Origin of the sequence: Dinoroseobacter sp. PD6 (genome assembly GCF_028807315.1) — a bacterium.
In the GTDB taxonomy this organism is placed as follows: Bacteria; Pseudomonadota; Alphaproteobacteria; order Rhodobacterales; family Rhodobacteraceae; genus Dinoroseobacter; species Dinoroseobacter shibae.
On the sequence record NZ_JARAMN010000014.1, the window covers coordinates 56502 to 101380 of the forward strand.

The window sequence follows — 44879 nt, forward strand, 5'->3', positions numbered from 1 at the left end:
AGGGCACCGGCGCGCAGGGGCGCGCAGCAGTGCCGCGTATATGTCGCTTACAGAACAGTCATGTCGCTTAAAGTGCATTGCTGGCTCCGAAGGTCAATAGTTGTGCCGTATTTCTGCCGGGTCTTTCCCCGCCCTGTGCAGTTTTGCACCGACTTGCCGGGAAATCATGCAGGGCGTGGACGCGCGCGCGCACGCCAAAAGGGGCGCCCCGCAGGACGCCCCCTGGTCCGGTCGCGCGACGCGCGGGGCGCCGCCCGGTGTGGGATGTTATCCGGAGACAATGGTCTTCAGCTTCATCTCGGCCTGCGAGCGGTCGCTCATGTCCACGGCCAGGATTTCAGCCTTCTGGGCCTCCGTCAGGTTGTCGGCATCCGCCGCGATGTCGAAATCATCCAGAATGCTCTGCACGACTTCGCTGTCCGGGGTTGCGACCTCGACATCCGGGACGGACACGTCCGCGGTGACGTTCGTGTCGGTGGCGGAGGCGCCCACGATCTGTTCCAGCCGCTGTTCGGCCACGGAGCGGTCACTCACGTCGAGCGCCTGGATCTCGGCCAGTTGCGCGGTGCTCAGGCTGTCGGCATCCGCCGCGATGTCATACTCGTTGAGCAACTGCTGGGCGTTGCGGACCAGGTCCATCTTGGCATCGGCGCTCATGTCCGCGAGGGCCGGTGCGGCGAGAAGGGTCAGGGCGGTGGTGTAGGTCAGAATGCGTTTCATGGTGAAACTCCTTTTCGTTCGGTCATGCAGCACGGTCGCGCCGTGCCATTGCCTTACCAACACCGCCAAATCGCTTTGGTTCCGATGATACCTGAAAAGTTCTGCCGCCCGTGGGCGTGGGCCGGTCTCAGCCGCAAGGCAGCGCAGTGCGGGCGGCTTCCAGCTCGGCCAGGGGGCGCTTGGGATAGCGGGCGAGCAGGTCCGCCACCCCGTCACGGCAGACCGGGCCCTGCCAGGTTGCGGGAAACAGGTGATCAGGCAGGATCGGGGTGCGCAGCACGATCCGGCGCCAGCCATGGACCAGCAGCACGCGCAGGGCGGTGGTCTCCAACGTGGTGAGACCCGGCGCGCTGTCCAGCAACGGCCGCAGACCGGCCAGGGCCCTGGCGAAGTCCGCGGCCATCTGCACCGTGGTCGCGTCGCAGATCCGGGCGGTCATCCAGTCGGGCAGGGCGGTGCCCGGCCCCAGCGGGGTGACGAAGGCGTCGGCAGTCGCCGGCCGGGTGGCGCTGACCAGCAGGGTTGCCGATAGCCAGACGCCCGCCCCGTCCTGGTGTGCCCCCGGCTGGCCCGGGTTGAAGGCGGCCAGCCAGGCGGTCTCGGCCCCGGGGCCGGTGCCGTAGATCCGCGGCGAGGCGGCCGCACTTTGCGCCCGGCCGCGGTCGGTGAGGAAATAGGCACTGGTGCGGCCCGCGCGGGCGCTGTCGATCCAGCCATCCTTGCGCAGCCGGTGCAGGGCGACACGCATCGCCTCGGGCCTGATGCCGATCTGGGCGGAGATCTGGCGCAGCAGGGCTGCGCTGATCCGGGCGTCCGGGGCCTGGGCCAGATCGCCGAAGACCGAGATCAGGAAGGACCAGACCCGCGGGGTCCGGTCCCCGGTCAGGTGCTGGACGATCACGGGAAAGGGCGGGCTCTGCATATTCGGTTCCTAGACCGCGGGGGCGCTGTTTCCAACCCTAGGCGGCATAGGCGATCATGGTGAGCAACTCGTACTCCGCCACCAGGTCGTCCTCCTGGTTGGTCAGGCTCACATGCCAACGCACCTCGCCATAAGCGTCGTTGCGCGGGGTCTTGTGCTTGACCGTCAGGCGGGCCTTGAGGCTGTCGCCCGGCGCGACCGGCTTGAGAAAGCGCAGGCTGTCGAGGCCGGTATTGGCCAGAACCGGGCCTTCGTCGGGATCCACGAACAGCCCGGCGGCAAAGCTCAGCAGCAGGTAGCCATGGGCCACCCGCCCGGGGAAGAACGGGTTTCGCGCCGCCGCCGCGTCATCCATATGGGCATAGAAGGTGTCGCCGGTGAACGCGGCGAAATGCTCGATATCGGCCAGGGTGACCTGTCGCGCCGGGGTGTGCAGGGTCTCGCCGATCCGCAGCGCGTCGAAGCCGCGGGTGAAGGGATGGGCCGGGGCCGGGGTTTCGGTCGCGCCGGGCACCCATTTGCCCCCGATCGCGGTCAGCATGTCCGGGCTGCCCTGGATCGCGGTGCGCTGCATGTAGTGCATCACCCCGCGCACGCCGCCCAGTTCTTCGCCGCCGCCGGCACGTCCGGGGCCGCCATGGATCATGTGGGGCAGGGGGGCGCCGTGGCCGGTGGCCTCGCCCATGCTGTCGCGATCGTCGATATAGAGCCGCCCGTGGAAGGCGCCCGCGCCCAGGGCGACCTGGCGCGCGACCTCCGGGTCATGGGTGATCACCGAGGCCACCAGGGAGCCTGCCCCGCGATTGACCAGGGCCACGGCATGATCCAGGTCGCGGTAGCCCATGACCGTCGAGACCGGCCCGAAGGCCTCGGTGTCGTGCAGGCGCTGCGCGGCATCGGGATCGGCGCAGTGAAACAGCATCGGTGGCAGGAACGCGCCCGTTCGGGCATCGGCGCCGTGGACCGTGAACGCCTCCGGGTCGCCGAAGACACGCTCGGCCTCGGTGGCGATGACGCTTGCCTTCGCCAGCACGTCGCGCTTCTGGCCGTTGGAGACCAGGGCGCCCATGGTGGTGGCGGTGTCGCGCGGGTCGCCGATCACCGTCTTGGCCAGCCGGGTGCCCAGGGCGGCGATCACCCCGTCGACCTGGGCCTGCGGGGCGAGGATGCGGCGGATGGCGGTGCATTTCTGGCCCGCCTTGGCGGTCATTTCCCGCGCCACCTCCCGGATGAAGAGATCGAATTCCGGTGTGCCGGGCACCGCGTCGGGGCCGAGGATCGAGGCGTTGAGGCTGTCCTGCTCTGCCACGAAGCGGACCGCGTTGCGCAGCAGGTGAGGGGCCGCGCGCAGGTGCAGCGCGGTGTCGGCGGAGCCGGTGAAGCTGACCACGTCCTGGCAGGTCAGCCGGTCGAGCATGTCGCCCAGCCCGCCGGTGACAAGCTGCAGCGCGCCGGCGGGCAGGATGCCGCTGTCGAGGATGATCCGCACCGCCTTTTCGGTGACATAGCAGCTGGCGGTGGCCGGTTTGACGATTGCGGGCATCCCGGCCAGCAGGGTCGGGGCGAGCTTCTCCAGCATGCCCCAGACCGGGAAGTTGAAGGCGTTGATATGCACCGCGACGCCTTGCAGCGGGGTTGCGATATGCTGGCCCAGGAAGGTGCCGGTGCGGGATAGCTGTTCGACCTCGCCGTCGAGATAGACATGGGCATCGGGCATCTCCCGCCGCCCCTTGGAGGCGAAGACGAACACCGTGCCGATGCCGCCGTCGATGTCGATCAGGTGGTCGGCCTGGGTGGCGCCGGTGGCGAAGGACAGGTCATAGAGCGCCTGTTTGTGCGCGCCCAGGTGCAGGGCCAGCGCCTTCAGCATCCGGGCGCGGTCGTGGAAGGTCAGTGCGCGCAGGGCCGGGCCGCCGGTGTCGCGGGCGTAGTCCAGCATGGCCTGCACGTCCAGCGCGCCGTTGCCCGCCCGTGCCAGGGGGGCGCCGGTCACCGCATGCGCGATCATCCGGGCATCGGCATCGGGGGCGATCCAGTGGCCGGCTGCGAAGCTTTGGACGTCGAGAAGGCTCATGGTCTTTCCTTTTCCTTGGGCCGGGCATCCCGGGGCCGCTGTCAGCGGTAGCGCTGCGCCCGGACCCAGGAGCCGGGGCTTGCGGCGTCGAGCGCATCGAGGGCGGCGCGGATGGTGGCATCGCCCGCCTGTCGGGCGGCGAAGAGCGGCCCGCCGCGCCAGCGCGGGAAGCCGTAGCCGTGCAGCTTGACCATGTCGACGGCGGCGTCGCTGTCGGCGATGCCCTCCTCGACCAGGCGTGCGCCTTCATTGGCCAGGACCGCCAGCAGCCGGGCCTGGATCTCGCCCGCGTCCTGGGCGCGGCGCGGCAGGCCGTGCGCGGCGGAATAGTCGGTGATCAGGGAGGTCACCGCCGGGTCGACGCGGGGGCGGCGGTCGCCCTCGGCATAGGCATACCAGCCTTTGCCGGCGCGCTGTCCGGTCCGCCCCAGCGCACAGAGCTGGTCCGAGAGGGTGACGTAGCGTTCGCGCGCCGGGCGCGTCGCGTCCTGTCGACGGCGGTTGGCCTCGGCGATGTGCAGCCCGCTGAGATCCTGCGCCTCGAACGGGCCCATGGCCATGCCGAAGGCGCGCATGGCCCCGTCGATCTGCTCGGGCAGGGCGCCGTCGGCCAGCATGTATTCCGCCGCCCGCCGGTAGGCCGCGAGCATCCGGTTGCCGATGAACCCGTCGCAGATCCCCGACAGGACCGCCACCTTGCGCAGCCGCCCGGCCAGGGCGAAGGCCGTGGCGAGGGTCTCGGCGGAGGTCTCGGGCAGGCGCACCACCTCCAGCAGCTTCATCACATGGGCCGGGGCGAAGAAATGCAGCCCGAGACAGCGGTCGGGAGCGGGGATGCCCGCGAAGATCTCGCGCGGATCGAGATAGGAGGTGTTGGTTGCCAGGATCGCGTCGGGGGCCATGACCTGCGCCAGCGCGGCGAAGGCCGCCCGTTTCGTGGCGGTCTCTTCGAACACCGCTTCGATGGCGAGATCGGCCTCTGCGGCGTGCCCGATACCGACCCCGGTGCGCAGGGCCGCGCAGTGCGCGTCATGGCGGGCCTGGTCGATCTTGCCACGGCGCAGCGCCCCGGCGATCAGCCCCCGCACCCGGTCGCGGGCCGCCTCGGCGGTGGCGGCGTCCCGTTCCAGCAAGTCGACCCGGTAGCCCGCGCCGAGGCAGGCGGCGGCAATGCCCGCCCCCATCAGCCCGCCGCCCATGACCGCGATGCGGGCGATCTCGCGCGGTGTCCTGTCCCGGATCACCGCGGGGCGCGCCACGGTGCGTTCGGCGAAGAACGCATGCCGCAGGGCGCGGCTTTGATCGGAGGCGCGCAGGGACAGGTGCAGCGCGCGTTCCTTCCGCTGGCCTTCGCGGAAGGGCCCCGTGGCGCAGAGCAGCGCGTCGAGCGCCTGCAGGGGGGCGGTTTGCCCGCGGGCGCGCGCGGCCAGGGTGCGGCGGTGCGCGGCGATCCGGGCGCTGTCGGGTGGCGGTGGTGCGGGGCGTTCGGAGACCGGGATCCGGGGCTCGGGCACCAAGGCGCGCGCGGCGGCCTCCGGGTCGTCGGCGATGGCATCGAGCGCGCCGCGGGCGTGGGCCTCCTGCGCGCTCAGCAGCTTGCCCGCGCAGGCCATGTCGATGGCCGCGTCCCAGCCGAACAGGCGTGGCGCGCGCTGGGTGCCGCCCGCGCCGGGGATCAGCCCGACGGTCACCTCGGGCAGCCCGAACCGTGTGCCCGGCGCCGCGATGCGATAGGCGCAGCCCATGGCGATTTCGAGCCCCCCGCCCAGCACCGTGCCCTGCATCACCGCGACGAAGGGCGTGGCGCTGGCCTCGATCGCGTCGACCACGTCGGGAAGGTCCGGCGGCTGCGGCGGGGCGTCGAACTCGCGCATGTCGCCGCCGGCGATGAAGGTGCGGCCCGCGCAACGCAGGATCGCCAGCCGCGCCCCCTGCACCCGGGTGACGGCGTCGAGCAGGCCCTGGCGCACCGCGGTCGAGGTCGCATTGACCGGCGGGTTGTCCACGGTCACCCAGGCGAGGCCGGTGTCGGTATCCACGCGCGTGTCGACGATGCCCCCCACGGCGGCTTCCCTTGCTGACTCGGTACCCCGACATTAATTGACCAACCGGTCGGTTTATGCAAGGATCATTTCGGGCTGGCCAGAAAGTGACCCGGAATGACTGATCCCGCGCGGATGCAAGACATTGAGACGGCAACCGAAATCGTCGCGACCCGCGGGGGGCGACTCGCCGCTGGCCCGCGCGGCCGGGCTCCGGTCCGGGGGGCCGGGCGTTGACACCGCAGGAGCGCGCCCGCCGCGCCGCTGAGGCCATGTGGTCCTCGGACCAGGCCTCCAGATGGCTGGGCATGCGGCTCGTGTCGGTCGATGTGGGGACCGCAACCCTGACCCTGGAGGTGGCCGCCCACCATTGCAACGGGCACGGGATCTGCCATGGCGGCATCACCTTCGCCCTGGCCGACAGCGCCTTCGCCTTTGCCTGCAACAGCCGCAACCAGGCGACGGTCGCCCAGCACAATGCGATCACCTACATCGCCCCCGCCCAACTGGGCGACACCCTGACGGCCACGGCGCGGGAGCTTTCGCTGACCGGGCGCAGCGGCATCTACGACATACGCGTCGCGGATCAGGACGACCGGACCGTCGCCGAGATGCGCGGCCTGTCCCGCGCGATCAAGGGTCGGCTGTTCGAGGAATGATCCCAGGGAGGGAGGAGCCCACATGAAAGACCTGAGCCCGAACCGGGCGGAGCTGGACCCGATCGAGATCGCCAGCCGCGACGAGATTGCGGCGCTCCAGCTCGACCGGATGAAATGGTCCCTGCGCCATGCCTATGACAATGTGCCGATGTATCGCGCCCGGTTCGACGCGGCCGGTGTGCATCCCGACGACCTGCGCGACTTGAAGGATCTCGCGAAGTTTCCCTTCACCCACAAGAGCGACCTGCGCGACCACTATCCTTTCGGCATGTCGGCGGTGCCGCGCGACAGGCTGGTGCGGGTGCATGCCTCGTCGGGGACCACGGGCAAGCCGACGGTGGTGGTCTATACCCGCCACGATATCGAGGTCTGGGCCGACACCCTGGCGCGCAGCCTGCGGGCCTCCGGCCTCAGGGCGGGCGACATGATCCACAATGCCTATGGCTACGGGCTGTTCACCGGGGGTCTGGGCGCCCATTACGGCATCGAGAAGCTGGGCGCGACGGTCATTCCCATGGGCGGCGGGCAGACCGAAAAGCAGGTCAGCCTGATCCATGATTTCCGGCCGACCGCCATCATGGTGACGCCGTCCTACATGCTCAATATCCTTGAAGGGTTCCACAAGGCGGGTCTGGATCCGCGGCAATCCTCGTTGCAGGTGGGCGTGTTCGGGGCCGAGCCCTGGACCAACGCCATGCGCCAGGAGGTCGAAGAGGCCTTCGACATGCACGCGGTGGACATCTACGGGCTGAGCGAGGTCATGGGGCCGGGGGTGGCCAATGAATGCGTGGAGACCAAGGACGGGCTCCATGTCTGGGAAGACCATTACTATCCGGAGATCATCGACCCGCAGACCGGCGAGGTGCTAAAGGACGGTGCGGAGGGCGAGCTGGTCTTCACCACCCTGACCAAGGAGGGGATGCCGATGATCCGCTACCGCACGCGCGATCTGACCCGGCTTCTGCCCGGCACGGCGCGCAGCATGCGGCGGATCGAAAAGATCACCGGGCGCTCCGACGACATGATGATCCTGCGCGGGGTCAATGTCTTTCCGACCCAGATCGAGGAACAGGTGATGGCCACCGGCGGGCTGGGCCCGTATTTCCAGATCGAACTCTACACCTCGGGGCGGCTGGACGCGATGCGGGTCTTCGTCGAGGCGACCCCGGCGGCGGCGGACGAGCTGTCGCGAACCGCCGCGGCCCGTGTCCTGACCAAGCATGTCCGGGACATGGTCGGGGTGTCCATCGAAGTGGTCGTCGGCGACCCCGGCTCGGTCGCGCGCAGCCAGGGCAAGGCCGTCCGCGTCATCGACAACCGCAAGAAGGACTAGCCGTGTCGCGCCCCATCGCCAAGGACCACGACGCGAAGCGGATGCATATCCTGAAGGTCGCGGCCCGCGTCTTCGCGGACCAGGGGTTCGCGCGCGCCTCGATGGCCCAGGTGGCGAAGGATTGCGGCATCTCGAAGGCCAATATCTATCACTATTACAGCAGCAAGGACGCGCTGCTCTTCGATATCCTCGACACTTACCTGTCGGCCCTGCGCGACCGCATCCTCGGGCTGGACCTGGCCGGGCTCGCCCCCGAGGCGCAGCTCGGGCGGATCGTGACCGAGACCCTGCGCGCCTATGAGGGGATGGATCACGAGCACAAGATCCAGACCGAGGGCATCCCGTTGCTGCCCCCGGAGCAGCAGAAGATCCTCAAGGCCTATCAGCGCGACCTCGTGGGGCAGATGAGCGGCATCGTGGCCGCAGTCGCACCGGAGGCGTTCGCGCAGGACTCGCGCAAGCTGCGTGCGACGGTGATGTCGATCTTCGGAATGCTCAACTGGTTCTACATGTGGAACAGCCCCGCCGACCGGCAGGCGCGGGACGACTACGCCGGGCTGGTCACGCGGCTGACCCTGTCGGGGCTGCGCGGGCTCTGAGCCCGGCCCTAGTGGTCGTAGGTCACCACAACCCGGTCCGTCACCGGGTAGGACTGGCAGGACAGCACGTACCCCCTTGCCACCTCGTAATCTTCCAGCGCGTGGTTGGCGATCATCTCCACCTCCCCCTCCAGCACCTTGCACTTGCAGGTGGAGCAGACCCCGGCCTTGCAGGCATAGGGCGCATCCAGTGCGTTCGCGAGCGCCGCGTCGAGGATCGACTGGTCCTTGTCCATGGCAAAGCTGCGCGCCGCGCCGTCCATGGTGACGGTGGCCGCGGTCGCCCGGGCCTCGGGGTCGTGACCGGCGGCGGCGCCGGGTTTGCGCGGCAGGCGCCCGGGCTGGCCGCTGGCGAAAAGTTCGAACTTGATCCGGTCGTCGGTCATCCCGTGCGCCCGCAGCGCCGCCGCGATGCCCAGCATCATCGGTTCGGGCCCGCAGATGAAGGCGGTGTCGATGCTGTCGATGTCGATCCAGTGGGCGAACAGGGCGTCGCATTTCGCCCCGTCGACCCGGCCGGTGAACAGGTCGATCTCCTGCGCGTCGCTTTCGAGCACGTGGATCACGGTCAGCCGTCCCATGTGCAGGTTCTTGAGATCCTCCAGCTCCTCGCGGAACATGATCGTGTTCACACCCCGGTTGGCATAGACCAGCGTGAAGCGGCTGCCGGGCTCCCGGGCGAGCACGGTCTTCAGGATCGACAGGATCGGCGTGATGCCCGAACCCCCGGCGAAGGCGAGATAGTTGCGGGGCGTGTGCGGGTCGAGGGGCGTGTGGAAGCTGCCCATGGGCACCATCGCCTCCAGGGTCATGCCGGGCGCGAGGCTGTCATTGGCCCAGGTCGAGAACGCGCCGCCCTCGACCCGCTTGATGCCGACCTGAAGCACGCCGTCATCCCGTCCGGCGCAGATCGAGTAGGAGCGGCGCAGCTCGGTGCCGTCGAAGGACCGCCGGAAGGTCAGGTACTGACCCTGGATGAACTCGAAATCGCCCCCATCGACGGGTTTCAGCGTCACCACGACCGCGTCGCGAATGGTCTTGCGGACATCGGTGACGGACAGGGGATGAAAACGGGCCATCACACGCGCTCCTCAGATGCACTTGAAATAGTCGAAGGGTTCGAGGCAGTCGGCGCAGCGCCATTGCGCCTTGCACGGGGTCGATCCGAACTGGCTGATCCGGGTGACGTTGGTGGATCGGCAGCGCGGGCAGCTGTCCGGCCCGCCCGCCGCCCGGGGGGGCGCGATGCCGTAGTCCAGCAGCTTTGCACGGCCCTTTTCCGACAGCCAGTCGGTGGTCCAGGGCGGGCTGATCTGTGTCCTGATGCGGACCTTGTCCAGCCCGCGGGCGTGCAGCGCGGTCTCGATATCCATCGCGATGACCCGGGTGGCCGGGCAGCCCGAATAGGTCGGGGTCACCGCGACCTCCAGGGTGTCGCCGTCCCAGGCCACGTCGCGCACGATGCCCAGATCCACCACCGAGATCGCCGGGATCTCGGGGTCGGGCACCGCGTCGAGCCAGGCCCAGATCTCTGCCGGGGCGGGTTGCATCCTACCACCTGGCCCCGGGATAGGCCCGTTGCAGCCATTGCATCTGGGTCAGCATGTGTCCCAGGTGCTCGGAGTGCTGGAACCCGGTCTTGCCGCCGGTCTGGGCAAAGCCGCCTTCGGGGATCGACAGGGTCGCCTCGGCCAGCACCGCGTCCACATGGGCGTCGAACCCCGCCCGCAGACCGGCCGGGTCCGGGGCGATCCCGGCGGCGGCCATCGCCCTGTCCACCGGGTCGGGCTGGAACATCTCGCCCACATAGGGCCACAGCAGATCGAGCGCCGCCTGCATCCGGCCATGGCTCTCGGCGGTGCCGTCGCCCAGCCCGATCACCATCTCGCCGGAGCGTTCGAGATGGTACTGCACCTCCTTGACCGACTTGGCCGCGATCGCGGCCACCTGCGGCTCCGACGACCCGGTCAGGGCGCGCAACATCTGCAGGTGCCACGCATCGAACAGGAACTGGCGCATCATGGTCTGGCCGAAATCGCCATTGGGCTGCTCGACCAGCAGCAGGTTGCGGAAATCCCACACGTCGCGCAGCATCGCCAGATCGTCCGCCGAGCGGCCCTTGCCCTCGACCGCGCCCGCATGGCCGAGCCACATCTGGGTCTGGCCGATCAGGTCGAGCGCGGTGTTGGCCAGGGCGATGTCCTCCTCCAGCACCGGCGCATGGCCGCACCACTCGCTGACCCGGTGGCCGAGCACCAGCGTGTTGTCGCCCATCCGGCACAGAAACGCGAAGAGCGGGTCCGGTTCCGCCTGTCCCATCACATCGCCCCCACGTCGTCGGGGATGTCGAAGAAGGTCGGATGCCGGTAGACCTTGCTCTCGGAGGGTTCGTAGAGCGGCCCTTTCTCCGACGGGCTGGAGGCCGCGATGTGGCGCGCCTCCACCACCCAGATGCTGACGCCCTCGTTGCGGCGGGTATAGACGTCGCGGGCATGCTTGATCGCCATCTCTTCGTCCGGGGCATGCAGGCTGCCGACATGGCGGTGGCTCAGCCCGTGCTGACCACGGATGAACACCTCCCAGAGGGGCCATTCGGGGCGGCGGGGGCGCGGGGCGGGCGCGTCGGGATCTGCGGCGGGCTGTGTGCTCATTCTGCGGCCACCGTCCTGTGCTTGCGTTTCGCGGCATGGGCCAAAAGGCCGTCGCGGACCCATTGGCCCTCGTCCCAGGCCCTGTTGCGCGCCGCCAGACGTTCGGTGTTGCACGGCCCGTTGCCGCGGATCACCTCGAAGAACTCGTCCCAGTCCGGTTCGGCGAAATCGTAGCCGCCCTTGTCGTCGTTCCATTTCAGCGTCTCGTCGGGCACGGTCAGCCCGAGATATTCGGCCTGGGGTACGGTCTGGTCGACGAATTTCTGGCGCAGTTCGTCATTGGTGTTGATCTTGATCTTCCAGGCCATCGACTGGGCGGAATGTACGCTGTCCTTGTCCGAGGGGCCGAACATCATCAGCGCGGGATACCAGAACCGGTCCAGCGCGTTCTGGGCCATCGCCTTCTGGGCGGGCGTGCCCCGGGCCATCTTCATCATGATGTCATAGCCCTGCCGCTGGTGGAACGATTCCTCCTTGCAGATCCGGATCATCGCCCGGGCATAGGGCCCGAAGGAGGTCCGCTGCAACGGCACCTGGTTCATGATCGCCGCACCATCGACCAGCCAGCCGACCGCCCCCATATCGGCCCAGGTCAGGGTCGGGTAGTTGAAGATCGAGCTGTATTTCATGCGGCCATCCAGCAGCATCTCGGTCAGTTCGTCGCGCGACACGCCCAGGGTCTCGGCCGCGCAATAGAGATAGAGCCCATGGCCCGCCTCGTCCTGCACCTTGGCCAGCAGGATCGCCTTGCGCTCCAGTGTGGGGGCCCGGGTGATCCAGTTGCCCTCGGGCAGCTGGCCGACGATCTCGGAATGGGCGTGCTGGCCGATCTGGCGGATCAGGGTCTTGCGGTAGCCTTCGGGCATCCAGTCCTTCGGTTCGATCTTCTCGCCCGCGTCGATGCGCGCCTGGAAGGCGGCCAGCTTCTCCGGGTCCTCCCGGCTCGCTTCGGATGCGATCATCTGTGCATACATGTCGTGTTCCTCCCGGGTCAGACGCGTTCGAGTATCAGGGCCGTGCCCTGGCCCACGCCGACGCACATGGTGCAGAGCGCATAGCGCCCGCCCGTGCGCCTGAGCTGATGCGCCGCCGTCAGCACCAGCCGCGCGCCGGACATGCCCAGCGGATGGCCCATGGCGATGGCGCCGCCATTGGGGTTCACCCTGACATCATCATCGGCCAGGCCAAGCTGGCGCAGTGTCGCGAGGCTCTGGCTCGCGAAGGCCTCGTTCAGCTCGATCACGTCCATCTGGTCGAGGGTCAGGCCCGCGCGGTCCAGCAGCTTGCGGCTGGCGGGCACGGGGCCGATTCCCATGACACGCGGCGCCACCCCGGCGGAGGCCATGCCGACCACCCGCGCCATCGGGGTCAGCCCATGGGCCCGCGCCGCGGCGGCCGACGCGATCAGCAGCGCCGCGGCGCCGTCGTTCACGCCGCTGGCATTGCCCGCCGTGACCGACAGACCGGGCCCGTTAATGCCCTTCAGCCCGGCCAGCCGGGCGGCATCGGTGCCCGGGCGGGGGTGTTCGTCCCGGTCCACGAGGATCGGGGCACTCCCGCGCTGGGGCACCGGGACGGGCACGATCTCGTCGGCAAAGAGCCCGGCTGCGTCGGCGGCGGCCCAGCGGGCCTGGGACCGCGCGGCGAAGGCGTCCTGGTCGGCGCGGCTGATCTCGTAGGCGGCGGCGACGGTGTCGGCGGTTTGCGGCATCGTATCGATGCCATGCGTTGCCGCGATCTTCGGGTTGACGAAGCGCCAGCCGATGGTGGTGTCGTGGACCGTGGCGGCGCGGGCAAATGCGCTCTCGGCCTTGGGCATGACGAAGGGCGCGCGGCTCATGCTCTCGATCCCGCCGGCGATGGCCAGGTCATATTCCCCGGCCTTGATCCCGCGCGCGGCAGCGCCGACCGCGTCCATGCCACTGGCACAGAGCCGGTTCACCGTGAGGCCGGGCACCTCCTCGGGCAGACCGGCGAGCAGGGCGGCCATGCGCGCGACGTTGCGGTTGTCTTCCCCGGCCTGGTTCGCGGCGCCATAGATCACCTCGTCGACCCGGGCCCAGTCCACGCCCGGATTGCGCGCCATCAGGGCGGCGATGGGCAGGGCGGCGAGGTCATCGGCCCGCACCGAGGACAGCGCCCCGCCATAGCGCCCGATCGGGGTTCGGACCCCATCGCAAATCACTGCGTCCACCGCGCTCCCCCCGGGGTTAATCGACCGTGTGGTCGGTATATGCCGCCGCGCAGAGTCGCTCAAGAAAAAAGTTACGATTATGCGGGGTGGCTGGAATTCTGTAACATGTTCGGCAGGCGGCGGGGCTACTGCGCCGCGGCCAGGGCGGCCTCCAGCACGTCGCGGTCGCCGATATGGTTGGCCAGCACCAGGATCAGCCGGGCATTGAAGGCGGCACTTTCGGCGTCGGTCTTGCCTTCGTGCGCGGCGAGCAGGGCGGCGTAGAAATCGTCCGGAGCGTCGATATTCGGGTCGGTGTTGAGCCGGGTCATGGTCAGTCCTTTCCGCAGGCGGTGGTCAGGGCGGCCTGCACGGCCCCCGCATCGAAGGCGGGCCAGCGGGCGGCCACATGCTGATCCGGGCGGATGAGATAGACCGCCCCTTCGGCGGTCCCGAGGTAGCGCGCGGCCAGCGCCCCGCTGGGATCGTCCGCCTTGGAGATGCGCAAGGCGCGGACCGGTGGGCCGTCCAGCGCGATCTCGTCCGGCACCGCCCGGTCGATCGCCAGCAGGACGAAGCCGTCGCCCAGCTGCCGCAGCAGGAAATCCGCGCCCAGGGGGGCGTCGGCGCAGGGGCTGCCCACCCGGGTGCGCGCCGGGCCGCCGGGCAGGGCGTCCGGGCCGTTGAGCGGCGAGCCGTCATAGACACACGGCACCGACAGCCGCCCGGAATTCACGAGGGGTCGGGCGAAGGGATGCTTCTCGGCCAGGTGCAGCACCGCGTTGCGGAAGAGGTGACTGACCTTGGATTTCGGGGTGATGAAATCCGTGGCCCGGGTCGAATGCAGGATATTCTCGTCCGCGCCCTGGATCCTTTCGTGATCATAGCTGTCGAGCAGGGTGTCGGGGGCCTGCCCCGTGATCACCAGACCCAGTTTCCAGCCCAGGTTGTCCACGTCCTGCATGCCCGAGTTGGCCCCGCGCGCGCCGAAGGGGGAGACCTGGTGCGCCGCGTCCCCGGCAAAGATCACCCGGTGGTGGCGGAATTTCTCCATCCGGCGGCACTGGAAAGTGTAGATCGAGGACCAGACGATGTCGTACGCGACCTCTGCCCCCAGCATCGCGTCGAGCCTGCGGCGGATGTTGGCCTCTTTCAATTCCTCGGCCCGGTCCACGTCCCAGCCGATCTGGAAATCCACCCGCCAGATATCGTCAGGCTGGCGGTGCAGCAGGGTGGAGGCACCGGATTTGAACCAAGGCTCGAACCAGAACCAGCGTTCGGTCGGAAAATCGTCGGAGCGCATGCGGATATCGGCGATCAGGAAGCTGTCCTGGAAGACGCGCCCCTTGAAATCGAGCCCCAGCATCGCCCGCAGCGGCGAGCCCGCCCCGTCGCAACCGATCACCCAATCGGCCTCGACCCGGTAGGGGCCGTCGGGGGTCGCCACGTCCAGGGCGACGTGATCGGCATGGGTTTCGATCCCCTCCACCCGGTTGCGGCCGCGGATCTCGATCGGCGCGCCGGCCTGTTGCGCGGTGCAGATTTGGTCGAAGAGGTATTTCTCGAACCAGGGTTGCGGCAGGTTGATGAAGGCCGGGTGGGCATGGCCGGCCTCCGGCAGCAGGTTGAACTCGAACACCTGCCGGTCGTCCTGGAACACCTTGCCCACGTTCCACACCACCCCCTTGTCGAGCATCGGGCCCGCGCAGCCATAGCGCGCGGCGATCTCCAGGGTGCGCTTGGAGAAACAGATCGCCCGGCTGCCCATGCCGATCCCCTCGTGATCGTCGAGCAGCAGCACCGGCACCCCTTGCCGCCCGAGATCGAGCGCGGTGGCCAGCCCGATGGGCCCGCCGCCGACCACCACGACCTTGTGGCGGCGCGGTGCTGGAGCGTCCTGATCGGCGCATTTGCGGTAAGGATAGAGCCGAAAGGCGAGGGCGTAGCGGTCTTGCAGCATGGGGCCTCCGTGCACGGTGCGGGCCGGGCTCAGCCCTGCAACGCCTCCCACATTTCGAGATCCCGCTGGGCGGTCCAGATCCGGGGCGTGTCGATGCCGCGCGCCTCGTCGAAGGCCCGGGCCACGTTGAAGGGCAGGCAATGCTCGTAGATCGCGTAATCGGCGAATTTCGGGTCGCAGGCGGCGCGCACGGCGTCCCACGCCTCCTTGAGCGAGCCGCCGCGCGCGGCCACACGGGCCGCCGGGCGATAGGTGCTGTCGACGAAGTCGCGGGTGCTGGCGATGGCGCGCTGCACCGCCTCCTTGCCGATCAGCGCCCCGCCGCGCCCGGGGGCGACCGCGTCCACGTCGCAGGCCAGGATCGCGTCGAGCGTTCGGCCCCAGTCGCCGAAATGCCCGTCGCCGCAATAACACGCGGAGCGGTCCTCGACGATGTCGCCGGTGAACATGACGTTTTCGTCGGGCACATGGATCACCGCGTCCCCGGCGGTATGGGCGCGCCCGATCTTGCGGATATCGATCCGGCGGGTGCCGAGATAGACGGTCATGCTGTCGGAAAAGGTCGTGGTCGGCCAGGTCAGGCCGGGGATCGACTCGTGCCCTTCGAAGAGGCGCGGAAAGCGCTGGAACTCGCTGTCCCAGTCCTCCTGCCCGCGTTCGGCGACCATGGCGCGGGCGGTGTCGGACATGATGATCTGCCCCGCCCCGTAGGCCGACGCGCCGAGCACCCGCACCGCATGGTAATGGGTCAGCACCAGGTGGCTGATCGGCTTGTCGGTGACGCTGCGCACCCGCTCGATCACCTTCTGCGCCAGGCGCGGGGTGGCCTGCGCCTCGACGATCATGACGCTGTCATCGCCGATGATCACGCCCGAATTCGGATCGCCCTCGGCGGTGAAGGCATAGACGCCCCGGCCGACCTCGTCGAAGGTGATGGTCTTCTCGGTCATGTCGCCCTGGGATGCGAAGGCCTTTGCCATGGGATGTTCCTCTGTCTGATGCGGCGCGCATGCCGGGGCAGTCTGTTGCAATCGCAATGAGTGTCAAGATAGTTGTTGCGTCTGCAACGATATCGCCGCCATACTTGGACGGACAAAGGACCCGCGATGCAGACCCCCGCCCCGGATTTCGACCTGGAACGCTACTTGCCCTACCGGCTGACCGTGATCGCCGGGCGGCTCAGCGCCGAGATCGCGCGGCAATACAAGGCGCGGTTCGGGATCTCCCTGCCGGAGTGGCGCGTGCTGCTGAATGTCGGCCATGCGGAGAACCTGTCGATCCGCGATATCGAGAAACGCGCCGACCTGGAGAAATCCAAGGTCAGCCGCGCGGCCTCGAAACTCGAAGCGAAGGGCTATCTGCGCAAGCATGTGGATGCACGGGACAAGCGGCTGCTGCAGCTGTCCCTGACCGAGGAGGGGCGGCAATTGCTCGACGCGCTGATCCCCATCGCGGCGGCGTTCCAGGCCGATCTCGACGCGCGGCTCGGGGGCCATCGCGACGCGTTGCACGAGGCGCTCGACCGGCTGCTGCCCGCCGAAGAGGCCTGAACGCCCCTGTCGGCTTGAGAGGAGGAGGACGGATGAACACCCAAGCGCAAGTCAGCGGTCTGACCCGGGCGGCGACGCCCATGGGCACGACCGAAGGGTACATGCCCGGCTTCGGCAATGATTTTGAGACCGAAGTCCTGCCCGGTGCCCTGCCGCAGGGCATGAACAGCCCGCAGAAATGCAATTACGGGCTTTATGGCGAGCAGCTCTCGGGCACCGCCTTCACCGACGTGCGCCCCGAGCGGACCTGGTGTTACCGGATCCGGCCCTCGGTCAAGCATTCCAACCGCTACCGGCGGGTCGAGCTGCCCTATTTCCGCTCCGCGCCGGATATCCATCCGGAGGTCACGAGCCTCGGCCAGTACCGCTGGGACCCGGTCCCGCACACGGACGCGCCGCTCACATGGCTGACGGGGATGCGCACCATGACCACGGCGGGGGACGTGAACACACAAGTTGGCATGGCCGCCCACGTTTACCTCGTGACCGAGACCATGCAGGACGCCTATTTCTACTCCGCCGACAGCGAGATGCTGGTCGTCCCGCAGGAGGGGCAGCTGCGCTTTGCCACGGAGCTGGGGATCATCGATCTGGAACCGAAGGAGATCGCGATCCTGCCGCGCGGCCTTCTCTACCGGGTGGAAGTGCTGGACGGTCCCGCGCGGGGCTTCGTGTGCGAAAACTACGGCCAGAAGTTCGAGCTGCCCGGCCGCGGGCCGATCGGGGCCAACTGCATGGCCAACCCGCGGGATTTCAAGACGCCCGTGGCGGCCTTCGAGGACCGCGAGGTGCCCTCGACGGTGACGGTGAAATGGTGCGGCCAGTTCCACGAGACGCAGATCGGCCAGAGCCCGCTGGACGTGGTGGCCTGGCACGGCAACTATGCGCCCTGCAAATACGATCTGCGCAATTACTGCCCCGTGGGCGCGATCCTGTTCGACCATCCTGATCCGTCGATCTTTACCGTGCTGACCGCACCCTCGGGCCAGCCGGGCACCGCGAATATCGACTTCGTGCTGTTCCGCGAGCGCTGGATGGTGGCCGAGGATACCTTCCGCCCGCCCTGGTATCACAAGAACATCATGTCCGAGCTGATGGGCAACATCTACGGCCAGTACGATGCCAAGCCGCAGGGCTTCGTGCCCGGCGGGATCAGCCTGCACAACATGATGCTGCCGCATGGCCCCGACCGCGACGCGTTCGAGAAGGCCTCCAACGCCAATCTGGGCCCCGACAAGCTCGACAACACCATGTCCTTCATGTTCGAGACCCGGTTTCCACAGCACCTGACCCGCTTTGCCGGCACCGAGGCGCCGCTGCAGGACGACTATATCGACTGCTGGAAGGACATCGAAAAGAAGTTCGACGGCACCCCGGGCAGGAAGTGAGCGGGCTGATCCGCTCCTGGGTGCCGGGGGCCAACGACCCGGCGGGGGCTTTCCCGCTCAACAACCTGCCCTTCGGGGTGTTCTCGACCGGGGATGGGCCGCGCTGCGCCGTGGCCATCGGCGACAAGGTGCTGGACCTTGCCGCATTGCAGGCCGCGGGACTGCTGCCCGATCACGGGTTCGGCGCGCCCGCGCTCGACACCTTCATGGGGCGCGGCCAGCCCGCCTGGCACGCGGTGCGCGAGGCCCTGACCGAGCTGCTCCGCGCGGGGGCGGAGACCGCGCCGGTGCGCGCCGCCCTGCACGACCGGGCGGGCGTCCGCCTGCATCTGCCCTTCACCCTTGCCGAGTTCACCGACTTCTACGCCGGGCGGCAACACGCGTTCAATGTCGGCTGTCTCTTCCGCGATCCGGCCAATGCCCTGCCGCCCAACTGGCTGCACATGCCCATCGGCTATAACGGCCGGGCCTCCACCGTGGTGGTCTCGGGCACGCCGATCCACCGCCCGGCGGGCCAGATCAAGGACACCTCCGACCCGATGCCGCGCTTCGGCCCCTGCGAAAGGCTCGATTTCGAGCTGGAGCTGGGCGCGGTGGTCGGCACCCCGTCGCAGATGGGCGTCCCGGTCACGGTGGATGAGGCTGAAGAGATGATCTTCGGCTACGTGCTGCTGAACGACTGGTCCGCGCGGGATATCCAGGCCTGGGAATACGTCCCCCTCGGCCCGTTTCAGGGCAAGGCGTTCGCCACCACGATCAGCCCGTGGGTGGTCCCCCGGGCCGCTCTCGCGCCGTTCCGCTGCGGCCCGCCGGTGCGGGAGGTGCCGCTGCTGCCCCATCTGCGCGACACCGGGCCGATGTTCCACGATATCGACCTGGCGGTGACCCTCGCGCCCCCGGGCGGTGCCCCGACCGAGGTCTGCCGGACCAATTCCAACGTGCTCTACTATTCCGCCGCGCAGCTTCTGGCCCACCACAGCACGTCGGGCTGCGCGATGCGGACGGGCGATCTGCTGGGCTCGGGCACGATCTCGGGGCCGGAGAAGGGCATGTTCGGCTCTCTGCTAGAGATCACCTGGGGCGGGCGCGATCCGGTCGCGCTGGCGGGCGGGGCGACGCGCCGCTTTCTGGCCGATGGGGACACCGTCACGCTGAAGGGGGAAGCCCGGGGCGATGGCTACCGGATCGGGTTCGGGACGTGTACCGGCACCATCCTGCCCGCGCTGAAACGGCCCTGACTTTACATAACATGTCTTACATGGTGGACGGGCCCGCCGATCTCACTCCGCCGGGCGGCCTTCCCCCGGCGTGTTTTCCGGCGCGTCGTCATAGATCGACCAGCCATAGGCGCCGCTGCTCTGTGGCAGGTCCTTTTCGCCAATGTTCCGCGCCATGTAGGCCTTGGCGATGAAATTCGCCGTGATCGGCGCGGTCAGGAACAAGAAGACCGAGATCAGCAGCTCATGGACCGAGATATAGCCGGTCTTGGCGTAGAAATAGATCATCGAGGCGATCAGCACTCCGCCCACGCCCAGGGTCGTCGCCTTGGTCGGGGCATGGAGACGTTGCACCGAATCCTTCAGCTTGATCAGCCCGTAGGAGCCGACGAAGCCGAAAATCCCGCTGACAACGAGGGCGATGGCAATCAGAAGCTCTGCGAAAAAGGGCATGGCATCCTCACTCGATGATGTCGCCGCGCAACACGAAGCGGCAATAGGCGACCGTGGCCACGAACCCGACCATGGCGACCAGCATGGCGGCCTCGAAATAGATCGCCGTGCCGCGCCAGATGCCATAGAGCACGAGGAGCGCGATCACGTTGATCACCATCGTGTCGAGGGCAAGGATGCGGTCGGCGGAATCCGGACCCAGGGCGATGCGCCACAAATCCAGCAGAAGCGCCACGCCATAACAGGCCGCGGCGAAGAGCAGAGCGTATTCGATCATGCGAAAATCTCCTTCAGGCGTCGTTCATAGCGGGTCTTGATCTCGTCGCGCACGGCGTCCGGGTCGTCGGTATGCAGGCAATGCACCAGGATGCAGCTGCCATCGGCGGCCAGCGTGGCCGACACCGTGCCGGGCGTCATGGTGATCGTGCCGGCCAGCACCGTGATCGCCTCGGCGGAGGTCAGCTCCACCGGCACCGGGATCCAGTGGGAATGGATGTTCTTTTCGGGCTTGAACAGGATGATCATGGCCACCTGCACATTGGCCACCACGATATCCCACAGCACGATCAGCACGTATTCCGCGATCTTCAGGGGCCGCCCGATCCTGGGCCGGTTCGGCCAATAGGCCGCGGTCAGCATCGGGATCACCAGCCCGAAGGCGCTGCCGAGGATCAGGTTGCCCAGTGTGAACTTGTTCACCAGGGCCAGCCAGACCAGCACCAGGGTCAGGCTCAGGAACGGATGGGGGATCAGTCGTGCCAGCATGGGATCAGCCCTCCTCCCCGGTGCCGAGCACCGCCGATATGTAGCCCGCCCGGTCGAACAGTTGCGTGGTCGTGTCCTGAAGATAGGCCGAAACCGGGCCCGCGAACACCGCCAGCGCGCCCAGGGTCAGCAGCATCGCGAGGGTCGGCGCGATCTCCATCGGGGTGGCGCGGGTGGCGGGGGAGGCCCCATCCGGTGCCGGCAGGGCGGTGGATTTCCAGAACAGCGCGCTGCCCGCCCGGGCAAACCCGACAATGGTCAGGAGCGAGCCCGCCAGGATCGCCGTCCAGGCCCAGCCGATCACGCCGGGATCGCGCAGCGCATCGAGCACCAGCAGCTTGCCGAGAAACCCGCTCAGGGGCGGCATTCCCGCCATGGCAATCGCCGCCCCGAAGAACAGCGCCGCGAAAAGCCCGTTCTGCACCGTGGCGGGCGCGGGCGTCAGGCTGTCGGCCTCCCGCCGGGTCACCACCAGGTCCGCGATCAGAAACAGGCAGGCCGCCGCGAAGGTCGAATGCACCATGTAATAGAGCGCCGCCGAGGTCGCCGTGGTCGAGAACACCGCCACCGCCACCAGCAGCGTGCCCATGGAGCCCACCACCGAGAAGGCGATCAGCGGCATCAGCCGCCGCGCCCCCAGCACGCCGATCGCCCCCACCGCGATGGTCACGATCGCCGCCGGGAAGAGCCATGTGGCCGCCAGATCCGCCGTCCCCGGGCTGCCGGGTCCGAAGGCCGTGGTATGCACCCGCAGGATCGCATAGGCGCCGACCTTGGTCATGATCGCGAAGAGGGCGGCGACCGGGGCGGGCGCGTTGGCATAGGTCGCGGGCAGCCAGAACTGCACCGGGAACAGCGCCGCCTTCACCGCGAAGACGATCATCAGAAGGATCGCCGCGACCCGCACCAGCGCCGCCTCCTCCGCCGGGATCTGCGGGATGCGCACGGCGAGATCGGCGATGTTCAGCGTTCCGGTGGTGGCATAGAGCGTCCCCAGCGCGAACAGGAACAGGGTCGAGCCCGCCAGGTTCATCACCACGTATTGCAGCCCCGCGCGCATCCGCGCCTTGCCGCCCGAATGGATCATCAACCCGTAGGACGCGATCAGCAGCACCTCGAAGAACACGAAGAGGTTGAACACGTCGCCGGTCAGGAACGCGCCGCTGATCCCCATCAGCTGGAACTGGAACAGGGCGTGGAAATGCCGTCCCCGCGCGTCCCAGCCCGTGGCGATGGCATGGAGCAGGACCATCAGCGCCAGCACCGAGGTCAAGAGCACCATCAGCGCCGACAGCCGGTCGAGCACCAGCACGATGCCGAAGGGCGCGGGCCAGTCGCCCAGCCGGTAGACATGGGTGGTCCCGTCCGCCGCCATGCCGGTCAAAACCAGCGCGATCCCAACCAGCACCACGGTCCCCGCCACCGAGGCCGTGCGCGCCAGGGTGATGTCGTGGCGCATCACGAAGGCGATGATCGGGGCCAGCATCGCCGGCAGCACCACGGGCAGGATGATCCAGTGCATCATGGCTGGCCCTCCTCGCGGGTATCCTCATCCTCGATGTCGATCCGGTCGGTCTCGGATTCCAGGTAGGCGCCGAGCCCGATCATCACCAGAACCGCCGTCATCCCGAAGGAAATCACGATCGCCGTCAGCACCAGCGCCTGGGGCAGCGGGTCGGAATAGCTCGCATCGCCGTATTTCGACAGGATCGGCGACTGGTCGATGGCCAACCGCCCGCTGGCGAACAGGAACACGTTCACCGCGTAGGACAGCAGGGCGAGGCCCAGGATGATCGGGAAGGTCCGCAGCCGCAGCAGCAGGTACACCCCCCCCGCGGTCAGAACGGCAACGGTGCTGGCAACCAGGATCTCCATCTCAGCGGGCTCCTTCCGGTCCGGGGCGCACGGGGGTGGGCGGCTCCGCCGGGCGCGGCGGCGTGCCCACACTCCCCTTCACCGCGGGGTCGTAATCCATCGGCCCGGTGTTCACCGTCTCGCCCGCGAACCGCGCGATCCGGCTCAGGCTATAGAGCATCAGCATCACCGCGCCCAGGACGGTCAGGAACACGCCCAGGTCGAACAGCATGGCGGTGGCCAGCTCGAATTCCTCGATGGGGGGCAGGTTTATGTAGGTATAGGCGCTGGTCAGGAAGGGCCGGCCCAGCAGCCACGCGCCTGCCCCGGTCAGCCCGGCGATGATCACCCCGAGCCCGATCATCGTGTGATACTCGATCCGCTTGCGCTCCTGCGTCCAGGCAAAGCCCGAGGCCATGTATTGCATCAGAAGCGCGATGGCGATCACCAGCCCCGCGACGAAACCGCCGCCCGGCTCGTTATGGCCGCGCAGGAAGATGTAGAGACCCACGACCACCGCGATGGGCATCAGGACCCGGGTGACCACCACCATCATCATCGGATGCCGGTCGCGCGAGCGGTCGTTGGAGAAATCGCCGCTCCGCAGCCGCCGCGCCGCGGGCCCGTCCAGCAGCGCCTGCATCAGCGCATAGATCACCAGCCCCGCGATCCCCAGCACGATGATCTCGCCATAGGTATCGTAGCCCCGGAAATCCACGAGGATCACGTTGACAACATTGGTGCCGCCCCCGCCCTCGTAGCTGTTCTCCAGGTGGAAGCCGGAAATCGTCTCCACGTCGCGCAGCAGGAACGCAAAGGCCAGCGCCCCCACCCCGCCGCCGGCGGTCACGGCAATCGCCCCGTCGCGGATCTTGCGGCCGAGGCTGCTTTCCTTCGGCGTGGTCTTGGGCAGGAAATGCAGCGCCAGCAGCAGCAGCATGATGGTCACGGTCTCGACCGACACCTGGGTCAGGGCGAGATCCGGCGCCGACAGGTAGACAAAGCCCGCCGAGATCGACAAACCGATGATCCCGATCAGGATCAGCGCCTGGAACCTTTGATGATGCATGACCACGACCGACGCGGTCGCCACCACCAGCATCAGCCAGCCCACCGCGATCACCGGCGGCACCGGCAACAGCTCGCGCGTGGGCAGCGACAGCCCGCTGCCCGCATAGGCGATCCAGCCGAGCGCCACGGAAGACACCGTGAAGAGCGCGAGATAGGCACTGATCTTGCCCGTGTGGGTGCGCTCGGTGATCCCGCGCGTCAGCGCCACGAGCCCCGCCACCAGCCCGTCGAAGATCGCCTTGGCCTCCGGGCGGCGCGCCGCCCGCCAGATCGGATCGAGCTTGCCATGCAGCGCCAGCAGCATCAGACCGCCCAGGGTCGCCACCACCGACATCCACAAGGCGGGTGTGAACCCGTGCCAGATCTTCAGATGCGGGTGCAGATCCGCGCCGGTCACGGCACTGGCCGCCGCCGTCACGATCCCCTCGGCCACGAAGGGCGCCATCCCGATCACCAGGACCAGCACCACCAGCAACGCAGGCGAGGCCCACATCCCGAAGGGCGGATCATGGGGCTTGGCGGGGTAGTCATCCCGCACCGGCCCGAGAAACACATGACCAATGAACCGGAACGAATAGGCCACCGACAAGAGCGCGCCGAAGGTCGCCACCACCGGCACCACCCAGGGGTTGCCGAGCCAGCCCGTATGCGACGCCTCCTCCAGCATCATCTCTTTCGACAGGAACCCGTTGAAGAGCGGTATGCCCGCCATGGACAGGGCCGCCACCGTCCCGATCACGAAGGTGATCGGCATCAGGTGCCGCAAGCCGCCCAGCCGCTTGATATCCCGCGTGTGCGTTTCGTGATCCACGATCCCAGCGGTCATGAACAAGGCCGCCTTGAAGGTCAGGTGGTTGATGATGTGAAACACCGCCGCCACCGCCGCTGCCTGCGTGCCGAAGCCCAGCAGCATGGTCAGAAGGCCCAGGTGGCTGACCGTGGAAAACGCCAGCAGCGCCTTGAGGTCATCCTTGAACAGCGCGATGCCCGCGCCCATCACCATGGTCACCAGACCCGTGGTCGCCACGATGTAGAACCACGCATCGGTTCCCGCCAGCACCGGCCACATGCGTGCCATCAGGAACACGCCCGCCTTCACCATGGTCGCCGAGTGCAGATAGGCCGAGACCGGCGTGGGCGCGGCCATGGCGTGCGGCAACCAGAAATGGAACGGGAACTGCGCCGATTTGGTGAAGGCGCCGAGCAGGATCAGGATCAGCGCGGGCAGGTACCACTCGGACGCCCGGATCTGCTCGCCCGCCTGCAGGATATCGGTCAGGTTATAGCTGCCCACGATGTTCCCGAGGATCAGCATCCCCCCGATCATCGCCAGGCCCCCGGCCCCGGTCACGGCCAGCGCCATCCGCGCGCCCTGACGCCCCTCGGGCAGATGCTTCCAATACCCGATCAGCAGGAAGGAGCTCAGCGAGGTCAGCTCCCAGAAAATCAGCAACAGCAATATGTTGTCCGACAGCACGATCCCCAGCATCGCGCCTTGGAACAGCAACAGGTAGGTGTAGAACTGCCCCATCGGATCGTCGCCCGACAGGTAGAACCGCGCATAGAGGATGATCAGCAGCCCGACGCCCGTGATCATCAGCGCAAAGAGCAGCCCCAGACCGTCGAGGAAGAACGACGCCGACAGCCCCAGCTGCGGCAGCCAGGCGATCTCGGCGGTGATCACCTCCCCGCGCAGCACCGCGGGAGACAGGATCAGCAGCATGATGAAGGCCAGCGCCGTGGGCACCGCCGTGAAAGACGCGCAGGCGGTGCGCCCGGCCCGGATCATCAATCCCGGCACCAAGGCACCCAGAAATGGCAGCAGCGCGATGATGAAGAGGAAGCTGCCCTCGTGACTCATGTTGTCCTGTCCCTTTAGACCGTCTTCTGCGCGCCTTTTGGCGTCATCGTTCGACCCCGGTGTAAAGCAAAGCTTTTGCCGGGGCGAAAGACCAATTGCCGCGCAAGGCCCGTCCCCGACCCCGCCTCAGACGATGCTGAGCAGGGTGCGCACCAGCGCGGTCTGGGACTGAACCCCGGTCTTGTCGAAAATGCGCGACAGATGGGTCCGGGCGGTGTTGACGCTGATGCCCAGCTCGCGCGCCGCCGCGGTCAGGCTCTGCCCGCCCACCACGTGGCGGGCCAGGGCGGCCTGCGCCTCGGACAACCCGTAGAGCGCGCGCGCCAGGTCGAGCCGGGCATCGAAATCGCCCCCGGGCTGCAAATCGACGAAGGTCATGCCGTCCCGCACGAAGAGCATGCAGACCGCAAGCCCGCCCTCCGCCGTCTCGCCCAGCACCAGGGGCAGGCGGAACTGCCGCCCGTGATCGGCGGTAAACCGGTAATGCTGGCAAAACCCGTGCAACCCGGCGGCCCGGGCCAACCCCTCCTGCAGCACCGCGTCCCAGGCCGGGCGCCGCGCCCTGAGCCGCCCGTGGGATATCGTCAGACCCGGATGGTCCGCCAGGGCAGTGCGCGCCCCTTCGGGCAGCGACAGGACCTGTCCCCGCCCGTCCACGGCGATCCGCGGCCCGGCGTCTTCGACCGCACCGCTGAGCACGAAGGCAGCATGCAGGATGCGCCAGCCCTGCGGCCCCTGTTCCAGCGTCCGGGTCTCGAAGGTGCGCTCGTGCCGCCCGCCCCGGTGCACCCCGTGCCCCTCGAAACTGACAAAGGCGAAGCCGCCGGTCCGGGTCACGCTGACATTGCGGCGCTCGAAGCTCAGGATCTCGCAACTCGCCCCGGCCGCGAAGACCCCGCGCATGTAGCTGGCCAGCGCCTCCCAACCGTCCTGCCCCGTGACCCCGAACGCGGCGGAGGCGCTGATTAGCCGCGTGCGCGCATCCTGGACCCAGCAGGCGGCCCAACCGTCAAAATCCCGCACCACGAAAGTGTCGGTCTCTCGGGCAATCACGGCCATGATCGCCGCGTCCTCCGGGTCGCGGCGGGGCTCAGACGGGGTGCCTGACACGCTCATCGCGCGCGACTCTCCGGATGGCGGACGTGGGTCGGACCGCGCCGAGCACGGCCCCCGCCCGGCGCAGCCAGACCCAGAGGGCCATGTCCGACCGTGTATAGAGGGCCTCCGGGTTCAGCGGGCGGCGGGCCATGTCGACGGCGAGTTTCAGATGCATGGGGTCCATGGGATCGCTCCATCGTTGCGTCCCCTCCGGTGTGCCAGATCTGCGCGCCCTGCCCTGTCATCCGATCGGACCACGCGGCGCGGAAAACCCCGCATCGGCCACCGCGCCCGCCTGGCGCAGAGTCGCGCCGATCTCGGCCAGTTGCGCGGCCAGGGGGTTGGTCTTGCGCCAGACCATGCCGATGGTGCGCGACGGCGCGGGCGGCTCGAAACGGGCGACCGACACCTCGGCGCGGGCGGTGTCCAGCGGCACCGCCATCTCCGGGATCAGGGTCAGCCCCATGCCCGCGCCGACCATCTGCACCAGGGTCGAGAGCGAGCTGCCCTCCATCATGTAGCGCGGCTCGCCCACGGAGATATCGCAGAAACTCAGGGCCTGATCGCGGAAGCAATGCCCTTCCTCCAGCAGCAAGAGCCGCATCTCCTTCAGCCGCTCGGGGCTGGGCACCGGCTGGTCCGCCTCGTCGGCGGCCCGCACCAGCACAAAATCCTCGGAAAAGAGCGCGAATTCCCGCAAGTCCGGCTCGGAAATCGGCAGGGCCACCAGCGCCGCGTCCAGCCGCGAATCGAGCAGCTCCGCAATCAGCGTCTCGGTCACCGTCTCGCGCGGCTGCAACTCGATCGCGGGCATCCGAAGGGCCAGCGCCCGGATCACCTGGGGCAGGAAATAGGGCGCGACGGTGGGAATCACCCCGACCCGCAGCCGCCCGACCAGCGGCCCGTCGCGGGACCGCACAAGCTCGTCCAGCTCCCCGATCTCGGCCAGGATCTTGCGTGCCCGCAGGCGCAAATCCTCCCCAAGCCCGGTCAGCCGGATCTCGCGCGCGCGCCGTTCGACCAGCGGCGCCCCCAGCATCGCCTCCAACTCCTTGATCTGCATGGACAGGGCCGGTTGCGAGATGCCCGAGGCCTCCGCCGCGCGGCCGAAATGGCCGGTGCGCGCCAGGGCATCGAAATAGCGCAGGTGTTTGAGGGTCAATCCTTTCATAAGTCCAGCTTATCGGCGCGGTAAGAAAAAGCAATTAGCCTTTATCGCCGCGCCTGCCTATACCCGGCCTGCGAGGGGGCCCTCCCGAGGCCCCGATGACGATGGAGGACACTATGGACGGCAACGATCTGCGCAATGTCACGGGATGCCCCGTCATGCATGGCGGCAACACCGGCATGAACACCAGCCCCGTGCGCTGGTGGCCCAACGCGCTCAACCTGGACATCCTGCACCAGCACGGCGCCCGGGTCAGCCCGATGGACCCCGATTACGACCACCGCGAGGCGGTGAAGGGTCTCGATTTCCAGGGCGTCTGGGATGACGTGGACAAGCTGTTGACCGACAGCCAAGACTGGTGGCCCGCCGATTGGGGGCACTATGGTGGCCTGTTCATTCGCCTGTCCTGGCATGCCGCGGGCTCCTACCGCTTGGGCGACGGCCGCGGGGGTGCGGGCACCGGCAACATCCGGTTCGAGCCGCTGAACTCCTGGCCCGACAATGCCAGCCTCGAGAAAGCCCGCCGCCTGCTCTGGCCGGTGAAGAAGAAATACGGCAACGCGCTGTCCTGGGCGGACCTTCTGGTGCTCGCCGGGACCGTGGCCTACTCCAACATGGGGCTGAAGACCTTCGGCTTCGCCTTTGGCCGCAAGGACATCTGGGGCCCCGAGATCGACATCAACTGGGGCAGCGACAGCGAGATCCTCGCCCCCACGGACGAGCGTGTGACCGATGTGGCCGACGCCAACTCCATGGCCAATCCGCTGGCCGCGTCGCATATGGGCCTGATCTACGTGAACCCCGAGGGGGTGAACGGCACGCCCGATCCGGCCCAGACCGCGAAATACGTGCGCATGACCTTCGCGCGCATGGCCATGAATGACGAGGAAACCGCCGCCCTGACCGTGGGCGGGCACACCGTGGGCAAGGCCCATGGCGGCACGATGGCCGACAAGGTCGGCGCGGACCCCGCCGGTTGCCCGGTGCACATGCAGGGCTTCGGCTGGGAAAACCCGGGCTTCGACGGCAACGCCAACACCGCCCACACCTCGGGGCTCGAAGGTGCCTGGACCACCAATCCGACCCAATGGGACAACGGTTATCTCGAGCTGCTGTTCAAGTATGACTGGGAAGTCACGAAATCCCGCGCGGGCGCCTTCCAGTGGGAGCCGGTGAACATCGCCGAGGAGGACATGGTCCCCGACGCCACCGACCCCTCGATCAAGCACAATCCGATCATGACCGACGCCGACATGGCGATGAAGGTCGATCCGATCTATCGCGAGATCTGCGAGCGGTTCCACAAGGACCCGGACTACCTCGCCGACACCTTCGCGCGCGCCTGGTTCAAGCTGACCCACCGCGACATGGGGCCCAAGGCCAACTACTACGGCCCCTTCGTGCCGCAAGAGGACCTGATCTGGCAGGATCCGATCCCCGAAGGCCCCACCGGCTATGACGTGGACGCGCTCAAGGCCAAGATCGCCGAAAGCGGGCTGAGCGCCGCCGAAATGATCGCCACCGCCTGGGACAGCGCGCGGACCTTCCGCGGCTCTGACATGCGCGGCGGGGCCAACGGCGCCCGCATCCGCCTCGCGCCCCAAAAGGACTGGGCCGGCAACGAGCCGGAGCGTCTGGCCAAGGTCCTCGGCATCCTGGAGCCGCTGGCAGCGGCCGCCGGGGCCTCCATCGCCGATACCATCGTGCTGGCGGGCAATGTCGGCATCGAGATGGCGATCAAGGCCGCGGGCCAGGATGTGCCGGTGCCCTTCGCACCGGGCCGGGGCGACGCCACGGACGCGATGACCGACGCCGAGAGCTTCGACGTGATGGAACCCTTCGCCGACGGCTTCCGCAACTGGTCGAAGGAGCGGTACTCCGTCAGCCCAGAAGAGCTGATGCTCGACCGCGCGCAGCTGCTGGGCCTGACGGCGGCGGAAATGTCCGTGCTCGTCGGCGGGCTCCGGGTGCTCGGGGCCAACCATGGCGGCAGCGCCCATGGCGTCTTCACCGACCGGGTCGGCACGCTGACCACGGATTTCTTCCAGACCATCACCGACATGGCCTATAAATGGGTCCCGCTCGACGATGGCACCTACGAGATCCGCGACCGCAAGTCCGGCGACACGGTCTACACCGCGACCAGCGCGGACCTGGTCTTCGGCTCCAACTCGCAACTGCGGGCCATTGCCGAGGTCTATGCCCAGGACGACAACGAGACGAAATTCGTCCGTGATTTCGTCGCCGCCTGGACCAAGGTGATGAACGCCGACCGGTTCGACCTGCTGGCCTGAGCCAGTGGGCTCCGGGCAGACCGCCTGCCCGGACCATCCCCCGGCGTCGCTCTGATTTTCAGAGCGGCGCCACCTCCGCCCCCGGCGCGAAGACCAGCGCCAGCATCAGGGCCGCGACAGCCGCGATCCACGCCGCCAGCACCCGCAGCCCGATCGCCACCCAGGGCGCGCGCATCTTCTCCCGCAGCACCACCAGCAACCCGACCCCGTAGGCCAGCCCGAGGCTCGCCCCGGTGATCGCCCCCGCCATGGTGACGATCCGGTCCTGCACCGGTCCCGGCCCGGGGATCGAGGCATGCCCGATCAGCCCACCCCCCAGTACCAGCAGCCCGAACGCCACCGCTGCCCCCTGCCCCGGCAGGCTCGCCGCAGCCACCGCGGCCACCAGGCCCACGGCAAACAGCGGCACCTCCAGCGCCGCCAGAACCGGCCCCGGCAGCAGCGATGCAAAACCGGCGGCAAAAAACACGCCCAGCATCCAGGGCACAAGACGGGTCGCGAAGCCGCCCACCACCAGCGCAAGCGCCAGGATCACAACGACCTGCCCGGGCGTCGAGAATGGATGCGCCAGGCCGAGGAAAAACCCCTCCACCCCCGGGGCCGGGCTATGGGCGCGCGCAGGCCCCGCGACGCCCAGCCCGAAGAGCCAGACGCCCCATGTCGCAAGCCTCACGGCATCACGCCATGCCGGTCAGGAACGCCACCCCCGCGATGGAAATCAGCCCCCCTGCCCCGCGCACGGCCATCCGTCCTGCGGGCCACTTGATCGCCAGCCCGAACGCGATCCCGATCATGTGCAAGAGCCCGGTCGAGATCACGAAGCCCACCGCATAGGCAAAGGCATTGACCGTCCCCGGCAGCTCGGTGCCATGGGCGTAGCCGTGAAACACCGCGAACAGCCCCACGATCACCGCCGCCACCCAGAGCGGCGGGCGCACCACGAAGGCGATCATCAGCCCCAGCACCACCGCCGAGAGCGCGATCCCCGTCTCGATCGCCGGAACCGGGACACCCGCAATCCCCAACACCGCGCCAAGCGCCATGACCAGCGGGAAGACCACCGGCAGGATCCAGATCGCCGGCGCGCCCAGAAACGCGCCCCAGAGTCCGACGGCGACCATCGCCGCCACGTGATCCCAGCCGAGGATCGGGTGGGTGAAGCCCGCAACGAAACCGCCGCCATGGCCATGGGTCTCATGGGCCAGCGCCGGCATGGCGCTCAGCGACACGAGGACGAGAACCGCCAGAACGGTGGGAAGAACGCGATGCAGCATGGAAAACTCCCGAATGAAACCGAAACCCTGGAAGTGACGCTACGCCAGCCCCCGGGCGCGATCAACCACCCTCGACAGGAGCACCCAGCGCCGCCACACTGGCCTTCAAACCCGAGGGGACTCCATGCGCCACCTGCTTGCCGCCCTGCTGATCCTGCTCGCCCCCATGGCCCAGTCCGAGGCGCCGATGACCGACGATTTCACCGCCCAGCCCGAAACCCGCTGGCGCTTTTTCACCGATGGGGTGATGGGCGGCGTCTCCGAGGGGCAGGTCGCGTTCCTGACCGAGGCGGGCGTGCCCTTCGCCCGGATGACCGGGCAGGTCAGCACCGCCAATCGCGGCGGCTTCATCCAGATGCGCCGGGACCTGCCGGAGGCCGCGCCCGAGACCGCCACGGGCATCCGTCTGGTCGCGCGCGGCAATGACCAGCGCTATTTCGTCCACCTGCGCACGCGCGGATCGCGCCTGCCCTGGCAGTATTACCAGGCCCGGTTCGAGGTCACTGGCGACTGGACCGAGATCCGCCTGCCCTTTGCCGATTTCGTGCCCTCGGGCCGGATGCTGCGCGCCCTGCCCCGGCCCGAAAGCCTGACCTCCATCGCCATCGCCGCCTTCGGACGGGACCATGCGGCCCGCGTCGAGATCCGCGAAATCGGGGTGTACTAGGCGCTCCGCTCCAGGCTCGCCGCCGGGTCGCGCTGCGCGGCCCGGGCCGCCGACAAGACCAGCCCCGTGGCCGCCAGCACCGGGTCGATGATTGGCACGTCCACGCCCTCGGCGATCTGCCCGGCCAGGGGCGACATCCCCGCGCAGCCCAGCACGACCGCTGCCTCGGGCGCGGTCTCCAGCAGCCCGGCCAGCGTGGCGCGCAACTGCGGCAGACCGGCGGCGAGGCCCAGAACCGGCACGCCTGCGGCCACGACGCCCCGGCAGCGCGGCGCCAGACCCATCAGGTCGATATTGTCCGCGATCACCGGCACCGAGCCCTCGGTCGTGGTCAGCACCGCGAATTCCGCCCGGTGCAGGCTCGCCGCGAGGCAGCCCGCCTCCCCCAGCCCGGCGATCGGCCCGGCGCAGCGCGCCCGCAACTCCGCCAGCCCGGTATCGTCGAAACAGCCCACCACGACCCCCGTGGCCCCTTCGGCCAGGGCCGTGTCATACAGCGCGAAAAGCCCCGGCAGGCAGGCGAGCGCATCCTCCGCCCCCTGGATCGCGGGCGGCCCGGCCAGGTTGGTGTAGCCCACGACCTCCACATCGGTCGGGACGGCGGCGCGCGCGGCGGTGACCATGTCGTCGGTCATGGTCCGGGTCGCGTTCGGGTTCAGTATGGCAAGACGCATCTTCATTTCGCCGCCGACACCTGACCGGAGGGCCGGGCGTCCTCCACCGCGGCGACGCAGCGCGCCCAGCGGTCGGGCCCCCGCGTCCACACCGGCAGCGGATCGCTTGCGCAGGCCTCCCGCGCGCGGTCGCAGCGCGGCGCGAAGGCACAGCCCACCGGCGGAGCATGGAGCGCGGGCGGCGCACCGGGGATCGCCTCCAGCGGCGTGCCGGGCTCGGCGCCCACCAGGTTCGCCGCAAGCAGGCCCTTCGTATAGGGATGGCGCCCGTCGCGGATGATCTCGGCCACGCTGCCGGTCTCCACGAAACTGCCGGCATACATCACCGCCAGCCGGTCCGAGACCTCCACCGCCACCCCGATATCATGGGTGACGAAGATCACGCCCATGCCCATCTCCTTCTGCAATTCCCGCAGCAGGAGCAGCACCTGGATCTGCACCGTGGCGTCCAGTGCGGTGGTCGGCTCGTCCGCCAGCAGCAGCTTGGGCTTGCAGGCCAGCGCCAGCGCGATCATCGCCCGCTGGCGCATGCCGCCCGACATCTCGTGCGGATAGGCCTTCAGCCGCCGCTTGGCCGAGGGGATGCGCACCAGATCCAGCATCTCCAGCGCGCGCGCCATGGCGTCGCGCTGGCTCAGCCCCTCGTGGCGCACCACCGATTCCGCGATCTGCTGGCCGATGGTATAGACCGGGTCCAGCGCCAGTGCCGGGTCCTGGAAGATCATCGACACGACCCCGCCCCGGTGATCGGCCAGCGCCCGCCCGTTCAGGGCCAGAACGTCCTGCCCGTCGACGCGCACCTGCCCGCCGATGCGGGTCTTTTTCTCCGGCAGGAGCCGCAAGAGTGTCTTCAGCGTCACCGACTTGCCCGACCCGCTTTCGCCGAGAATGCCCAGCACCTCGCCCGGGGCCAGCTTGAACGACACGCCATTGACCGCATGGACCGGCGGCGTGCCGTCGAAGCGCACCGTTACGTCGGTCATCTCTACCAGGGGATGGGTCATGCCGCGGCCTCCCGCATCTTGGGATCGTTGAGGTGGCAGGACGCGTAATGTCCCGCCCCCACGCGCAGGTTCGACGGCCGTTGGGCGGAACACGCCCCGAACGCCTCGGCGCAGCGGGTATGGAACCGGCAGCCCGAGGGCGGATCGATCGGGTTCGGCGGATCGCCCGACAGGGGCGCCTCGGTCGTGCGCCGGTCCGGGTCGAGCGACGGCATCGCCGCCAGCAGGGCGCGGGTATAGGGATGGCGCGGGTCGGCATACATCTCGGCGGTCGGCCCGATCTCGGCCACCTCGCCCAGATACATCACCATCACCCGGTCCGACACATGCCGCACCACGTTCAGATCGTGGGAGATGAACACATAGGTCAGGTTCCGCTCGCGCTTGAGGTCCATCAGCAGGTTGAGAACCTGCGCCTCCACCGACTTGTCGAGCGCCGAGACCGCCTCGTCGAGCACGATCACCTCCGGCTGGAAGGCCAGCGCCCGTGCGATGTTCACCCGCTGCCGCTGCCCGCCCGACAATTCATGCGGATAACGCGGCCCGAAGCGCGACGGATCAAGCCCGACCCGGTCCAGCAGGTCGCGCGCGATGCGCCGCGCCTCGGCCTCGGACACCCCGTGCACCGTCGGCCCGAAGGCGATGGCATCCAGCATGCTCATCCGCGGGTTCAGCGAGGCATAGCTGTCCTGGAACACCATCTGCACATGGCGTCGAAACTCCTTCAGGGGCATCTCCGTCCCGGCCACATGGCCCTGGAACCGCACCTCGCCACTATCGGCGCCGAGCAACTGCACCAGCAATCGCGCCGTGGTGGACTTGCCGCAGCCGCTCTCGCCGACAACGCCCAGGGTCTCGCCCGGGGCGACCTCGAAGGTCACGTCATCGACCGCGCGCACCACGCGCCGGTTCTTCCCCCAGCCGCCCAGGGGAAAATGCTTCACCAGGTTATGCGCCGACAGAACCGCGCCGGATGTGTCTTGCTTGGTCATTGCTTGATATCCATGGCAGAGCGCAGCCCGTCACTGAGCATGTTGAAGGAAATCGACGTGAGGAAGATCATCACCCCCGGCAGGGCCGCCAGCCAAGGCTGCACGTAGATCGCGTTGCGCAGCGTGTTCAGCATCAGCCCCCATTCCGCATTGGGCGGGCTCACGCCCAGGCCCAGGAAGGACAGACCGGCCGCCAGGATCATCGACACGGAAATCAGGCTGGTGGCATAGACGAAGATCGGGCCCAGCACATTGCCCAGCACGTGGTGGCGCACGATCGACAGGGCCGAGGCCCCGCTGGCCTTGGCGGCCTCCACATATTCCAGCTCCCGCACCGCGGTGGTCACGCTCTCGGCGACCCGCGCGATGGGCGGGATGAACACCACCGTCAGCGACAAAAGCCCGTTGGCGATCCCCGCCCCCAGCGCGCCGGAAATCGCAATCGCCAGCAGGACGGACGGGAAGGCATACAGAACATCGAGCACCCGCATGGTGGCCGAGTTCACCCAGCCCCCCGCATAGCCCGCCGCGATCCCGATGGCCGAGCCGATGAAGAACGCGATCAGAACCGGCGTCACCCCCATGAACAGGGACAATCGCGCGCCGTAGATCAGCCGGCTCAGCATGTCGCGGCCCAACTCGTCCGCACCCAGGGGATAGCCCTCGGTCCCGATCGGCGACAGCCGGTCCATCATGCTCCCGTCCAGCGGGTCCTGCGGCGCGATCCAGGGCGCGAAGACCGCCATCAGGATCAGCCCACCGGCGACGAGCCCCGCGCCCACCGCCACCTTGTCGCGCATGAAGCGCCGTCCGACCGACCGCCAATAGCCCTCGGGCTTCTCGGCCTGTGCGATCAGGCTTATCTCGGATGCCGTTACCGCCATGGCTCAGCTCCTTTGCAGCCGGGGATCGAGCGCGCTCTGCGCGACATCCACCAGCAGGTTGAGAATGACGAAGAACATCGCCAGAACCAGGATCGTCCCCTGCAACAGCGGCAGGTCACGCTGGAAAATCGCCTGTCCCAGCAGGAACCCCGTCCCGGGCCAGGAAAACACCGTCTCGATCAGGATCGATCCGCCCAGCAAGTAGCCCAGCTGCAGACCCATCACCGCCAGGGCCGTGGGAGCGGCGTTCTTGATCACATGGGCCAGAACCCCGCGATCCAGGAGCCCCTTGGCCCGCAGCCCGGTGACATATTCCTGTTGCAGGATATCCGCCACCAGCGCCCGCACCGTCCGCGCCACGATCCCCATGGGGATCACCGACATGGTGACGGCGGGCAGGATCAGGTATTGCAGATGCTCCCAGTCGAAGGCCCATTCGCTCGACCCGCGCGGGCCCGCCCCGGTCGCGGGCAGCCAGCCCAACTGGACCGAGAAGATGATGACCAGCACCATGCCGAGCCAGTAATGGGGGATCGACACGCCCACGACCGAGATGGTCGAGGCCAGCTTGTCGATCCAGCTGTCGCGGAAATACCCGGCCACGAAGCCGAACAGCCCGCCGAAGGTGAACCCGATGATCGTCGCGGTCACCGCCAGGATCAGCGTGTTGCCCACCGCGTTCAGCACCTCGGCCGTCACCGGCCGCCCGGTGGCGATGGAATTGCCCAGGTCCCCCTGCACCGCCCGGCCGAGCCAGCGGATGAACTGCTCGGGATAGGAGCGGTCGAAGCCGTAGATCGCCATGAGCTGCTGCTGCAACTCCACCGACGCATCCGGCGGCAGGATCGAGACCAGCGGATCGCCGGGCGAGATATGCACCAGCGCGAAGCACACCAGCGACACGCCCAGCATGATCGGGATCGTGTAGGCGACGCGACGTATCAGGAAAGTCAGCATGGCGGACGTCTCCGAAACCTGGAAAAGGGAAGGATGGGCCGCCGGCGGAAATGCACCGGCGACCCGAGGAGTGGCGACAGCCTCAGGTGTCGTCGTCGAGGGTCATCGGCGCGATGTCGATGAACCAGCTCTTGGGCTGGACCACGTTGCCGACACGCGGGCTCATGGCGCGCGGTCCCACATCGTTGGCGATCCAGACGAAGGGCGCCTCTTCGACCACCCGGGCATGGAGCCGTGCGAGCGCCGCATCCCGGTCCGCATCGTCGAAGGAGGTCCGCGCCTCCGCGATCAGCGCGTCGAACTCGTCATTGCCGAAGAAGCCCCAGTTGTTCGACACCGGCGGGAAGGTCTCGGTCGAGACGAACCGCACCATGGCAAAGAACGGGTCCATCGTCGCAAAGGACACGTTGATCGCATCCGCGTCCCGCGCGCCCTCGGATTTCGCCCCGGCCCGCCAGTTGTTGAACAGCGTGTTCCACTCGATCACGTCTAGGTTCACGTCGAAATGGCAGTCCGCCAGGTTCTGCTGGACATACTCGTTCATGGTCACCGGCTGCATCTGGCCCGACCCCGAAGCCGAGGTCTGCACCGTCACGCTCAGCGGGTTGTCCGGGCCGAACCCGGCTTCCTCCATCAGCGCGCGCGCCGCATCCGGGTCATACTTGATCTCGAAGGACGGATTGCCCCACCACGGATGGCCCTCGTTCACCGTGCCCTGGGGCACCCCCATGTAGCCCCCCAGAAGCACCCGCAGCTCCTCGCGGTTCACACACAGGTTGGCCGCATGGCGCACCCGCTTGTCGAGCCAGGGCGAGTCCTCCACGAAGGACAGCTGCCAGGGCCAGACATGGGGCTGCGGGTTGGAATAGATCACGTTGCCCTGGGATTCGATGCGCGGGATCACGTCCGGCGCGGGCGCCTCGATCCAGTCCACCTGCCCCGACAGCAAGGCCGCCGTGCGCGCGTTGGCATCCGGCAGCGGCACCAGAACCACCCGGTCGATGGTCGGCGTGCGCGCCGGGTCCCAGTAATTCTCGTTGCGCACCATCTCGAACCGCTCCCGCGGCACCAGGGTCTCGCCCTTGAACGGCCCCGTCCCCGACGGGTTTGCGGCAAAGGCGGTCCAGGCCGCGGCCGCCCGCTCGGTCGGGTCGGTGACCCCGGCATCCACCGCGTCATAGAGGCTCTGCCAATGGGTCGGCGAGGCCATGAAGAGCATCGTCATGTTCAGCGGCAGGAACGCATCGGGCTGCGACGTGGTCAGCTCGACCGTCAGCTCGTCGATCGCCCGGGCCGAGCGCAGGGTCGGCATACGCGACGCGGTCGCGCCCACCTGATCGGGGGCGAAATGCGGCGCCTCGTCGTCGAGCACCTTTTCCACGTTCCAGACCACCGCCTCGGCGTTGAAGGGCGAGCCGTCATGGAAGGTCACGCCCTCGCGCAACTTGAAGGTCCACTTGGTCGTGTCATCGGGGTTCACGGACCATTCGGTCGCCAGCCCGGGGATCACCACCGACGCCTCGGTCTCGGACGACAGGTCCCAATGGGTCAGGGCGTCGTACATCGGAATCCCGGTGAAGCGGTTGCCCTCGAAACCCTGGTCCGGCTGACCGGAGGTGCGCGGAATATCCGCCGCCGTCATCCCGATCGTCAGAACGCTTTCGGCCCAGGCCGAGCCGGAGGCCAGAACGGCGGCCATGGTCGCGGCCGCAGTCGTTGCCCAAAATCGTGTGCGCATGTCTCTCTCCTGTTGATGCTCTGCGCCCCGACTCGCGGCGGAGGCGGAACGCGGACAATTCTCATCAAACCCCGGCCAGCGCCTTGGCCACAGGATTATTTTTTATTGTATACATGTTTTAAATCTACCGCATACATTTGCAAGAGATTTGTGCAACTATCTTGCGTGATGCCCTGAAATCAAGCGCTTGCTGCGCCGGAGACCCGCCGATCACCGCTTTGTTTCGGCCGCACTCTGGCGCTTCCCGAAACAAATGGTGTATACAATCAGGACGGGAATGAGTGATGGATATGGATGATCTGAGAGTACACGACGCGGCGCCGGACCGCGCCGAAACCACCCAGAACCCGGTGTTCGAGGGGGTGGAGCGGGCGATCCACGAACAGCGCCTGCCCCCCGGCACGCGCCTGGCTGAGGCCGAGTTGACCGAGATCTACGGCGTCTCCCGCACCATCGTGCGCGCCGGTCTGCAGGCGCTGGCCCATGCGCATCTCGTCACGATCCGGCCCAATCGCGGCGCCCGCGTCGCCCAGCCCACGCCCGAAGACGCGCGCGAGGTGTTCGAGGCCCGCGAACTGATCGAGCCGCGCACCGCCTTCGAGGCCGCGCGCAAGGCCACCGCCGCCGACATCGCCCACCTGCGCAGGCACAGCGCCGAAGAACAGGACGCCCTTGCCGCCCGGCAACATGGGCGCGCCCTGCGTCTGGGCGGCGCCTTCCACGTTGAAATCGCACGAATATCCGGACAGAGAACCCTCGAAGGGTTCGTCGACGAACTGGTCGCCCGCTCCGCCCTGATCATCTCCCTCTACTGGGCGCGCGAACGGGTCCGCTGCGACACCCAATGCCATTCCAGGCTGATCGACGCCATTTCCCGCCATGATGCCGACGAAGCGGAAAGCCTGATGCGCTCCCACCTGCTCGACATCCACAGCGCCCTCGATTTCGGCGACGACAGCGCCGACGACACCGATCTGCGCGGCATGCTCCTCGGGTGATCCCGGCGCCTAGCGCCCCCGGCCCAGCAGGTGATAGATCGGGCACCAGCCCAGCAGCGCGGTCGCCAGCACCACCGCCCCGACCACGCCCGATCCCCAGACCGCCACCGGTCCCAGATCCCTGGCGAAGGGGCAAAAAAGCGCAAATCCAAGCAACACAAAGCTCAGCGCGACCCGCAAGCCGCGGTCCCAGGCACCGATACGTCCAAGTCGCTCTTCATACATGGTCATGCCTCCTTGTAGACCCGCAAGGAGGATAGGCACGCCCGAAATGCGGCGCATTAATCTGGAGCAACTTCCCGCGCCGACAGGCCAGCCGGAATCGTCTCTTTCACAGGGGTTTTCAGCACCCGCGCCAGCTCTTCGATATGGGCAGGCCCGATCTCGCAGCACCCGCCGACCGTGCTCGCCCCCGCCGCCACCCAGGCCTGCGCGAAGGCCGCATAGGCGGCGGGTCCGATATCCTGCCGCGCCTGCAGCAGATCCACCGTGGCGCCGATCCGGTTGAACCCGCTTTCGATCCGCGTGAACCCGTTGGCATAGCCCCCAATCCGCGGATGCAGCCCCGCCAGGATCGGCATCGCCTGCGACACCGCCTCGGGCCGGGCGCAGTTGATCAGCACCCGGTCGGGCGAAAACGTCTCTAATACAGGGGAAATTGCCACCAGCGGCTCGCCGGAGCGCAGCTTCGTGCCATCCGCGTCGTCCACGCTCAGGGCCAGCCAGACCGGCTTTCCCGCCACCTGTGCGCCCATCATGCCGCCGCGCGCCTGGTCGACCGACGACATGGTCTCCAGCACCAGCACATCAACGATCCGCGCCTGCAGCCGCGCCACCTCGGCATAGATCTCCGCCGCCTGCTCCGGCGGCGGCGCCTTGTCCGGCTGATAGGAAAAGCCCAGCGGCCCCAGCGCCCCCGCCACCAGCCCGCCGCCCGCCGCATCCCGCGCCGCCGCAGCCATCCCGCAGGCCCGCTCGGTCAGGGGGGCGAGCTGGTCCGCCATGTCGAACGCGGCCAGCCGGTCGGGAAGCACCGCATAGGTGTTGGTCGTCGCCACCTCCGCGCCCGCGGCGAAGAAGTCGTCATGCACCGCACGCACCAGCTCCGGTGCGTTCAGCAATGCCTCCATCGACCACAGCGGCGTCGCACGCCCGGCGCGCCGCACGAGCTCCTGCCCGAGACCGCCATCCAGAAGGGTAATATCCATGGGCCTGTTCCTGTTTTCCATCGGCTCGATATAGCCGCGCAGCACAGGGCGTCCAGCGGCCCCGGCCTTGCCCCAACGCACATTCTCGCTACCTGCGAGGCAAGCGGTGCGGACACCCCGCGCCACCCCCTTGCAAAGACCTTGTTTTGCCCCGAAGGACACCGCCATGGCCTGCCTTGCCACCGTCGAGCTGACCGCGCTCGAAATCGCGCCGGAAATCGGCACCTACGGCCCCGGCGACGTGGTGCCCGACACCCATATCCTCGACCTCAGCCTCGCCATCGACCCCGCCCTGGTGCTGATCGACACCGACGACATGGGCCGGGTCTTCGACTACGATCCGCTGGTGGCCGAGATCGACCGCCTGGCCCGCGATGGCCACTACGCAACGCAAGAGCGTCTGATCACCCGTATCACCGCCGCCTGCGCCGCCGAACCCGCGATCCGCAGCCTCGATATCCACCTGCGCAAACGGCCCGTGCTGGGCGGGACGGGCAACCTCGGGATCCGGTTGCAGGTGGACGCCACCACGCTCGACCGCTTCCGCACCGTCGCAAACTAGGCTCTTCACAAGGGGCCATCGCCCCGGCGGGAACTTCTGCGGCTCTTGGGCGTTCAGCCCGCATGAGCCAGTTTCCCCCCCTGCCCCAAACCACCACCACCGATGGCGAGCTTCGCAAGATCGGAGTCGAGATCGAATTCGCCGGCCTCCGCGAAGCCGACGTGGCCGAGCTGATCCGCACCCATCTCGGCGGTCGCATCACCTCCGAAAGCCGCCATCGCGTCACCGTCGAAGACACCCGCCTCGGCCGCCTGAAGGTGGAACTTGACACCCCCCTCGCGAAATACGCGAGCGACGGGCTCCCGGAAACCGGCCTCGACCTCGCCCGCCCGGTCATCCCGATCGAGCTGATCACCGACCCCCTGCCCCCGGACGCGCTGCCCCTGCTGGACGCCTTCTGCGACACCTTGCGGCAAGCCGGCGGCGAAGGCACCGGCCATGGCGCGCTGCAGGGCTTCGGCGTCCATCTCAATGTCGCCGTTGTCGCCCCCGAGGCCGCCCTCACCACCCGCAGCATCCGCGCCTTCGCCCTGCTGGAGCCCTGGCTGCGCCATACCGTGCCGCCCGACACGACCCGGCGCCTTCTGCCCTTCGTCGCCCCCTGGCCCGAGGCGCTGGTGGACGCGCTCGTCGCCGCCCCCTATGCAGGCCTCGACGCGCAGCGTGAGATCTACAAAACCCATGTGAAGAGCCGGAATCACGGCCTCGACCTGCTGCCCCTGTTCAAGGCCGCCGATCCGGAGGCTTACGCCCGGGACTTCCCCGGCCTGACCGAGATCGACGGGCGGCCGGCCTTCCATTTCCGCCTGCCCGATTGCCGCCTCGACAATCCCGACTGGTCCCTGTCCGAGGCCTGGGCGCAATGGCATACGGTCGAAACCGTGGCCGCGGACGACGCGCTTCTGACCGCGCTCGGCGAGGCGTGGGAGGCGCATCGCGCCCGGCTTTTGGCCTCCAGCCGCGCCTGGGCGGACACCGTCGATACCCTCCTGCCCACCCCGCTCAACGCCTTGCAAGGAGCCTGATATGACCCGTCCCCTGATCGGCGTGACCACCTCTTCCCGCTCCGGCTGGCGCGTCTTTCCCTTCATCAACCTCAACCTCTGGCTGACCGGCGGGCGGGGCCTGCGCTGGGGCGCCAGACGTCCCGCGGATCTCGACAAGGTCGACGGCATCGTGATCGGCGGCGGCGACGACATCTCGCCCGAGCTTTACGGCACCGAGGTGCTGACCACCGCCCGGCTCGATCCCGCCCGGGACGCATTGGAACACGGGCTCGCCCGCGAGGCGCTGATCCGCAACATCCCCGTGCTCGGCATCTGCCGCGGCGCGCAGATGCTGAACGTGGCCGCGGGCGGCTCGCTGCACCAGAACGCGTGGCAGGTCCATCCGACCTCCCGCCCGGTGAAGACCGTTTTGCCCAAGCGCATGGTGGAGGTGCAGGCCAACGCCCGCCTCGCCCTGATCGCAGGCACCGAGCCGATGCGCGTCAACGCCCTGCACAGCCAGGCGGTGGACCGGCTCGGCGACGGCTTCCGGGTGGCCGCCCGCGACACCGGCGGCATGGTCCAAGCCATCGAGCGCGTCGAGGATCCCTTCGCCCTCGGCGTCCAGTGGCACCCCGAATACCTGGTCTATGCAAGGCGCCAGCGCGCGATCTTCCGCGCCCTCGTCACCGCCGCCCGCGCCCGGGCGCAGCATCGCCTGCAAACTCCGGACGTGACCCGCGATGCGCTGACGACAGGCTAGAGGCGCGGAACAACCCCTGCCCCGATGCGTTGACCCCGCAAGGAAACGGACAACAGGAGCGCGCCATGTCAGCCCCCGACACCAACCTCAAGACCCAACGCAAGCGCCATATCGGCGCCCTTGCCGGCATTGGCATCGCCGTGGCCTTCGCGGCCGTTTTGCTGGCCGGCTACCTGGTGATCCTGGCCGATCGGGGCGAGGCCCCCGAAGGCGCGGACACCCAGATCGACGGCCGTTTCGGCGTCGAAGTCGAGAACTGAACCCGAACTCCCGAAAGGAAACCCCATGGAAATGACCCAACTTCTCGTCATCCTCTTTCTCTTCACCATTCTTGCGGTGATGGGCTTTGCCGCCTTCAGCAAATATCGCACGGAACAACGGATGGACGATCCAGACGCGCCGAAATCCAGCCTCGCGGCCGACGGTTCGGATCATCGCAAAGCCGATTGAACACCATGTGAAGAGCCTGTTTCACACCCTCCCCCCCCCTGCGGTGGGAGGGTGCTTGCGTCTCAATCCTCCGAAATCTCCGCCCGGGTCTGCGCCCAGGCCAGCATGGTGAAGACCACCGTCCCGCCGACCACGTTCCCGGCCAGTACCGGCACGAAAAACCCCAGCAAAGCCTGCCCCAGCCCAAGCTCACCGGCCAGGAGCACATAGGCCATCTCGACCGAGCCCGCGATGATATGGGTGAAATCCCCCAGCGCGATCAGCCAGGTGAACAGCACGATCAGCGCCAGCTCGTTGCCCCGCGCCACCGGCAGCATCCACACAAGCGCCGCGATCAGCACCCCCGCCGGGATCCCCCGCGCGAACCCCTCCACCGCGCCCATGCCCGTGGCGTGACGGCTCAGCTCCATCACCGCCTCGGCCACCTCCGGGCTCAATACCGGCGCACCCAGAAGGAACGCCCCCGCCGCGAAGGCGCCCACCACATTGGCCAGAAGCACGATCCCCCAAAGGCTCGCGACCTTGCCGAACATCTCGGCCGTGGGCGTGATCAGCACCGGCACCACCGTGGTGATCGTGTTCTCCGTAAAGAGCTGCATCCGCCCCAGGATCACCAGCAGGAAGCCCAGGGAGTAGCCGAAATTCTCGAGGATGTAGCGCCAGGGCGCATCGGGCAGATTCGCCCGTAAAAGAGCCTCTCCCAGCACCGAAAAAGCGATCAGAAGACCCGCCGCGACCCCCGAGAAGGCCAACGCCATGGCTGGGCGCCGCAGCTCCTCATCGCCGCTCTGCCGGATCGTCTCGAAGACCAGCCGCGAGGGCATCGCGGTGGCGCGCTCCACGGTGCGCTGTTCGTCCTCGGTCTCGATCGCGGCTTCGGCGAGGTCTGTGCGGTCTGACATGAATCATCCTTTCCTGGACATACCCCTGCCCAACCCCCGCGGGGGCGAATCGTTCCCTCGGACCGGAACCAATCCCGCCATGGCGCGTTTCCCCGGCCATGAGTACACCCTCCCGACCCAGTGGCAGCGACACGCTGATCCAGCGCGCGCGCCCTGCCACGGTGGGGCTCACCCTCGCAAAACACGCGCCGGTCTTCGCCGTGGCCTTCCTGCCCCGGCCCTCTGGGCGCTCGCGGAAGACACCCTGCCCCTCGGCGCGGCACCGCTGGCCCCCGTGGCCTGAGGTGCCCCGAGTTTCCGAGACACCTGCCTCGTTCAGTTTTTCCTGTCTGATCTCGAAGTTAACGGGTGACAGCATGCCGTTGTTCGTGTGATTGCGTTTTGAGTTTTAGAAGAGCTCGATGTCTTCGAGCACGTCTTGCCGTGCAGCTTCTCGGGTTGGGTATGTCCGACGCTGAATCCGCTCGCGCTTCACCAGCTGGAAGAAGCTTTCGGCGACCGCGTTGTCATGGCAATTGCCGCGTCTGCTCATGCTGAATTCCAGATTGTGCTGGCGCAGAAACGTCTGCCACTCGCGGCTGGTGAATTTAGAACCCTGATCGCAATGCACCGTGACCTGGCGAGTGGGCTTTCGTCTCCAAACAGCCATTAGCAAAGCTTGCAGGGCAAGACCCTTGGTCATGCGGGATTGTGCAGACCAGCCGACGACGCGGCGCGAGAAGAGGTCTATTACGACGCAGATGTCCATTCATGTGGCCGCCATCGGTCCGAGGCCTATGGCGGACACCAACCCTTGTGTGTCTTGATGTAAGTGATGTCGGTCACCCAGACCTGATCCGGGGCAGAGGCCTGAAATTGCTGCTCCAGCTTGTTCTCAGCCACGATGGCAGGCGTGCCGCCATAGCGGACCGGACGGCATTTGTAACCCACCTGAGCAGCGATCCCATTCAGCGACGCCAACCGGGCAA

Annotated in this window: 47 protein-coding genes and 1 pseudogene; 14 read left to right on the forward strand and 34 right to left on the reverse strand. The window is 68.0% G+C overall.

The genetic code is table 11. The features are described 5' to 3' along the window. Positions 1 to 267: 267 nt before the first annotated feature. From PVW48_RS18575 to PVW48_RS18590, 4 genes are all read right to left on the reverse strand, one after another. Complete coding sequence (locus PVW48_RS18575; protein ID WP_012187222.1) at positions 268 to 720, reverse strand: hypothetical protein; 453 nt, start codon at positions 718 to 720, stop codon at positions 268 to 270. Between the two features lie 127 nt (positions 721 to 847). Beyond that, positions 848 to 1642, reverse strand: a complete 795-nt coding sequence (locus PVW48_RS18580; RefSeq protein WP_274582435.1) for a PaaX family transcriptional regulator C-terminal domain-containing protein — start codon at positions 1640 to 1642, stop codon at positions 848 to 850. A 37-nt stretch (positions 1643 to 1679) separates the two neighbouring features. Beyond that, positions 1680 to 3716, reverse strand: coding sequence for a phenylacetic acid degradation bifunctional protein PaaZ (paaZ, locus tag PVW48_RS18585; protein ID WP_274582436.1), 2037 nt, complete (start codon positions 3714 to 3716; stop codon positions 1680 to 1682). Positions 3717 to 3757: 41 nt separating this feature from the next. Beyond that, on the reverse strand, positions 3758 to 5779 hold the full coding sequence (locus tag PVW48_RS18590; protein ID WP_274582437.1) for a 3-hydroxyacyl-CoA dehydrogenase NAD-binding domain-containing protein: 2022 nt from the start codon (positions 5777 to 5779) through the stop codon (positions 3758 to 3760). Between the two features lie 212 nt (positions 5780 to 5991). Between PVW48_RS18590 and paaI the strand changes: the two genes are divergently transcribed. The 3 genes from paaI to PVW48_RS18605 are packed head-to-tail and all read left to right on the forward strand — an operon-like array spanning position 5992 to position 8349. Further along, a complete protein-coding gene (paaI, locus tag PVW48_RS18595; protein WP_012187218.1) occupies positions 5992 to 6417 on the forward strand; it encodes a hydroxyphenylacetyl-CoA thioesterase PaaI in 426 nt (141 codons plus the stop codon). A gap of 22 nt (positions 6418 to 6439) precedes the next feature. Continuing rightward, positions 6440 to 7750, forward strand: coding sequence for a phenylacetate--CoA ligase PaaK (gene paaK, locus PVW48_RS18600; RefSeq protein ID WP_012187217.1), 1311 nt, complete (start codon positions 6440 to 6442; stop codon positions 7748 to 7750). 2 nt (positions 7751 to 7752) lie between these two features. Further along, positions 7753 to 8349, forward strand: a complete 597-nt coding sequence (locus PVW48_RS18605; RefSeq protein ID WP_274582438.1) for a TetR/AcrR family transcriptional regulator — start codon at positions 7753 to 7755, stop codon at positions 8347 to 8349. A gap of 8 nt (positions 8350 to 8357) precedes the next feature. Here the strand turns inward: PVW48_RS18605 and paaE are convergent, their stop codons facing one another. The 9 genes from paaE to PVW48_RS18650 all read right to left on the reverse strand — a co-directional run bounded on the left by paaE (position 8358) and on the right by PVW48_RS18650 (position 16113). Continuing rightward, positions 8358 to 9428 carry a 1,2-phenylacetyl-CoA epoxidase subunit PaaE gene (paaE, locus tag PVW48_RS18610; RefSeq protein ID WP_274582439.1) on the reverse strand — a complete coding sequence of 357 codons (1071 nt, stop codon included), beginning with the start codon at positions 9426 to 9428 and terminating at the stop codon, positions 8358 to 8360. Between the two features lie 12 nt (positions 9429 to 9440). Continuing rightward, complete coding sequence (gene paaD / locus PVW48_RS18615) at positions 9441 to 9899, reverse strand: 1,2-phenylacetyl-CoA epoxidase subunit PaaD (protein WP_012187214.1); 459 nt, start codon at positions 9897 to 9899, stop codon at positions 9441 to 9443. Between the two features lies 1 nt (position 9900). After that, on the reverse strand, positions 9901 to 10668 hold the full coding sequence (gene paaC, locus PVW48_RS18620) for a 1,2-phenylacetyl-CoA epoxidase subunit PaaC (protein WP_274582440.1): 768 nt from the start codon (positions 10666 to 10668) through the stop codon (positions 9901 to 9903). Next, positions 10668 to 11000 (reverse strand): 1,2-phenylacetyl-CoA epoxidase subunit PaaB, encoded by a 333-nt coding sequence (paaB, locus tag PVW48_RS18625; protein WP_012187212.1) that lies wholly within the window; start codon positions 10998 to 11000, stop codon positions 10668 to 10670. The genes paaC and paaB overlap by 1 nt, the downstream gene beginning before the upstream one ends. After that, positions 10997 to 11974 carry a 1,2-phenylacetyl-CoA epoxidase subunit PaaA gene (paaA, locus tag PVW48_RS18630; protein ID WP_274582441.1) on the reverse strand — a complete coding sequence of 326 codons (978 nt, stop codon included), beginning with the start codon at positions 11972 to 11974 and terminating at the stop codon, positions 10997 to 10999. The genes paaB and paaA overlap by 4 nt, the downstream gene beginning before the upstream one ends. 17 nt (positions 11975 to 11991) lie before the next feature. Continuing rightward, positions 11992 to 13194 (reverse strand): 3-oxoadipyl-CoA thiolase, encoded by a 1203-nt coding sequence (gene pcaF, locus PVW48_RS18635; RefSeq protein ID WP_274582442.1) that lies wholly within the window; start codon positions 13192 to 13194, stop codon positions 11992 to 11994. 125 nt (positions 13195 to 13319) lie between these two features. Continuing rightward, positions 13320 to 13505 carry a DUF2783 domain-containing protein gene (locus PVW48_RS18640; protein ID WP_274582443.1) on the reverse strand — a complete coding sequence of 62 codons (186 nt, stop codon included), beginning with the start codon at positions 13503 to 13505 and terminating at the stop codon, positions 13320 to 13322. Between the two features lie 2 nt (positions 13506 to 13507). Further along, positions 13508 to 15133: an FAD-dependent oxidoreductase gene (locus tag PVW48_RS18645; protein WP_274582444.1), complete on the reverse strand. Its 1626-nt coding sequence runs from the start codon at positions 15131 to 15133 to the stop codon at positions 13508 to 13510. Positions 15134 to 15162: 29 nt separating this feature from the next. Continuing rightward, a complete protein-coding gene (locus tag PVW48_RS18650; protein WP_274582445.1) occupies positions 15163 to 16113 on the reverse strand; it encodes an MBL fold metallo-hydrolase in 951 nt (316 codons plus the stop codon). A gap of 126 nt (positions 16114 to 16239) precedes the next feature. On the opposite strand from PVW48_RS18650, the gene PVW48_RS18655 reads away from it, so the two are divergent. The 3 genes from PVW48_RS18655 to fahA are packed head-to-tail and all read left to right on the forward strand — an operon-like array spanning position 16240 to position 19309. Further along, positions 16240 to 16683 carry a MarR family winged helix-turn-helix transcriptional regulator gene (locus PVW48_RS18655; RefSeq protein ID WP_274582446.1) on the forward strand — a complete coding sequence of 148 codons (444 nt, stop codon included), beginning with the start codon at positions 16240 to 16242 and terminating at the stop codon, positions 16681 to 16683. Positions 16684 to 16715: 32 nt separating this feature from the next. Continuing rightward, positions 16716 to 18071 carry a homogentisate 1,2-dioxygenase gene (gene hmgA / locus PVW48_RS18660; RefSeq protein ID WP_274582447.1) on the forward strand — a complete coding sequence of 452 codons (1356 nt, stop codon included), beginning with the start codon at positions 16716 to 16718 and terminating at the stop codon, positions 18069 to 18071. Next, positions 18068 to 19309: a fumarylacetoacetase gene (fahA, locus tag PVW48_RS18665; protein WP_274582448.1), complete on the forward strand. Its 1242-nt coding sequence runs from the start codon at positions 18068 to 18070 to the stop codon at positions 19307 to 19309. The genes hmgA and fahA overlap by 4 nt, the downstream gene beginning before the upstream one ends. Positions 19310 to 19351: 42 nt before the next feature. Here fahA and PVW48_RS18670 read toward each other — a convergent pair whose 3' ends face one another. The 9 genes from PVW48_RS18670 to PVW48_RS18710 all read right to left on the reverse strand — a co-directional run bounded on the left by PVW48_RS18670 (position 19352) and on the right by PVW48_RS18710 (position 27561). Beyond that, positions 19352 to 19741, reverse strand: a complete 390-nt coding sequence (locus PVW48_RS18670) for a Na+/H+ antiporter subunit G (RefSeq protein ID WP_274582449.1) — start codon at positions 19739 to 19741, stop codon at positions 19352 to 19354. Between the two features lie 7 nt (positions 19742 to 19748). After that, entirely contained in the window at positions 19749 to 20018 is a 270-nt protein-coding gene (locus PVW48_RS18675) for a K+/H+ antiporter subunit F (protein ID WP_274582450.1), read from the reverse strand. Then, complete coding sequence (locus tag PVW48_RS18680) at positions 20015 to 20506, reverse strand: Na+/H+ antiporter subunit E (RefSeq protein WP_274582451.1); 492 nt, start codon at positions 20504 to 20506, stop codon at positions 20015 to 20017. Before PVW48_RS18680 ends, PVW48_RS18675 begins: the two co-directional genes overlap by 4 nt. Before the next feature lie 4 nt (positions 20507 to 20510). After that, positions 20511 to 22031: a monovalent cation/H+ antiporter subunit D gene (locus tag PVW48_RS18685; protein WP_274582452.1), complete on the reverse strand. Its 1521-nt coding sequence runs from the start codon at positions 22029 to 22031 to the stop codon at positions 20511 to 20513. Next, positions 22028 to 22381, reverse strand: a complete 354-nt coding sequence (locus PVW48_RS18690) for a Na+/H+ antiporter subunit C (RefSeq protein WP_012187199.1) — start codon at positions 22379 to 22381, stop codon at positions 22028 to 22030. The genes PVW48_RS18685 and PVW48_RS18690 overlap by 4 nt, the downstream gene beginning before the upstream one ends. A 1-nt stretch (position 22382) precedes the next feature. Then, positions 22383 to 25292, reverse strand: coding sequence for a monovalent cation/H+ antiporter subunit A (locus tag PVW48_RS18695; RefSeq protein WP_274582453.1), 2910 nt, complete (start codon positions 25290 to 25292; stop codon positions 22383 to 22385). A gap of 126 nt (positions 25293 to 25418) precedes the next feature. Next, positions 25419 to 26408 carry a DUF4440 domain-containing protein gene (locus tag PVW48_RS18700; RefSeq protein WP_274582454.1) on the reverse strand — a complete coding sequence of 330 codons (990 nt, stop codon included), beginning with the start codon at positions 26406 to 26408 and terminating at the stop codon, positions 25419 to 25421. Beyond that, positions 26383 to 26574, reverse strand: coding sequence for a hypothetical protein (locus PVW48_RS18705; protein ID WP_274582455.1), 192 nt, complete (start codon positions 26572 to 26574; stop codon positions 26383 to 26385). The genes PVW48_RS18700 and PVW48_RS18705 overlap by 26 nt, the downstream gene beginning before the upstream one ends. A 57-nt stretch (positions 26575 to 26631) precedes the next feature. After that, on the reverse strand, positions 26632 to 27561 hold the full coding sequence (locus PVW48_RS18710; RefSeq protein ID WP_274582456.1) for a hydrogen peroxide-inducible genes activator: 930 nt from the start codon (positions 27559 to 27561) through the stop codon (positions 26632 to 26634). Positions 27562 to 27674: 113 nt separating this feature from the next. Here PVW48_RS18710 and katG point away from each other — a divergent pair, with 113 nt between their 5' ends. Then, positions 27675 to 29852, forward strand: coding sequence for a catalase/peroxidase HPI (gene katG, locus PVW48_RS18715; RefSeq protein ID WP_274582457.1), 2178 nt, complete (start codon positions 27675 to 27677; stop codon positions 29850 to 29852). 58 nt (positions 29853 to 29910) lie between these two features. Here katG and PVW48_RS18720 read toward each other — a convergent pair whose 3' ends face one another. Then, entirely contained in the window at positions 29911 to 30525 is a 615-nt protein-coding gene (locus tag PVW48_RS18720; protein ID WP_274582458.1) for a hypothetical protein, read from the reverse strand. Between the two features lie 4 nt (positions 30526 to 30529). Next, positions 30530 to 31126: a HupE/UreJ family protein gene (locus tag PVW48_RS18725; protein ID WP_274582459.1), complete on the reverse strand. Its 597-nt coding sequence runs from the start codon at positions 31124 to 31126 to the stop codon at positions 30530 to 30532. A 124-nt stretch (positions 31127 to 31250) separates the two neighbouring features. Between PVW48_RS18725 and PVW48_RS18730 the strand changes: the two genes are divergently transcribed. Continuing rightward, complete coding sequence (locus PVW48_RS18730; RefSeq protein WP_274582460.1) at positions 31251 to 31793, forward strand: CIA30 family protein; 543 nt, start codon at positions 31251 to 31253, stop codon at positions 31791 to 31793. Here the strand turns inward: PVW48_RS18730 and PVW48_RS18735 are convergent. The 6 genes from PVW48_RS18735 to PVW48_RS18760 all read right to left on the reverse strand — a co-directional run bounded on the left by PVW48_RS18735 (position 31790) and on the right by PVW48_RS18760 (position 38042). After that, complete coding sequence (locus tag PVW48_RS18735) at positions 31790 to 32467, reverse strand: aspartate/glutamate racemase family protein (RefSeq protein ID WP_274582461.1); 678 nt, start codon at positions 32465 to 32467, stop codon at positions 31790 to 31792. The genes PVW48_RS18730 and PVW48_RS18735 overlap by 4 nt on opposite strands. A gap of 2 nt (positions 32468 to 32469) precedes the next feature. Continuing rightward, the gene (locus PVW48_RS18740) at positions 32470 to 33471 is read right to left on the reverse strand and encodes an ABC transporter ATP-binding protein (protein ID WP_274582462.1); all 1002 of its coding nucleotides are present in this window, start codon (positions 33469 to 33471) and stop codon (positions 32470 to 32472) included. Continuing rightward, positions 33468 to 34463, reverse strand: a complete 996-nt coding sequence (locus tag PVW48_RS18745; RefSeq protein ID WP_274582463.1) for an ABC transporter ATP-binding protein — start codon at positions 34461 to 34463, stop codon at positions 33468 to 33470. Before PVW48_RS18745 ends, PVW48_RS18740 begins: the two co-directional genes overlap by 4 nt. Beyond that, the gene (locus PVW48_RS18750) at positions 34460 to 35347 is read right to left on the reverse strand and encodes an ABC transporter permease (RefSeq protein ID WP_012187187.1); all 888 of its coding nucleotides are present in this window, start codon (positions 35345 to 35347) and stop codon (positions 34460 to 34462) included. Before PVW48_RS18750 ends, PVW48_RS18745 begins: the two co-directional genes overlap by 4 nt. 3 nt (positions 35348 to 35350) lie before the next feature. Then, the gene (locus PVW48_RS18755) at positions 35351 to 36304 is read right to left on the reverse strand and encodes an ABC transporter permease (protein ID WP_012187186.1); all 954 of its coding nucleotides are present in this window, start codon (positions 36302 to 36304) and stop codon (positions 35351 to 35353) included. An 82-nt stretch (positions 36305 to 36386) separates the two neighbouring features. Continuing rightward, the gene (locus PVW48_RS18760) at positions 36387 to 38042 is read right to left on the reverse strand and encodes an ABC transporter substrate-binding protein (protein WP_274582464.1); all 1656 of its coding nucleotides are present in this window, start codon (positions 38040 to 38042) and stop codon (positions 36387 to 36389) included. A 290-nt stretch (positions 38043 to 38332) separates the two neighbouring features. On the opposite strand from PVW48_RS18760, the gene PVW48_RS18765 reads away from it, so the two are divergent. Further along, entirely contained in the window at positions 38333 to 39040 is a 708-nt protein-coding gene (locus tag PVW48_RS18765) for a GntR family transcriptional regulator (protein ID WP_338020483.1), read from the forward strand. A 9-nt stretch (positions 39041 to 39049) separates the two neighbouring features. Here the strand turns inward: PVW48_RS18765 and PVW48_RS18770 are convergent, their stop codons facing one another. Both PVW48_RS18770 and PVW48_RS18775 read right to left on the reverse strand, forming a co-directional pair. Next, positions 39050 to 39271, reverse strand: coding sequence for a YgaP family membrane protein (locus PVW48_RS18770; RefSeq protein ID WP_274582466.1), 222 nt, complete (start codon positions 39269 to 39271; stop codon positions 39050 to 39052). Positions 39272 to 39321: 50 nt separating this feature from the next. Then, positions 39322 to 40248 (reverse strand): homocysteine S-methyltransferase family protein, encoded by a 927-nt coding sequence (locus PVW48_RS18775; protein ID WP_274582467.1) that lies wholly within the window; start codon positions 40246 to 40248, stop codon positions 39322 to 39324. Between the two features lie 166 nt (positions 40249 to 40414). On the opposite strand from PVW48_RS18775, the gene PVW48_RS18780 reads away from it, so the two are divergent. The 5 genes from PVW48_RS18780 (at position 40415) to PVW48_RS18800 (ending at position 43009) form a co-directional block, all read left to right on the forward strand. After that, entirely contained in the window at positions 40415 to 40810 is a 396-nt protein-coding gene (locus PVW48_RS18780) for a dihydroneopterin aldolase (RefSeq protein WP_274582468.1), read from the forward strand. Positions 40811 to 40872: 62 nt separating this feature from the next. Beyond that, positions 40873 to 41835: an amidoligase family protein gene (locus PVW48_RS18785; RefSeq protein ID WP_274582469.1), complete on the forward strand. Its 963-nt coding sequence runs from the start codon at positions 40873 to 40875 to the stop codon at positions 41833 to 41835. A gap of 1 nt (position 41836) precedes the next feature. Next, on the forward strand, positions 41837 to 42559 hold the full coding sequence (locus PVW48_RS18790) for a gamma-glutamyl-gamma-aminobutyrate hydrolase family protein (RefSeq protein WP_274582470.1): 723 nt from the start codon (positions 41837 to 41839) through the stop codon (positions 42557 to 42559). 65 nt (positions 42560 to 42624) lie between these two features. Next, positions 42625 to 42819, forward strand: a complete 195-nt coding sequence (locus tag PVW48_RS18795; RefSeq protein ID WP_274582471.1) for a hypothetical protein — start codon at positions 42625 to 42627, stop codon at positions 42817 to 42819. A 31-nt stretch (positions 42820 to 42850) separates the two neighbouring features. Further along, complete coding sequence (locus PVW48_RS18800) at positions 42851 to 43009, forward strand: hypothetical protein (protein WP_274582472.1); 159 nt, start codon at positions 42851 to 42853, stop codon at positions 43007 to 43009. A gap of 62 nt (positions 43010 to 43071) precedes the next feature. Here the strand turns inward: PVW48_RS18800 and PVW48_RS18805 are convergent, their stop codons facing one another. Continuing rightward, on the reverse strand, positions 43072 to 43911 hold the full coding sequence (locus tag PVW48_RS18805; RefSeq protein ID WP_012187308.1) for a formate/nitrite transporter family protein: 840 nt from the start codon (positions 43909 to 43911) through the stop codon (positions 43072 to 43074). Between the two features lie 391 nt (positions 43912 to 44302). Further along, a pseudogene (locus tag PVW48_RS18810) lies at positions 44303 to 44879 on the reverse strand (IS3 family transposase); the annotation flags it as partial.

Excerpts from the sequence above, each read along its gene's own strand:
- PVW48_RS18575 (WP_012187222.1), bottom strand. The coding sequence starts at position 720 with ATGAAACGCATTCTGACCTACACCACCGCCCTGACCCTTCTCGCCGCA.
- PVW48_RS18580 (WP_274582435.1), bottom strand. The coding sequence starts at position 1,642 with ATGCAGAGCCCGCCCTTTCCCGTGATCGTCCAGCACCTGACCGGGGAC.
- paaZ (WP_274582436.1), bottom strand. The coding sequence starts at position 3,716 with ATGAGCCTTCTCGACGTCCAAAGCTTCGCAGCCGGCCACTGGATCGCC.
- paaK (WP_012187217.1), top strand. The coding sequence starts at position 6,440 with ATGAAAGACCTGAGCCCGAACCGGGCGGAGCTGGACCCGATCGAGATC.
- paaE (WP_274582439.1), bottom strand. The coding sequence starts at position 9,428 with ATGGCCCGTTTTCATCCCCTGTCCGTCACCGATGTCCGCAAGACCATT.
- paaD (WP_012187214.1), bottom strand. The coding sequence starts at position 9,899 with ATGCAACCCGCCCCGGCAGAGATCTGGGCCTGGCTCGACGCGGTGCCC.
- paaC (WP_274582440.1), bottom strand. The coding sequence starts at position 10,668 with ATGGGACAGGCGGAACCGGACCCGCTCTTCGCGTTTCTGTGCCGGATG.
- paaB (WP_012187212.1), bottom strand. The coding sequence starts at position 11,000 with ATGAGCACACAGCCCGCCGCAGATCCCGACGCGCCCGCCCCGCGCCCC.
- paaA (WP_274582441.1), bottom strand. The coding sequence starts at position 11,974 with ATGTATGCACAGATGATCGCATCCGAAGCGAGCCGGGAGGACCCGGAG.
- PVW48_RS18640 (WP_274582443.1), bottom strand. The coding sequence starts at position 13,505 with ATGACCCGGCTCAACACCGACCCGAATATCGACGCTCCGGACGATTTC.
- PVW48_RS18645 (WP_274582444.1), bottom strand. The coding sequence starts at position 15,133 with ATGCTGCAAGACCGCTACGCCCTCGCCTTTCGGCTCTATCCTTACCGC.
- PVW48_RS18650 (WP_274582445.1), bottom strand. The coding sequence starts at position 16,113 with ATGGCAAAGGCCTTCGCATCCCAGGGCGACATGACCGAGAAGACCATC.
- PVW48_RS18655 (WP_274582446.1), top strand. The coding sequence starts at position 16,240 with ATGCAGACCCCCGCCCCGGATTTCGACCTGGAACGCTACTTGCCCTAC.
- hmgA (WP_274582447.1), top strand. The coding sequence starts at position 16,716 with ATGAACACCCAAGCGCAAGTCAGCGGTCTGACCCGGGCGGCGACGCCC.
- PVW48_RS18670 (WP_274582449.1), bottom strand. The coding sequence starts at position 19,741 with ATGCCCTTTTTCGCAGAGCTTCTGATTGCCATCGCCCTCGTTGTCAGC.
- PVW48_RS18675 (WP_274582450.1), bottom strand. The coding sequence starts at position 20,018 with ATGATCGAATACGCTCTGCTCTTCGCCGCGGCCTGTTATGGCGTGGCG.
- PVW48_RS18680 (WP_274582451.1), bottom strand. The coding sequence starts at position 20,506 with ATGCTGGCACGACTGATCCCCCATCCGTTCCTGAGCCTGACCCTGGTG.
- PVW48_RS18685 (WP_274582452.1), bottom strand. The coding sequence starts at position 22,031 with ATGATGCACTGGATCATCCTGCCCGTGGTGCTGCCGGCGATGCTGGCC.
- PVW48_RS18690 (WP_012187199.1), bottom strand. The coding sequence starts at position 22,381 with ATGGAGATCCTGGTTGCCAGCACCGTTGCCGTTCTGACCGCGGGGGGG.
- PVW48_RS18695 (WP_274582453.1), bottom strand. The coding sequence starts at position 25,292 with ATGAGTCACGAGGGCAGCTTCCTCTTCATCATCGCGCTGCTGCCATTT.
- PVW48_RS18700 (WP_274582454.1), bottom strand. The coding sequence starts at position 26,408 with ATGAGCGTGTCAGGCACCCCGTCTGAGCCCCGCCGCGACCCGGAGGAC.
- PVW48_RS18705 (WP_274582455.1), bottom strand. The coding sequence starts at position 26,574 with ATGGACCCCATGCATCTGAAACTCGCCGTCGACATGGCCCGCCGCCCG.
- PVW48_RS18710 (WP_274582456.1), bottom strand. The coding sequence starts at position 27,561 with ATGAAAGGATTGACCCTCAAACACCTGCGCTATTTCGATGCCCTGGCG.
- katG (WP_274582457.1), top strand. The coding sequence starts at position 27,675 with ATGGACGGCAACGATCTGCGCAATGTCACGGGATGCCCCGTCATGCAT.
- PVW48_RS18725 (WP_274582459.1), bottom strand. The coding sequence starts at position 31,126 with ATGCTGCATCGCGTTCTTCCCACCGTTCTGGCGGTTCTCGTCCTCGTG.
- PVW48_RS18730 (WP_274582460.1), top strand. The coding sequence starts at position 31,251 with ATGCGCCACCTGCTTGCCGCCCTGCTGATCCTGCTCGCCCCCATGGCC.
- PVW48_RS18735 (WP_274582461.1), bottom strand. The coding sequence starts at position 32,467 with ATGCGTCTTGCCATACTGAACCCGAACGCGACCCGGACCATGACCGAC.
- PVW48_RS18740 (WP_274582462.1), bottom strand. The coding sequence starts at position 33,471 with ATGACCCATCCCCTGGTAGAGATGACCGACGTAACGGTGCGCTTCGAC.
- PVW48_RS18745 (WP_274582463.1), bottom strand. The coding sequence starts at position 34,463 with ATGACCAAGCAAGACACATCCGGCGCGGTTCTGTCGGCGCATAACCTG.
- PVW48_RS18750 (WP_012187187.1), bottom strand. The coding sequence starts at position 35,347 with ATGGCGGTAACGGCATCCGAGATAAGCCTGATCGCACAGGCCGAGAAG.
- PVW48_RS18755 (WP_012187186.1), bottom strand. The coding sequence starts at position 36,304 with ATGCTGACTTTCCTGATACGTCGCGTCGCCTACACGATCCCGATCATG.
- PVW48_RS18760 (WP_274582464.1), bottom strand. The coding sequence starts at position 38,042 with ATGCGCACACGATTTTGGGCAACGACTGCGGCCGCGACCATGGCCGCC.
- PVW48_RS18765 (WP_338020483.1), top strand. The coding sequence starts at position 38,333 with ATGGATGATCTGAGAGTACACGACGCGGCGCCGGACCGCGCCGAAACC.
- PVW48_RS18770 (WP_274582466.1), bottom strand. The coding sequence starts at position 39,271 with ATGACCATGTATGAAGAGCGACTTGGACGTATCGGTGCCTGGGACCGC.
- PVW48_RS18775 (WP_274582467.1), bottom strand. The coding sequence starts at position 40,248 with ATGGATATTACCCTTCTGGATGGCGGTCTCGGGCAGGAGCTCGTGCGG.
- PVW48_RS18780 (WP_274582468.1), top strand. The coding sequence starts at position 40,415 with ATGGCCTGCCTTGCCACCGTCGAGCTGACCGCGCTCGAAATCGCGCCG.
- PVW48_RS18785 (WP_274582469.1), top strand. The coding sequence starts at position 40,873 with ATGAGCCAGTTTCCCCCCCTGCCCCAAACCACCACCACCGATGGCGAG.
- PVW48_RS18790 (WP_274582470.1), top strand. The coding sequence starts at position 41,837 with ATGACCCGTCCCCTGATCGGCGTGACCACCTCTTCCCGCTCCGGCTGG.
- PVW48_RS18795 (WP_274582471.1), top strand. The coding sequence starts at position 42,625 with ATGTCAGCCCCCGACACCAACCTCAAGACCCAACGCAAGCGCCATATC.
- PVW48_RS18800 (WP_274582472.1), top strand. The coding sequence starts at position 42,851 with ATGACCCAACTTCTCGTCATCCTCTTTCTCTTCACCATTCTTGCGGTG.
- PVW48_RS18805 (WP_012187308.1), bottom strand. The coding sequence starts at position 43,911 with ATGTCAGACCGCACAGACCTCGCCGAAGCCGCGATCGAGACCGAGGAC.